The organism is Anaerocolumna sp. MB42-C2, assembly GCF_030913705.1.
GTDB lineage: Bacteria > Bacillota > Clostridia > Lachnospirales > Lachnospiraceae > Anaerocolumna.
Genome location: NZ_CP133190.1, coordinates 4,463,530 through 4,521,200 on the forward strand (window position 1 = coordinate 4,463,530; position 57,671 = coordinate 4,521,200).

The 57,671-nt window shown below is 35.8% G+C and carries 58 protein-coding genes, 1 pseudogene and 1 other annotated feature (2 of these 60 only partly in view); of the genes and pseudogenes, 56 read left to right on the top strand and 3 right to left on the bottom strand.

Translation table 11 applies throughout. The annotated features are described in order from the left end of the window. A protein-coding gene (locus RBU59_RS19860; protein WP_308144217.1) for a glycoside hydrolase family 31 protein crosses the window boundary here: on the top strand, positions 1 to 678 show its 3' portion. 1,392 nt of this gene lie to the left of the window's left edge; 678 of the gene's 2,070 nt are visible here — the last part of the coding sequence; the start codon falls outside the window, past its left edge; the stop codon is at positions 676 to 678. A 146-nt stretch (positions 679 to 824) separates the two neighbouring features. On the opposite strand, the gene RBU59_RS19865 is transcribed toward RBU59_RS19860, so the two are convergent. Continuing rightward, a complete protein-coding gene (locus RBU59_RS19865; RefSeq protein ID WP_308144218.1) occupies positions 825 to 1,184 on the bottom strand; it encodes a LysM peptidoglycan-binding domain-containing protein in 360 nt (119 codons plus the stop codon). 353 nt (positions 1,185 to 1,537) lie between these two features. Between RBU59_RS19865 and RBU59_RS19870 the strand changes: the two genes are divergently transcribed. The 14 genes from RBU59_RS19870 to RBU59_RS19935 all read left to right on the top strand — a co-directional run bounded on the left by RBU59_RS19870 (position 1,538) and on the right by RBU59_RS19935 (position 16,856). Then, positions 1,538 to 1,981 (top strand): DUF523 domain-containing protein, encoded by a 444-nt coding sequence (locus RBU59_RS19870; RefSeq protein ID WP_308144219.1) that lies wholly within the window; start codon positions 1,538 to 1,540, stop codon positions 1,979 to 1,981. Positions 1,982 to 2,191: 210 nt separating this feature from the next. Further along, positions 2,192 to 3,043, top strand: coding sequence for a DUF4362 domain-containing protein (locus tag RBU59_RS19875; RefSeq protein ID WP_308144220.1), 852 nt, complete (start codon positions 2,192 to 2,194; stop codon positions 3,041 to 3,043). 339 nt (positions 3,044 to 3,382) lie between these two features. Continuing rightward, positions 3,383 to 4,657, top strand: coding sequence for an adenylosuccinate synthase (locus RBU59_RS19880; protein ID WP_308144221.1), 1,275 nt, complete (start codon positions 3,383 to 3,385; stop codon positions 4,655 to 4,657). A gap of 182 nt (positions 4,658 to 4,839) precedes the next feature. Next, on the top strand, positions 4,840 to 5,190 hold the full coding sequence (locus tag RBU59_RS19885) for a PadR family transcriptional regulator (RefSeq protein ID WP_330698369.1): 351 nt from the start codon (positions 4,840 to 4,842) through the stop codon (positions 5,188 to 5,190). Then, positions 5,183 to 6,277 (top strand): permease prefix domain 1-containing protein, encoded by a 1,095-nt coding sequence (locus RBU59_RS19890; protein WP_308144222.1) that lies wholly within the window; start codon positions 5,183 to 5,185, stop codon positions 6,275 to 6,277. The genes RBU59_RS19885 and RBU59_RS19890 overlap by 8 nt, the downstream gene beginning before the upstream one ends. Positions 6,278 to 6,279: 2 nt before the next feature. After that, positions 6,280 to 6,522 (top strand): hypothetical protein, encoded by a 243-nt coding sequence (locus RBU59_RS19895; protein ID WP_308144223.1) that lies wholly within the window; start codon positions 6,280 to 6,282, stop codon positions 6,520 to 6,522. Positions 6,523 to 6,742: 220 nt separating this feature from the next. Beyond that, positions 6,743 to 7,273: an RNA polymerase sigma factor gene (locus RBU59_RS19900; protein ID WP_308144224.1), complete on the top strand. Its 531-nt coding sequence runs from the start codon at positions 6,743 to 6,745 to the stop codon at positions 7,271 to 7,273. Between the two features lie 52 nt (positions 7,274 to 7,325). Beyond that, on the top strand, positions 7,326 to 8,987 hold the full coding sequence (locus RBU59_RS19905) for a DUF4179 domain-containing protein (protein ID WP_308144225.1): 1,662 nt from the start codon (positions 7,326 to 7,328) through the stop codon (positions 8,985 to 8,987). A 61-nt stretch (positions 8,988 to 9,048) separates the two neighbouring features. Next, complete coding sequence (locus RBU59_RS19910) at positions 9,049 to 10,260, top strand: staygreen family protein (protein WP_308144226.1); 1,212 nt, start codon at positions 9,049 to 9,051, stop codon at positions 10,258 to 10,260. 272 nt (positions 10,261 to 10,532) lie between these two features. After that, on the top strand, positions 10,533 to 11,195 hold the full coding sequence (sdaAB, locus tag RBU59_RS19915) for an L-serine ammonia-lyase, iron-sulfur-dependent subunit beta (RefSeq protein WP_330698370.1): 663 nt from the start codon (positions 10,533 to 10,535) through the stop codon (positions 11,193 to 11,195). 104 nt (positions 11,196 to 11,299) lie between these two features. Continuing rightward, positions 11,300 to 12,172 (top strand): L-serine ammonia-lyase, iron-sulfur-dependent, subunit alpha, encoded by an 873-nt coding sequence (gene sdaAA, locus RBU59_RS19920; protein WP_308144227.1) that lies wholly within the window; start codon positions 11,300 to 11,302, stop codon positions 12,170 to 12,172. Between the two features lie 83 nt (positions 12,173 to 12,255). After that, the gene (gene sstT / locus RBU59_RS19925) at positions 12,256 to 13,485 is read left to right on the top strand and encodes a serine/threonine transporter SstT (protein WP_308144228.1); all 1,230 of its coding nucleotides are present in this window, start codon (positions 12,256 to 12,258) and stop codon (positions 13,483 to 13,485) included. 358 nt (positions 13,486 to 13,843) lie between these two features. Continuing rightward, complete coding sequence (locus RBU59_RS19930; protein ID WP_308144229.1) at positions 13,844 to 14,227, top strand: BlaI/MecI/CopY family transcriptional regulator; 384 nt, start codon at positions 13,844 to 13,846, stop codon at positions 14,225 to 14,227. Next, entirely contained in the window at positions 14,220 to 16,856 is a 2,637-nt protein-coding gene (locus tag RBU59_RS19935) for a M56 family metallopeptidase (RefSeq protein ID WP_308144230.1), read from the top strand. Before RBU59_RS19930 ends, RBU59_RS19935 begins: the two co-directional genes overlap by 8 nt. A 143-nt stretch (positions 16,857 to 16,999) precedes the next feature. Here the strand turns inward: RBU59_RS19935 and RBU59_RS28825 are convergent. Continuing rightward, positions 17,000 to 17,059, bottom strand: a pseudogene (locus tag RBU59_RS28825) (putative holin-like toxin); the annotation flags it as partial. Between the two features lie 279 nt (positions 17,060 to 17,338). Between RBU59_RS28825 and RBU59_RS19940 the strand changes: the two are divergent. The 26 genes from RBU59_RS19940 (at position 17,339) to RBU59_RS20065 (ending at position 38,735) form a co-directional block, all read left to right on the top strand. Continuing rightward, on the top strand, positions 17,339 to 19,117 hold the full coding sequence (locus RBU59_RS19940) for an ABC transporter ATP-binding protein (protein WP_308144231.1): 1,779 nt from the start codon (positions 17,339 to 17,341) through the stop codon (positions 19,115 to 19,117). After that, positions 19,117 to 20,976, top strand: coding sequence for an ABC transporter ATP-binding protein (locus tag RBU59_RS19945; protein ID WP_308144232.1), 1,860 nt, complete (start codon positions 19,117 to 19,119; stop codon positions 20,974 to 20,976). The genes RBU59_RS19940 and RBU59_RS19945 overlap by 1 nt, the downstream gene beginning before the upstream one ends. A gap of 41 nt (positions 20,977 to 21,017) precedes the next feature. Next, on the top strand, positions 21,018 to 21,464 hold the full coding sequence (locus RBU59_RS19950) for a MarR family winged helix-turn-helix transcriptional regulator (RefSeq protein WP_308144233.1): 447 nt from the start codon (positions 21,018 to 21,020) through the stop codon (positions 21,462 to 21,464). A 315-nt stretch (positions 21,465 to 21,779) separates the two neighbouring features. Then, on the top strand, positions 21,780 to 22,310 hold the full coding sequence (locus RBU59_RS19955; protein ID WP_308144234.1) for a CHAP domain-containing protein: 531 nt from the start codon (positions 21,780 to 21,782) through the stop codon (positions 22,308 to 22,310). 66 nt (positions 22,311 to 22,376) lie between these two features. Then, complete coding sequence (locus RBU59_RS19960) at positions 22,377 to 22,886, top strand: kinase (RefSeq protein ID WP_308144235.1); 510 nt, start codon at positions 22,377 to 22,379, stop codon at positions 22,884 to 22,886. Between the two features lie 50 nt (positions 22,887 to 22,936). After that, entirely contained in the window at positions 22,937 to 23,110 is a 174-nt protein-coding gene (locus RBU59_RS19965) for a hypothetical protein (protein ID WP_308144236.1), read from the top strand. Between the two features lie 215 nt (positions 23,111 to 23,325). After that, the gene (locus RBU59_RS19970) at positions 23,326 to 23,520 is read left to right on the top strand and encodes a hypothetical protein (RefSeq protein WP_308144237.1); all 195 of its coding nucleotides are present in this window, start codon (positions 23,326 to 23,328) and stop codon (positions 23,518 to 23,520) included. A 31-nt stretch (positions 23,521 to 23,551) separates the two neighbouring features. Then, a complete protein-coding gene (locus RBU59_RS19975) occupies positions 23,552 to 24,394 on the top strand; it encodes a hypothetical protein (RefSeq protein ID WP_308144238.1) in 843 nt (280 codons plus the stop codon). A gap of 129 nt (positions 24,395 to 24,523) precedes the next feature. Further along, the gene (locus RBU59_RS19980) at positions 24,524 to 25,030 is read left to right on the top strand and encodes a GrpB family protein (protein WP_330698371.1); all 507 of its coding nucleotides are present in this window, start codon (positions 24,524 to 24,526) and stop codon (positions 25,028 to 25,030) included. A gap of 144 nt (positions 25,031 to 25,174) precedes the next feature. Then, positions 25,175 to 25,714, top strand: a complete 540-nt coding sequence (locus RBU59_RS19985; RefSeq protein ID WP_308144239.1) for a GNAT family N-acetyltransferase — start codon at positions 25,175 to 25,177, stop codon at positions 25,712 to 25,714. Between the two features lie 9 nt (positions 25,715 to 25,723). Continuing rightward, positions 25,724 to 26,650, top strand: a complete 927-nt coding sequence (locus RBU59_RS19990; RefSeq protein ID WP_308144240.1) for an aminoglycoside phosphotransferase family protein — start codon at positions 25,724 to 25,726, stop codon at positions 26,648 to 26,650. A 182-nt stretch (positions 26,651 to 26,832) separates the two neighbouring features. After that, positions 26,833 to 27,399, top strand: a complete 567-nt coding sequence (locus tag RBU59_RS19995) for a non-canonical purine NTP pyrophosphatase (RefSeq protein WP_308144241.1) — start codon at positions 26,833 to 26,835, stop codon at positions 27,397 to 27,399. Positions 27,400 to 27,526: 127 nt separating this feature from the next. Continuing rightward, a complete protein-coding gene (locus RBU59_RS20000) occupies positions 27,527 to 27,715 on the top strand; it encodes a hypothetical protein (protein ID WP_308144242.1) in 189 nt (62 codons plus the stop codon). Continuing rightward, complete coding sequence (locus RBU59_RS20005; RefSeq protein WP_308144243.1) at positions 27,712 to 27,837, top strand: hypothetical protein; 126 nt, start codon at positions 27,712 to 27,714, stop codon at positions 27,835 to 27,837. Before RBU59_RS20000 ends, RBU59_RS20005 begins: the two co-directional genes overlap by 4 nt. A gap of 58 nt (positions 27,838 to 27,895) precedes the next feature. Then, entirely contained in the window at positions 27,896 to 28,825 is a 930-nt protein-coding gene (locus RBU59_RS20010; RefSeq protein ID WP_308144244.1) for a GNAT family N-acetyltransferase, read from the top strand. 188 nt (positions 28,826 to 29,013) lie between these two features. After that, on the top strand, positions 29,014 to 29,607 hold the full coding sequence (locus RBU59_RS20015) for an HD domain-containing protein (protein ID WP_308144245.1): 594 nt from the start codon (positions 29,014 to 29,016) through the stop codon (positions 29,605 to 29,607). Between the two features lie 168 nt (positions 29,608 to 29,775). Next, complete coding sequence (locus tag RBU59_RS20020) at positions 29,776 to 30,633, top strand: AAA family ATPase (protein WP_308144246.1); 858 nt, start codon at positions 29,776 to 29,778, stop codon at positions 30,631 to 30,633. Between the two features lie 29 nt (positions 30,634 to 30,662). Then, complete coding sequence (locus RBU59_RS20025) at positions 30,663 to 31,469, top strand: YdcF family protein (protein WP_308144247.1); 807 nt, start codon at positions 30,663 to 30,665, stop codon at positions 31,467 to 31,469. A gap of 62 nt (positions 31,470 to 31,531) precedes the next feature. Continuing rightward, positions 31,532 to 32,344, top strand: a complete 813-nt coding sequence (locus RBU59_RS20030) for a multinuclear nonheme iron-dependent oxidase (protein ID WP_308144248.1) — start codon at positions 31,532 to 31,534, stop codon at positions 32,342 to 32,344. Between the two features lie 146 nt (positions 32,345 to 32,490). After that, complete coding sequence (locus RBU59_RS20035; protein WP_308144249.1) at positions 32,491 to 33,012, top strand: GNAT family N-acetyltransferase; 522 nt, start codon at positions 32,491 to 32,493, stop codon at positions 33,010 to 33,012. Between the two features lie 56 nt (positions 33,013 to 33,068). After that, the gene (locus tag RBU59_RS20040; RefSeq protein ID WP_308144250.1) at positions 33,069 to 33,539 is read left to right on the top strand and encodes an NUDIX hydrolase; all 471 of its coding nucleotides are present in this window, start codon (positions 33,069 to 33,071) and stop codon (positions 33,537 to 33,539) included. 7 nt (positions 33,540 to 33,546) lie between these two features. Then, complete coding sequence (locus RBU59_RS20045) at positions 33,547 to 34,311, top strand: nucleoside phosphorylase (protein ID WP_308144251.1); 765 nt, start codon at positions 33,547 to 33,549, stop codon at positions 34,309 to 34,311. Between the two features lie 81 nt (positions 34,312 to 34,392). Next, complete coding sequence (locus tag RBU59_RS20050; RefSeq protein WP_308144252.1) at positions 34,393 to 34,944, top strand: flavodoxin family protein; 552 nt, start codon at positions 34,393 to 34,395, stop codon at positions 34,942 to 34,944. Next, the gene (locus RBU59_RS20055; RefSeq protein WP_308144253.1) at positions 34,934 to 35,239 is read left to right on the top strand and encodes a hypothetical protein; all 306 of its coding nucleotides are present in this window, start codon (positions 34,934 to 34,936) and stop codon (positions 35,237 to 35,239) included. Before RBU59_RS20050 ends, RBU59_RS20055 begins: the two co-directional genes overlap by 11 nt. A 63-nt stretch (positions 35,240 to 35,302) precedes the next feature. Next, positions 35,303 to 36,619, top strand: coding sequence for a hypothetical protein (locus tag RBU59_RS20060; protein WP_308144254.1), 1,317 nt, complete (start codon positions 35,303 to 35,305; stop codon positions 36,617 to 36,619). A gap of 382 nt (positions 36,620 to 37,001) precedes the next feature. Then, entirely contained in the window at positions 37,002 to 38,735 is a 1,734-nt protein-coding gene (locus tag RBU59_RS20065) for a methyl-accepting chemotaxis protein (protein WP_308144255.1), read from the top strand. A gap of 177 nt (positions 38,736 to 38,912) precedes the next feature. On the opposite strand, the gene RBU59_RS20070 is transcribed toward RBU59_RS20065, so the two are convergent. After that, a complete protein-coding gene (locus tag RBU59_RS20070) occupies positions 38,913 to 40,010 on the bottom strand; it encodes a pyridoxal phosphate-dependent aminotransferase (protein ID WP_308144256.1) in 1,098 nt (365 codons plus the stop codon). Between the two features lie 408 nt (positions 40,011 to 40,418). Between RBU59_RS20070 and RBU59_RS20075 the strand changes: the two genes are divergently transcribed. From RBU59_RS20075 to RBU59_RS20145, 15 genes are all read left to right on the top strand, one after another. Beyond that, positions 40,419 to 43,982 carry a DUF5717 family protein gene (locus tag RBU59_RS20075; RefSeq protein ID WP_308144257.1) on the top strand — a complete coding sequence of 1,188 codons (3,564 nt, stop codon included), beginning with the start codon at positions 40,419 to 40,421 and terminating at the stop codon, positions 43,980 to 43,982. A 320-nt stretch (positions 43,983 to 44,302) separates the two neighbouring features. After that, positions 44,303 to 45,571 (top strand): DUF5716 family protein, encoded by a 1,269-nt coding sequence (locus tag RBU59_RS20080; protein ID WP_308144258.1) that lies wholly within the window; start codon positions 44,303 to 44,305, stop codon positions 45,569 to 45,571. A gap of 18 nt (positions 45,572 to 45,589) precedes the next feature. Next, complete coding sequence (locus tag RBU59_RS20085) at positions 45,590 to 46,426, top strand: hypothetical protein (protein ID WP_308144259.1); 837 nt, start codon at positions 45,590 to 45,592, stop codon at positions 46,424 to 46,426. A gap of 16 nt (positions 46,427 to 46,442) precedes the next feature. Next, positions 46,443 to 47,669, top strand: coding sequence for a hypothetical protein (locus tag RBU59_RS20090; protein ID WP_308144260.1), 1,227 nt, complete (start codon positions 46,443 to 46,445; stop codon positions 47,667 to 47,669). 77 nt (positions 47,670 to 47,746) lie between these two features. Next, positions 47,747 to 47,990: a binding site (T-box leader), on the top strand. 196 nt (positions 47,991 to 48,186) lie between these two features. Next, positions 48,187 to 50,850 (top strand): valine--tRNA ligase, encoded by a 2,664-nt coding sequence (locus RBU59_RS20095; protein WP_308144261.1) that lies wholly within the window; start codon positions 48,187 to 48,189, stop codon positions 50,848 to 50,850. Between the two features lie 537 nt (positions 50,851 to 51,387). Beyond that, positions 51,388 to 51,528 (top strand): hypothetical protein, encoded by a 141-nt coding sequence (locus RBU59_RS20100; RefSeq protein WP_308144262.1) that lies wholly within the window; start codon positions 51,388 to 51,390, stop codon positions 51,526 to 51,528. A 76-nt stretch (positions 51,529 to 51,604) separates the two neighbouring features. Next, the gene (locus RBU59_RS20105; protein WP_308144263.1) at positions 51,605 to 53,008 is read left to right on the top strand and encodes a tetratricopeptide repeat protein; all 1,404 of its coding nucleotides are present in this window, start codon (positions 51,605 to 51,607) and stop codon (positions 53,006 to 53,008) included. 179 nt (positions 53,009 to 53,187) lie between these two features. Then, positions 53,188 to 53,589 carry an anti-sigma F factor antagonist gene (spoIIAA, locus tag RBU59_RS20110; protein WP_308144264.1) on the top strand — a complete coding sequence of 134 codons (402 nt, stop codon included), beginning with the start codon at positions 53,188 to 53,190 and terminating at the stop codon, positions 53,587 to 53,589. 63 nt (positions 53,590 to 53,652) lie between these two features. Continuing rightward, positions 53,653 to 54,075 (top strand): anti-sigma F factor, encoded by a 423-nt coding sequence (spoIIAB, locus tag RBU59_RS20115; RefSeq protein WP_308144265.1) that lies wholly within the window; start codon positions 53,653 to 53,655, stop codon positions 54,073 to 54,075. 102 nt (positions 54,076 to 54,177) lie between these two features. Then, the gene (gene sigF / locus RBU59_RS20120; RefSeq protein ID WP_308144266.1) at positions 54,178 to 54,891 is read left to right on the top strand and encodes an RNA polymerase sporulation sigma factor SigF; all 714 of its coding nucleotides are present in this window, start codon (positions 54,178 to 54,180) and stop codon (positions 54,889 to 54,891) included. Positions 54,892 to 55,055: 164 nt separating this feature from the next. After that, the gene (locus RBU59_RS20125; RefSeq protein ID WP_308144267.1) at positions 55,056 to 55,205 is read left to right on the top strand and encodes a hypothetical protein; all 150 of its coding nucleotides are present in this window, start codon (positions 55,056 to 55,058) and stop codon (positions 55,203 to 55,205) included. Between the two features lies 1 nt (position 55,206). Then, the gene (locus RBU59_RS20130; protein WP_308144268.1) at positions 55,207 to 55,833 is read left to right on the top strand and encodes a stage V sporulation protein AA; all 627 of its coding nucleotides are present in this window, start codon (positions 55,207 to 55,209) and stop codon (positions 55,831 to 55,833) included. Then, complete coding sequence (locus tag RBU59_RS20135; protein WP_308144269.1) at positions 55,823 to 56,239, top strand: stage V sporulation protein AB; 417 nt, start codon at positions 55,823 to 55,825, stop codon at positions 56,237 to 56,239. The genes RBU59_RS20130 and RBU59_RS20135 overlap by 11 nt, the downstream gene beginning before the upstream one ends. An 86-nt stretch (positions 56,240 to 56,325) precedes the next feature. Continuing rightward, a complete protein-coding gene (spoVAC, locus tag RBU59_RS20140) occupies positions 56,326 to 56,832 on the top strand; it encodes a stage V sporulation protein AC (protein ID WP_308144270.1) in 507 nt (168 codons plus the stop codon). A 93-nt stretch (positions 56,833 to 56,925) separates the two neighbouring features. Next, positions 56,926 to 57,671, top strand: partial view of a stage V sporulation protein AD gene (locus RBU59_RS20145; protein ID WP_308148612.1) — the 5' portion only. 304 nt of this gene lie beyond the right edge of the window; 746 of the gene's 1,050 nt are visible here — the first part of the coding sequence; it begins with the start codon at positions 56,926 to 56,928; its stop codon lies beyond the right edge, outside the window.

Consider the following 57,671-nt stretch of genomic DNA (forward strand, 5'->3'; position numbering starts at 1 on the left):
GTATTAACCTGGTCCGGTGATATTCATTCCTCTTTTCGTGCGATGAGGGAACAGTTACAGGCAGGCCTTAATATGGGGATAGCCGGTATTCCCTGGTGGACCTCGGATATCGGCGGCTTCTTAGGCGGAGATATTAAGGATGTTAAATTTCAGGAGTTATTACTCAGGTGGTTTGCCTGGGGTGCTTTCTGCCCGGTATTCCGTATGCATGGAGAGCGTTCGCCCTGGTATGAGAGAGAGCAGGAATTTATTAATGGCGTCAGGCAGCTGACTTCCGGGCAGGATAATGAAGTATGGAGTTTCGGAGAGGATAATTATGAAATTCTGAAGAAGTTCTTATATATTCGTGAGGCCTTACGGCCCTATATCAGAGAGTGTATGAAAGAAACCAGTGAATCCGGAGCCCCGGTTATGAGGCCGATGTTTTACGATTTTCCGTCAGATAAGAATTGCTGGGAGATAGAAGACCAGTATATGTTCGGACCTGATCTTATTGTAGCTCCTGTTATGGAAGAGGGGGTATCGGTGCGTAAGATTTATCTGCCGGAGGGAGTTAAATGGACGGATGCTAATACCAGGAAAGTTTATGAGGGCGGGCAGAATGTGGTTGTTCCTGCGCCGTTGGACATTATTCCGGTTATGGTCAGGGAAAATAAAAGTTACGAGATTTATAAATAAGCAAGTACAAGATTAATATTCTGAATCTTAAGGGCTGCTGCAATATAAGTAACTATCATTGATACAAGCTAAGTTAATATTTTCAGTAAATATTAACTATATGTCTCAAATGGGTTAAGGTTAGAATTGCAGCAGACCTTTTTATTTCATAGAAGTTCTCCGAGCGCTAAAGTCTGGCAAGCCAGACTCTTTTTTATTCCATAGGAAAGTTCTCCGAACTTCCCTATGTTTTCTCTGGGGTAAATATACTCCCTTTCTGAAAGATACGGATTATTTCTTAATAATTGTATTAATGGAACACTATATGTCTTTGCTATATTTACCAGGGAATCCCCCTCTTTTACCGTATATATCTGTTCCGGGTATACGATTACAATCGTTTGTCCCGGAACTAAATCATATGGATTTATAAGAGCGTTGTTTAGGATCAGTCCGGTAACGGTTACGCCATAATACTTAGCGATTGATTCAATTGTATCAGTTGGTTGAACAACATGTATATTCACAATAACCTCGGAATTAATTACTTTGATACATTATATTATGATTTAAATTCCATAAGTCCACATTAAGCATCTATTTAGTATATAGCAGATGGACAAAGTTTTATTGCCAGTTGGATAAATATATATTAATATATATTTATATATAAGATGATTCGGGCGTAAAAAGCCATACAATTATTCACATTTGCCGATTCGCACATTTTGACGAAAGTTATGAAACGGATTAGATTATTAACAGATAGAGATACATTTCTGTATTTATATAGAGATGAAGAACGAGTTTGGCTATATGAAAATAAATGAAAGAGGCCATATACATCTGCCTGCAGATGTGTTATGCAATGGGTGTTAAAATGGAAAAAACGAATAATAATATTTTAGTCAGTGCCTGCCTGTTAGGTATTGATTGCAGATATTGCGGTACCGGATTATTTAATGAGACGGTTTACAAGCTAAAAGAGAACTATAACTTAATTCCGGTTTGCCCCGAGCAGTTAGGGGGATTAACCACTCCCCGTAATCCGGTTGAACTGGTTAAAGGACAGGCAGTGGACCAGAACCAGAACGATTTCACGGCACAATTTGATAAAGGGGCGGCAGAAACGTTAAAAATAGCTAAACTTCTGGACTGCAAGATGGCGGTCTTAAAGAGTAACAGTCCTTCCTGTGGTTATGGCAAAATTTATGACGGAACTTTCCAGGGCAATCTTATAGATGGTAACGGTAAAACAGCCGATTTACTTGCAGAGAACGGTATTAAAATAATTACGGAAAAAGAGTGTAAACAAAAAGATTAATTCAAATGATGAATAGTAGGAGTATACGATTTTAATTTAACATGAAAATGTTAAAGTTAGTATTATTTTAGTAGAAGAGGATCAATACTATAATTGGTGGGAAAGAGATTATGAGCCGTTGCTGTATTGAGCCATGTCAACAGGGAATTTATATACTATGTATTAGTGGAGAGCAAATTGATGTCTGAATAATCAAGGAAAGAGGTCATTATGAAGAAATTATTCTGTATCGTGGGAGTTTTTTTATTCTGCACTGGTTGCAGTTTCATAAAGGAAGCACCTGATTCCGATACCGGCAATACAACAGCAGATACATCAGAGGATAATATTAATTCAGCCGATAGTAATACCACCGGTAACGACAATACCGATGATAATGGACAGGAAGAGGTTGTCATAAACGGAATCGTCATATCGGATGATGATTCCAGTGTTATGATTGCTGTTAAGGAAACAGGCGGAGGATTACAAGCGTTTGATCCGGTATCGGTTCATTATTCGGATGTCTCTTCTTTAAATGTGGGGATGGGAGATATTATAAAGATAAGCTTTGACGGCAGAATAGCAGAATCCTATCCCAGCCAGATATGGGCAGACAATATTGACATAATGGAAAAAGTTCAGGATAACTGGCCTGCAACGAGTACAATTACAAAAGACTATTCCTTTGAAGAAGCGGTGGCAGATAACTGTTTTGTGGTTGGTAATGATAAAACGGAATCAGCAGACCGAATGAATTCATTTGTGAATAATACAATAAATGGTATGGTGGGTTATTTAAGAAAAGTAATGTATACCACAGAAGGAGACCCTGTGATAACCGATTTTATTTATGACGGCAATAAATATTATGTCTTTGAAGATATGTCCAGGGATGTATTTAACGGAGGTGAGGATAAGTTATATAAAAAAATATATAGCTATATCAACACCTATGAAAAAGAGAGCAATAAAGTTATTTACCTAGCTAATAGGAATGATATTACAAATGAGGAATATGAAAAAAATACAACCAGCAGTAATTCTAAAGATCGGATTGATACTTATGCGATTTCTTATTAATGAGTCTGCAGTATAGTATATATGAAAAAATATGTCGTAAATGGAGGCTATATTTATTATATCGCAAATAGAGGCATATATATTATTGGCCTTGCATATATTTATATTTCAATCCGGTTTTAGTAAATAATCGAATAATATAAGTACAAATTATGAACTGCATAAATAATATTGATTTTACTTATATACAAATTTAGCCTATAATAAGAAAGTAATAAGGCATTGTAGCAATCTTGTTACAATGCCATTTTTTCTGAGAAAAAAGAATATTGCAGCTGGTAAGCGAAAATACTTTGTATGTAATATTCTAAAGAATGAAAGAAATAGGAGGAATTTGGTATGGTAAAAGCAATTGTTGGCGCTAACTGGGGCGATGAAGGAAAAGGTAAGATTACCGATATGTTAGGACAGGAATCAGACATAATCGTAAGATTCCAGGGTGGAAGTAATGCAGGACATACAATTATCAATAAATATGGTAAATTTGCATTACATCTGCTTCCTTCCGGTGTGTTTTATGATCATACAACAAGTATTATAGGCAATGGTGTGGCACTGAATATTCCTTATTTGTTTAAAGAAGTTCAATCCATCGTAGACAGAGGAGTTCCAATGCCTAAGATCTTAGTATCTGACCGTGCACAGATCATGATGCCATACCACATTCTTTTTGATCAATATGAAGAAGAAAGACTTGGTGGTAAATCTTTTGGTTCTACTAAATCCGGTATTGCACCTTTTTATTCGGATAAATACGCTAAGATCGGGTTCCAGGTATCAGAACTGTTTGATGACGAAGCTCTAAGAGAAAAAGTAGAACGCGTATGTGAAATGAAAAATATCATATTAGAGCATATGTATCACAAGCCATTGATAAACCCGGATGAATTATTTAACTTATTAATAGATTATAAGAAAATGGTTGAACCTTATGTTTGTGATGTTGCAGCTTATTTACATCAGGCAATAAAAGAAGGTAAGAATATCTTATTAGAAGGACAATTAGGAGCATTAAAAGATCCGGATTTTGGTATTTACCCTATGGTTACCTCATCCTCAACACTGGCATCCTATGGTGCCATCGGAGCAGGTATTCCCGCATATGAAATCAAGAATATCATAGCAGTTGCAAAGGCTTATTCCAGTGCAGTTGGTGCAGGTGAATTTGTCAGTGAAATATTTGGTGAAGAGGCAGACGAACTGAGAAGACGCGGTGGTGACGGCGGCGAATATGGTGCAACTACAGGCAGACCAAGACGTATGGGTTGGTTTGATGCAGTAGCAACAAGATATGGCTGCAGAATGCAGGGAGCGACGGAAGTTGCTTTAACCGTACTTGATGTATTAGGATATCTGGATGAGCTTCCGGTGTGTGTAGGTTACGAAATAAACGGAGTGGTTACTAAAGACTTCCCTACCACTGTGAAATTAGCGAAAGCAAAACCAGTTTACGAAGTATTACCGGGCTGGAAACAGGAAATCCGTGGTATCACCAAATACGAAGAGCTTCCGGAAAATTGCAGAAAATACATTGAATTTATAGAAAAAGAAATCGAAGTTCCCATTACCCTGGTATCCAATGGCCCGGGCAGGGATGAAATCATTAAACGTTAAACTTCATTTAGCTTAAATATATTGTATATAGAACTGCTTAAACGGCAGAAAAAACGAGCGACAGAACAGAAAGAATAGACCCATTAACTATTCTTTCTGTTCTGTTTTATTATTTGAGGGGTTTCGTGTTGCACTAAGACATGGGCAGTTAATTTCTATTGACATATATAGATTATCTATATATGAAAGGAGTTAATATACTCGAGAATAAAAGTTTATTATCCGGCAGTACATCTATGTTACTTTTAAGTTTATTATCGGAAAAGGATATGTATGGGTATGAAATGATTGATACGTTACGTAAGCGTTCCAATCATGTGTTTGATTTAAAAGCAGGTACTCTGTATCCGTTATTACATTCTTTAGAAGAAAAAGATTATCTGGAGTCTTATGAGGATCTGGAAAGTGCTAAGCTAAGAAAATATTACCGTATAACCGGTAAAGGCCGTAAGCATTTGAAAGCAATTAGTGAAGAATGGCAGGAATATGCCCAGGCTGTAAAAGGAGTTATAGGGGGTGTTACTTTTGACTGATTTTGATAAGAAAGAGGATTACCTGGAACTTATGACCTGTCAGATCCGCTGTAAAAAAGCGAGAGATATGATTGCTGAGGAAATAAGCCAACATATTGATGACCAGAAAGAGTCATATATAAACGAGGGATTTGACAAAGATACGGCATTGATAACAGCATTAAAGCAGATGGGAGACCCGTTAGAAGTAGGTAAGCAAATGGATAAAATACATAAGCCGCGGCTGGAGTGGAAAGTATCGCTGACTGCTTTGATTTTGTGTTTGGTTGGTATTTTGGTTCAGATTCATATTAATAAATCCCTGGGAGCTATAAATCCAGTCTTAGAAATGAATATTAAAAAGCAGATTGTTTATTTAATTACAGGCTTACTATTAATGATGGCGGGTTATTTAGTGGATTATTCCATCATTGGGAAATATCCAAAAGTAATATGGTCTTTATTAATAATTGGTATTCTGATTTATGCACCCTTTGGTAATTGGATAAATGGTCAAATGGCTTATCTAAATGCATACAGTTGCTTATTTATTCCGGTGTATGGCGGAATTATGTTTGCTTACCGCAAAAAAGGTTATGTTGGAATTATAAAATGTCTGCTGTTTAGTATATTTGCTTGTGTGATAATATCAGAATTTATTGTGCCCCTGTCTGTATACCTGGGTTTGATATTCTCAAACCTCATTATGCTGTCAGCTGCCGTAAAGAAGAACTGGTTTGGCGCGTCCAAGGGGAAAGCGATGGCAATAATATGGGGATGGATACCAATAGCAGGTTTGATACGAATATTATCTTTTAGTCAATATCAGGTTGAGGGTATTCGTAATAAAATTGATACGATGATTCGCCCAGAGCTGTATGAAAGGGGATACCAGATGAATGAGGTAAGGAAAATTATTGGGAATTCAAGATTATTTGGGTTTGACCCTGATATTTCAATGGGTTTTTTGTCTGGTTATAATAATGATTATATACTGACCTATATTTTTGGTAGGTGGGGAATAGCTGCCGGGGTGTTTATTATTATTTTATTTATAACCTTAATTGTACATATGATCTGTGTTTCCATGCATCAGAAAATTCATTAGGTATGTTTGTGGGATTAGGATGCAGCCTGGTATTTGCATCACAAGGTGGCATTTATATACTTTCTAATCTTAGTATCCAGATTATCTCTCAGGTGAACCTGCCCTTTGTTTCCTATGGGGGAGCCAGTCTGCTGATAAATTTTATTGTTCTGGGAATTATGCTTTCTATATTCCGCAATACGAATATTATGAAAGAAGTGCCATATAAGAAGCAGTTTGTTATCAAAATAGAAAGAGAAAAGTAAGTTCCAGATTTTTTTATAGTTATTTATAAATGATGCTGAGTATCCTGAGACTGTTTTTGACAGGAAAATAATAAATTTTAATTAATATGCACGGTTTCCTGAATTTGAATCGTATTATTATTGAAAGAGATATCACGGACATTACAGTAATTTCAAAATAGCCGGAGCAGGGCTGCTTCAGGTTACTGTAACAGAAAAAATACAGGAAGGAGACTGCATTTTGAAATCTTCAGAAGAAAATGATTTTATTAAACTTACGTTTACACATTATGGAAGAATGGTATTGCAAATTGCCTATCAGAATACTGCTAATATGTCTGAGGCGGAAGATATTACCCAGGAAGTATTCTTAAAATTGATGAAAAACATCAGTGGATTAAATAATAATGATGAGGAGCATATCAAAGCATGGCTGATTCGTGTTACGATTAACCAGTGCAAGGATTATTTTAAATCTTTTAGATATAGAAAAAATATTGCTTTAACAGAGTCAAACCTTTCATCTGAACCTTATATGGACAATTACCTGGATATAGAGGATAAGCAGATTTTTGAAGAACTGAAAAAGCTTCCGGCTAAATATCGGAATATTATCTATCTATATTATATTGAGGAATATACGGTACCTGAGATTGCAAATCTACTCGCAGCGAAAGAAAACACGGTAAGTTCCTGGCTTAGGAGGGCAAAAAGGAAGTTAAAGATGAATATGGAAGGAGAAGGTATATATGAAGAAGGAAGACTATATTAAAGCAATACAAAAAATTAAGCTATCCGATTAGTTCATGCAGGAAACCATCACAATGATTCAATCAAAGGATGATTATATTACTAAAAATAATAAAAATAAAAATAGTAAAAATAAAAATGTAGATAAAATGAAGATAACGTTAAAAAGCAGAGATATTTATAAGGCTGCAGCCATAGTTGTTATTATCCTTTTATCTACCGTAGGTATTGCAGCTGCAGCAAAATTAAGTATTGGTGATTTATTTAAAGGGTATTTCAGGGAACCGGCTAAGCAGGAAATCAATGATTTGGGTAATCCTAAGAATAGTCAGGGATCCGGAAAATTAACTACAGTTCCCATGAAAGAGGATAATAAATTTATTGAAGAAGCAAGTGCCATCGTAAGCTCATCGGTAACTGCTAACGGGTTGAAACTTACCGCAAGAGGTGTGGTTGGTGATAGACATACAATCTATATTGCAGTTGATGTGGAGTCAATCGACGGAAGTGCATTCAATAAGAATCAGCAAAATGATGTAAAAGATTTATCTTTCAGTAAAGTATGGTTAAAGACGAATGATAATGCACTCGGACAGTATTGTTATGTATCAAGAGTTGACGATGGTTCTAAAGCAGGTAAGGCTACCTTTGTACTCCATAATTCCCTTGCTATGAAAGAACGTATTAACCATGTCAGCCTTACCTTTACGAATCTGACAGATAAAAATACGGACAATCTGGTTGATATAGGATCATGGAAAAGTTTATTTGATATTATGAATGAGATCGGAGGAGCATCTCGGGATGATTTTAATTATATGGGTGCAAGGTATTCCAGTGAAGAGGACAGGTTATGGTATCATAAAACAGAGGATAAATTTCTTAAGGATTTGAATAAGAAAGGCATCAAAAATGTAATAGATTATGATTCCTACTGGGGGAAAAGAGATGCCTACATGGAAGAAGCTATTATAGGGCGGAGCGGCATTACTCCCAAATACTGTATTAGAAGAACTGAAAATCAAACAACATTCAGTACCAAATACCCAAAATTAGCAGTTAGTAATATAGGTATCCGCAATAATCAGCTATGTGTTAGATTTGAATTAAATAAATCTATGAATTTTGATAGTTTTAATGATATGGGGATTATCATCGTCAATAAAAGAGACGGCAGAATTATTCCAGGTATGGTAGATGCCAGCCAGCCGGTTAATGGTAACGACAACAGCCAGGCAGATATGGTGGATGGTAAGATTATATCCTGTGGTGCCCAGTTTAGCGGAATATCAGATAAGGATATGCTAAAAGACTACTATTTTGCGTTTGGGGCTTATGGTGAGAATACCCTGTATGAGGGTGATTGGAAACTGGATTTCAACCTGGATTATTCGGATACAACCAGGGAATATACAGTATCTCATAATGTAAATATTAATGGTGAAAACAGAAAATTGAAGAGGATTGCAATCTCTCCGATATCGTTGCAACTGCAATTTAAGACAGTAACCGATTCCGGGAGTACCGATGCAGGTAAGGAGAGCCTGTTTCAAATAGATAACTCAGCTGCCGCCCCAAATATGATAAAAATCATTATGAAAAATAATACGGAAGTAATACTTGAAAACCTGTCATTTGATAAGGATACCCTTAACTCTGTTTTGCCGGCGGTTATCGATTTAAATCAAATTTCAACAATCGAGATTGACAAAACAAAGATAAAATTATCTGATTAAACGAACATTATAGGAAAACCTGTATATAATATTTATATTGAACATTTATGGAGCTGTAAGTATGAGCAGGCTGGATCCAAAGAAACTTACGGTAGAATTCTTGGAAGGTGTAACAGAGACATCGCCAGTTATTCCGAGACGGTATACACTAACCCATTCGGATCTTACGGGAGAATTATTCTTAAATATAGGACCTGATTTTAACTATGATAAGGTTAACAATAATCGGGATGATGTATTAGGAGAATGGCTTTGGGTGGAAGAAGAAATACGATACTATGTCTACTTACATGTGGACGGGCAATTTGGACAGGAAAATGCAGAAATCAGAGACAAAATATTTCGTCGGGAATTACCGCTGGCTTTGGAAGCGATCCGATTTGGTGACAAGTCTTTTTTTGAACAAGGAATGAATCAGTCTCCAATTATAGTTTACTTTTTATATTCAAATCCGTATTATAATAAAGCAGAAAACTGGGGAACATTTGCAGACTATGATATAACCTCCTCCGGTGATAGACTTAAGTCTTATTCAAGGATGGAATATAAGGTTCTGATTGATGAGAAGATAGGTGATGTTACCGGCGACGGTATACCGGACAAAATATGCCTTTATGGGGATAAATCTCCAAATTCAGATTATATCAGTAATATTACTATAGAAATTAGATATGGGAAGTCGGAGATGGGGACGGAGATCATAACAGAGGTATCCGGATATAAACCAGCCTTATTTCTTGGAGATTTTACTAAGGATAATGTTAATGATTTTATATTTAGTATAATTAACGAAGATGGTGGGTATGAGGCTTTTATTTACTCCTATAAAGAGGAAGAATTTGATCTGATATTTGAAACTTACCGGTATAATACGGAATATCTATTTTGGGTTGAATATAACGACTTATATAAGGTAAGTGCTGCAAATGTTATGCTGAATAAAATATTCTACCTGGATATCAGCTATAAAGGTTATGATTACTTATCCCGGTATTACAACGAGAAAGGCGAGTTGATTAAACCTATTGCTGGCAAGGCAGGAGCTTTAACCGCTTTAATACCTTTTATTGCAGGTGAGCAGGAGAAGTATTTTGATTTGCTTGCCCTTCAGCCCATAATCGGAGAGATGGATGATGACATATTAGGATACATAGAAAATCGGATGAGCTGGAACGGTGAACGATTTGAAACTGTCAATATATTGACTTTAACACCGGGGGCTGATTTCATCCCAAAGCAAGCTTTGGAATCTGAGAAACGTTATGGTATATAGAATATATACGAATGATTTTGTACGAGTCTTTTCCGGTGAGATTTATTAAGTTTTGAATAAAATGTATAATAATTACAAAAAATACCTGTAAACAATTAACTTTTATAGGTATTTTTTAGTTAACAGCAATATCCATTTGATTTTTAGTTGTTTGTTATGTATAATAAAATTCCTTTAACAAATAAAGCTTTAATGCAAAATTACAAGGATGGGATTGATGCATTTCTATGAACTAAAAAGGGTTACTAAAATACTTTAGAAGGAGTCGGATTATGCTGGGGGTTTTCGATATTATAGGTCCAATTATGATTGGTCCGTCTAGTTCCCATACGGCGGGAGCGGTACGAATAGGGAAGTACACCTATCTGGTATTAGGTGAGTCTCCGGTTAGGGCCAGGATAGGATTTTCCGGTTCTTTTGCTAAGACTTACCGTGGGCATGGAACGGATAAAGCAATTATAGCCGGTATCCTGGGTATGGATACGGATGATAGCAGGATTTGCAACAGCTTAGAAATTGCAAAAGGGGAAAGACTTGATTATACCTTTGAAACATTGGAGTTGGATGGGGTACATCCTAATACGGTAGACATCGATCTGGAGGGAGCGAGTGGAAGAAGAGTTAATGTCAGAGGTTCTTCCGTAGGCGGCGGTAATATTTTGATAAATAAGATTAACGGCGCTGATGTATTAATTTCCGGGAAATCAGCAGCACTTATTATCACACATCTGGATATGCCCGGCATGGTAGCTAAGGTAAGCAATATTCTGGGTAACAAAGGGATAAATATCAATAAGTTTTCGTTGAGCAGAGAGGAAAAAGGCGGAATAGCAATTATGACCATAGAAATTGATGGAGGAATTGAACCATCTATTCAGCAAATAATTCAAGATATTCCAAATATCAAGTCTGTTAGTATTCTAAATGCCATTTAAGATGACAAATGACTGAAGTAATAATCCACATTCTCACCCAAGTAAATAGAAGATGGATTAGAAAACAGTCCCTTGCGTCATAATACACCGGAATGGAGGAGTAAATGAAATACGATTCGATATCAGATATATGCAAAAAAGCGGAAGAGGAGAATAGAAAGATTTCAGAGTTAGTATTAAAGGATCAGGCAGTTCTGATGGAAAAAAATGAAGATGATTTAAAGCATACCATGAAAACTATGCTGGAAGTAATGCGGAAAAGCACGAAGGAGGGTTTAGATCCAGATAAACGGTCAACCAGCGGATTATCCGGTGGTGATGCATATAAGATGGAACAGAAAGTTAAAGTGGGACAAACTGTCAGTGGACCGATTATAGGTAAAGCACTTGCCAAAGCACTTTCCACTGCTGAGAATAATGCATGTATGGGTAAGATTGTCGCAGCACCAACTGCAGGAAGCTGTGGGATTATTCCCGCGGTGCTTATGACCATTGCCGAAGAAAGAAAGCTTGATGACGAACAATTAGTTATGGCTATGTTTACAGCATCAGCTGTTGGTATGGTAATAGCTAACAAGGCCAGTATCTCAGGAGCAGAGGGAGGATGCCAGGCGGAATGTGGATCTGCCAGTGCCATGGCGGCGGCAGCGTTGGTTGAATTATGCGGCGGCACCCCTGAGATGGTGGAACATGCATGTGCTATTTCACTAAAAAGTGTACTTGGCCTTGTGTGTGATCCTGTGGCAGGTTTAGTGGAGATTCCTTGTATCAAACGAAATGCTGTGGGAGCTGCGAATGCTTTTGTTGCAGCAGAATTAGCACTGGCGGGAATCGAGAGTAAAATTCCGGTGGATGAGGTCATTCAGGCAATGAAATCAGTAGGAGATTGTATAATTCCGGCACTTAAAGAGACAGCAGACGGAGGGCTTGCAGCAACACCGACAGCAAAGAAATATATGAAGCAAATTTTCGGATGATAAAATTATTATTCAGTAAATAATTAATATCTTTTTTAAAGTTGGTAAAAAATAAGACCAACGGTGAATAGAATGGAGGAAAAATGAAATCAATATTTAAAGCATGGACGAAATTGGGATTGATTCAAAGAATTTTAATAGGTATGGTGCTTGGTCTTATATTAGGGATCACGATGCCACAGTTTACAGCGATTGGTATTCTGGGTAATATGTTTGTAGGTGCATTAAAAGCGATTGCACCGATACTGGTATTTGTTCTCGTAATGTCTTCCCTTGCGTCAGCAAAATCAGGAACCGGCAGTAATATGAAAAGCGTTATCTTACTTTATGGTGTTGGTACATTAGCATCTGCTTTAATAGCAGTTTTAGTAAACAATCTGGTGCCTGTCAGTATAGCATTGAGCGCTGAGCTGGAAGTAACAGGAACAGAAGTTACAACCAATATTGCAGAAGTATTAAAAACACTTCTAATGAATTTAGTTACTAACCCGGTATCAGCTTTGTATAATGCCAATTATATTGGTGTATTGTCATGGGCGGTTATTTTGGGTATTGCACTTAAGAGTACCTCGGACGGAACCAAAAAGACATTATCAGATATAGCTGATGCAGTTTCCCAGGTTGTAAAATGGGTAATCAGCTGTGCACCGTTTGGTATCCTTGGTTTGGTATTTACAACCGTTGCCGAAACAGGTATTGCAGGATTTGCCACATATGGAAAATTACTGATTGTACTGGTAAGCTGTATGTTAGGTGTTGCACTTATTTTAAATCCGCTGATCGTATTCTTTACTATTAAGCAGAATCCATATCCGTTAGTATTCAAATGCCTTAGAGAAAGTGCGATTACTGCATTTTTTACAAGAAGTTCGGCAGCGAATATCCCTGTGAATATGGAGCTGTGCAAATCTCTTGGATTAGATGAGGATACTTATTCCGTAAGTATTCCGCTTGGAGCTACCATTAATATGGCAGGTGCGGCCATTACGATTACGACGATGTCTCTGGCAGCGGTACACACCCTTGGTATCTCCGTTGATTTACCGACCATGATAATATTAAGTATATTAGCAAGTGTAGCGGCAGCAGGTACTTCCGGCGTTGCAGGCGGCTCCCTTATGTTGATTCCACTGGCATGCAGTTTATTTGGAATCTCTAATGATATTGCAATGCAGGTTGTTGGTATTGGATTTATTATCGGTGTTATTCAGGATTCCTGTGAAACCGCATTAAATTCTTCTACAGATGCATTATTCACAGCTGCAGCAGAGTTTAGATTATGGAAGAAAAACGGAAAAGCTCTTCCGTTATAGTAATTTGATATAATATCTTACAAATAAAGTATTACGGCTCATATACGAAAAGCCTGTTGCATTTTTTTGCAGCAGGCTTTCTGTTACTGTTCACAGGCAACATCGTGACGTGTTTTTTGTGAGTATATTGTCACAGAAAACCGGAGTATTGCAGCGTAGGAACGCTTTCTCCTCGTTTTGTGTGCTTCGCGAGGTCTGTTATTGTACACGGAACTGCTTTTTGCAGGGGGAGTGAACAGTAACGGCTTTTTTTTCAGAGGAAAGTTTCATAATAAATAGCCTTGACAATCGCAGGCTACAGATGTAAACTAACTATAGAGGTTACATCTGTAGCCTATGATTGGAGGTGACAAACTATATGAATAAGCTGGCACAGAAGATTTCTGATTCTGAACTGGAAGTAATGCGAGTTCTTTGGAGTGCAAAAAAAGCTGTGACATTGGCTGAAATAAGGAAAACACTTTCAGCCGGTTTTGAATGGGAAGATTCAACGATTAAGACATTGCTCCGTCGATTATATAGTAAAGGGGTGCTGAAACAGGAGAAGAGAGATGTCTATTATTATACTCCGCTGGTATCGAGAGAAGAATATGAGGAATATACAACGCAAACATTACTTAACAAGCTATATCAAGGAAATGCTAAAAATTTAATCGCATCGTTAGTTTCAAGTAATAAGCTGTCACAAGCGGATATTAAAGAACTAAAAGATATGTTTAAGGTAGGTGATAAGAATGAATGATTTTATACTGATTGTATTATCACTTTCAATATCAGGTTCCCTTATGGCCCTTTTCTTATTAATCGGTAAACCAATCTTTATGAAACATGTATCAAAAGCAGGTGCATATTATATATGGATTTTAGTATTATTAAGGCTTATATTACCATTTTCAGTTGAGCAAAGTTTTATGAATCAATTATTTACCAAGGTATCTGTAAATCCGCATAGTATAAATACGAAAACGATAGACAACAAGGTGGTACATAATGATACTGAGAAAATGACACAGTTAAAGGGAACAGAAAAAAGTGTATCCGGTGAAAAACCACAGCATATTATAACAGGGAAAAAAAATCAGGTTAATACTGCGGTTAAGAACAAGGGGAATATTTCCGTGCAGAATATCCTTGTGGTTATTTGGCTGACCGGTTCCATTATAACATTGATGTTCTGCGTTGTATCTTATATTTATTTTAAATTAAAAATAAAAGATACGAATTCGGATCCGGATCAGGAGGATGTTACCGTATTACATAATTTATGCAGCAGTAAGAAGGTAGGGCTTAAATATAACAGCTATGTCAGTACACCAATGCTTATTGGAATTCTATCACCTTGTATTGTGATACCGGGGTCAGATTATGTTAAGAATGGGAAACAGACGGAACTTAAGAATATACTATACCATGAATTGATGCATTATAAACGAAAAGACCTGATTTATAAATGGTTCACTGTAGTTGTTACATCACTGCATTGGTTCAACCCATTTATGATACCGATTCGGCGTCAGATATCCCGTTCCTGTGAACTGTCCTGTGATGAGGCAGTAATTAAAGATATGAATGCGACACAAAAGCAAAGTTATGGAGAAACGCTTCTTATTATGGCTGCCGGGAAACGGATGTCTGCAGGGATTCTTGCGACAACCTTATGTGAGGAAAAGAAAGAATTAAAAGAAAGGTTGATTAGTATTATGAAGTATAGAAAACGAACCTCAGGTATGTTGTTTCTTTCTGTCATTATTGCAGTTTTGCTTACAGGCTGCGGAACTATATTAGGATCAGTGGCAGTAAAGGATTCATCAGGTAAGTTTATACAGGGCGAGAGCTCAGATCATGAGACACAAGATATAAAAACGAAAAGAACGGATGAACTTAAATGGTATGGAGAAACAAGTCTTATAACAGACGGATTGGTTCTTCCTGATACTATGATTAATAGTGATAAAACTATGAATGATTTTTTGAAGAGCGATAAAAGAATAGCATTATTGGGTGCCATTACGAAAGAGAACATCTATGTATACGGATTAAAGGAAAATGGCAGCAGCCGTGATGATTTCCTATACAGACTTCATGGAATCTGCATTAGGCAGGGAAATGAAATTCAAGTATTTGATATTGATTGGGGCATTTATGGAGACATTCCCAAGATACAATATGCAGACTATGACAATGACGGGCAGAAAGAACTGGCTATGATTTTAAGAAGTTCGTCAGGGACTGGTTTGTCACTGCTTGATTTACATGTTTTTGAGAAATCAGATAATGGAGGGTGGTCGGATAATTACTTTAAGGACTGGGCGGACCAACTGAATCAACTGGTAACGTATAAAACAGAGAACGGCTTATTAAAACTTTTCATAAAAGGGGAACAAATAGAAGAAGTTGATATATCGGCACTGGAAAAAGAATGGGGAGAAAAATTTAAAGAGATTACCTTTGGTGATAATGTGAAATACTCCTTTGATGAGGGTAACATATATTTACAGGTTCTTCCTAAGGCTATTGTAGGTGAATGGGTAACGCCCCAGGAAATTACAGATTCATTTCTTCAGTTTCAAGTGAACTATCGTGGTAAATTTGAATTATCGGAAGTACCCGCGGTACAACCCGTTACAGAATCGACTGACTTAATATCCGGTTCAGTTGCAGATACGGCTGATGCGAATAATGAAATGGTCGAAAACGTGATAAGTGAGATGGATAATAGTGTTTTTGAAGGGAATATCGGCGCACAGAATATATGTATGGCAATTTATAGAGACGGAGAACAATTAGCGGCTTCCTATATAACACAAAAGGAAACTGATGGTGAAATTATGCTACAGGGAACCATACAAACCGGTTCAGCTTCTTTTACTCTATATAATGAAGGGCGTACTATAACTTTTAACGGGAAAATAAAGCCTGATACCTCGGAGGGTGAATTGTTAGAGGGCACCTGTACTTATCCGCAAGAGGATAGAAAAATACAGCTCCCATTTACCCTTACGTTATCACATACTATCGGTAATACCTATGATAAACGTTATTCCTTTACCACAACAAAAACAGAGGATATTGAAGAATTCGCAAGAAAGATAAAAGCCTATGTAATGGAAGATAATAAAAAAGGACTTGGGGAACTGATAGAGTATCCAATCAACGTAACGATAAAGGGTTCGAAAATATCAATCCGTAATAAAGAGGAATTCCAACAGAACTATGATGCTATTATGAATGCAGAAACGAAAGAGAGAATTTCAAATAGCTATACAAAATATATGTTCAGCAATTACATGGGTATTATGATAGGAAACGGTGAGATTTGGTTCAATGAGTTTGGAGATAAAGGGCTGCGAATTTATGCAATTAATAATTAATTGTTAACTGAAATACCGAAACTCTTTAAAATTTATGGAGAGAGGCTATAATATAGGTAACAGGAAACATAAGTTAAAAACTTATGCTTGCCCTTAGTCTAGAAAAAAATGATTATCCTAAACCTTGGACAGTTGGAGGATAATCATTTTTTATTGTGCATTTTTATTAATACAACAATAAATGTGAGTAACGCTATGATGAACTAACCAAAATTTATCATTAAAGATAAAGCATCTGAAACTGTTATCATAAGGCTCACTTCCTTTCTATGTAAAATAGAAAGGCAAGCAATTGTGATTATCCCAAGCCGATTTACTTGGCTTGTTCCTGTTACCATGAGGACGGTAAGGTCCAATTAAGATTAAAAGTTTATCATTTCTCATGCTTTCCTTGACTTCCATTAGTAATAGGAATATAATAGTTGCGATTACAATTAATGCATATGCAACAATTGCACTAGCAACTATTAGGAGAACACAATATGAAAAATTTTTTAGCTTATGCCAGGGATTACAAAAAAGAATTGATACTGGCCATTATTTGTATTGAAGCAGAGACGGCGTTTGAGTTGATCATTCCGATGATTATGGCGGATATCATTGATGTGGGTATTGCTAATCAGGATAGATCCTATATTCTGTTAAAAGGTTTTCAAATGGCAGTCTGTGCGGTTATTTCATTGTTCTTAGGAAACTTATATGCCAGATTTACCGCGGTCTGCGGGAATGGAATAGGAGCTTCCATCCGGGCTGCCGAGTTTCAAAAGATGCAGACCTATTCTTTTTCCAATACGGATAAATTCAGCGCCCCATCTCTTGTTACCAGACTTACCAGCGATGTTACTACCATTCAGAATTCCATTACAAACGGTATGAGACCGGGATTTCGTTCACCGGTGATGCTGCTGATTGCTATTTTTTTGTCATTTCGTATTAATGCGGTACTTGCGGTGGTTTTTCTAATAGCAGCACCGATTCTTGGTATTGTATTGTTCTTTATTGTTAAAAATGTCCGTCCCTTATATATAAAAATGCAGAGTGCGGTTGACTATGTAAACCGAATTATTCAGGAGAATCTGGCGGCAATCCGAGTGGTTAAGGCCTATGTCAGAGAAGACTATGAAATAACCAAATTTGAAGAAGTGAACCAGAACCTGAAAAATAATTCAGAAAAGGCATTTTCTCTTGCAGTACTTAACATGCCTGCATTTCAATTCGTTATGTACGGTACGATTTTAAGTATTCTTATATTCGGAGGGCATCTTGTGGTAATCGGTGATATGAAAGTCGGGAGTCTTACCAGTTTCCTAAGTTATGTTCTGCAGGTGTTAAATTCCCTTATGATGTTTTCTAACGTATTCCTGTTATTCACACGTTCCCTGACCTCCTGGAAGCGAATCACGGAAGTTCTTAAGGAAGAGCCGGACATAACGGATGACAGGGCCATAGCAGATAACAGGGCAATCACGGATGATAGAGCTATTTATAGTGAACCGGCAAAAACACTTGCATTAAAGAGTGGCAGTATCTCCTTTGAAAATGTATATTTTAAATACAAGGAAACTGCCAGTGAGTATGTATTATCTGATATTTCCTTTACGATTAAATCCGGGCAGACCATTGGTATTATCGGACCTACCGGTTCTGCCAAGAGTACTCTGGTACAGCTGATTCCGAGGCTTTACGAGGCAAGCTCTGGTAATATTTTTATTGATGGACACCCCATCTATGAATTCACCCAAAAGCATTTAAGAGATTCCATTGCAATGGTGCTCCAAAAGAACACCCTTTTCTCCGGCACGGTAAGGGAAAATCTCCTATGGGGCAAGGAAGATGCTACGATGGAAGAAATAGAGCGTGCCTGTCGGATTGCCTGTGTCGATGAGTTCATAAACCGCTTGGATAATGGGTATGATACAGAACTGGGACAGGGAGGAGTTAACGTATCCGGCGGACAGAAACAGCGCCTGTGTATTGCCAGAGCTATCTTAAAAGCACCCAAGGTATTAATTCTGGATGACTCCACCAGTGCGGTGGATACGGCAACGGAAGCAAAGATTAAAGAAGGTCTTTTAAAGGAACTGCCGGGTATGACAAAAATCATAGTTGCCCAGAGGATTACCTCCATTATGGATGCAGACCAGATTCTTATACTGGAGGATGGTAAAATAAATGCCATCGGTACTCATAAAATCCTGCTGAACAATAACGAAATCTATCAGGATATCTATTATTCAGGACAGCAAGGAGGTAATTTATAATGGCAGGAACGATAACCCGGGCAAAACCGAAAAATGCAAAAAAAACTCTGTTTCAATTACTCCGTTATTTGGGACATCATAAAATCTCTTTATTACTTATTTCCATATTTGTATGTATTAGTGCAGCTTCCGGTATTTTTGGCACTTATCTTCTAAAAGCGGTAATAAATGACTACATAATTCCGGGTGATATGCCTGGATTGATTAAAATGATATTTATTATGGGGATCATTTATGCTGCAGGGGTTTTAGCATGTTTTTTATATAATAAAATCATGGTTCATACTTCCCAGCAGGTAGTAGCAGAGATCAGAAGTGATTTGTTCGAACATACGGAAAAGCTTCCGTTAAATTATTTTGATACCCATACTCATGGTGAATTGATGAGTCATTTCACCAATGATGTGGATACCATATCGGAAGCCCTGAATAATAGTTTTACACTGGTAATACAAAGCTTTATAACCTCTGTCGGAACAGTTATTATGCTGGTTATATTAAGCTGGCAGTTATCCATTATCGTAATAATATTCCTGGCAATTATGCTTTTATATATCCGCCATAACGGAAAAATGAGTAAAAAGTATTTTTCTGCCCAGCAAAAGAATCTGGGAGCCATCAACGGTTACGTTGAGGAGATGGTTGCAGGACAGAAGGTTGAGAAAATCTTTAACCATGAAGCACAGGACTTTAAGAAATTCAGTGAATTGAATGAAAAATTAAGGGAAGCCTCCACCAAAGCTTTTACTTATACAGGAAAAACCGTTCCCACCATTGTAGCCTTATCCTATATTAATTATGCACTTTCTGCCTGTGTCGGAGGATTATTTGCCCTGGCAGGATTGACGGATATCGGTTCATTGGCGTCTTATCTGGTTTATGTCAGACAAAGCGCTATGCCCATGAATCAGTTTACGATACAAATTAATTTCCTGATGGTGGCTTTGGCCAGTGCGGAGAAGATATTTACTATGATGGAGGAGGAGCATGAAATTGATGAAGGTAAAATCACTTTAAAAAAAGTCAGGAAAGAAGCTGACGGCACCCTTTCTGATAGTGATATTTATACCGGAGATTTTGCCTGGAAAGTTCCAAAGGAAGATAACGGTTTTACCTATGTGCCGTTAAGAGGAGATGTACGTTTTTTTGATGTTGTATTTGGTTACTCGAATGAACATGTTATTTTAAACGGTATTAATCTGTTTGCAAAACCCGGTCAGAAGATTGCATTTGTAGGTTCTACCGGTGCAGGAAAAACAACTATTATCAATCTGATTAACCGTTTTTATGAAATAACAGAGGGTCAGATTACTTACGACGGAATTGATATCAGAGATATCAAAAAAGCGGATTTAAGGCGCTCCATTTCGCTTATCATACAGGATACGCATCTATTTACCGGAACCATAGCCGATAATATCCGTTACGGAAGACTTCAGGCAAGTGACGAAGATATTGTGAAAGCTGCCAAACTGGCTAATGCCCACTCCTTTATAAAAAGGCTGCCAAATGGTTATGATACAATTTTAGAAAGTGACGGGGCTAATTTATCTCAGGGTCAGAGACAACTTTTAGCCATTGCAAGGGCAGCTATTTCTGAACCACCCGTATTAGTCATGGATGAAGCCACAAGCTCTATTGATACCAGGACAGAGAAATTAATTGAAAAGGGTCTGGATACATTAATGGAAAATCGTACGGTATTTGTCATTGCCCACAGACTGTCCACTGTCCGAGGCTCCAAAGCGATTCTGGTATTAGAACAGGGAAAGGTAATAGAGCGGGGTGATCACGAAGAACTGTTGACACAAAAGGGTCTATATTATAAACTTTACACAGGTCAATTTGAATTGGATTAAGCAGGTTAATAGAGTACCTGATAAGGAAAGGAGTAAACAAGATGATTGGTAATATAAGGGAACTTTTTATCCGTGCAGAAAGAGCAAGAAAACAACTGCTTTCACCAGTATTGTCAGCGAATGGGCTGACACCCGGACAGGGACAGGCTGGAATCTTAAATACTCTTTTAAAAGAGGACCGCTTAAACCAGAAAGAGCTATCCTGCCGCTGTCATATGGATACCACCACGATGTCGCGGAATATCGATAATCTGGAAAAGATGGGACTGTTAAAGCGGGAGATGAATCCGGAGAGCCGACGGTCCGTAATTATCTGCCTGACCGAAAAAGGCAGGGAAAAAGCTTTGAATATCCGTGAAATGTTTACTGATTTTGAAAATATCTTACAAAAGGACATTTCAGAAGAAGATATGGAAAGATTCCGGTCTGTACTGATTAAAATATGTGAGAACCTTGAAGAGAAACTTCCGCAGGAGAACCAGCTTTAGGCTGGTTCTCCTGTTTTAAATACAAACAGCCGTTATATACTCGGTTATGTAGCGGCTGTTTGATTACTGTCACAGGCAACAACGCGACGTGTTTTTTGTGAATGTAGCGAAGCGAAAGTCACAGAAAACCGGAGAATTGCAGCGTAGGAACGCTGCCTCCTCGTTTTGTGTGCATCGCGAAGCGTGTTATTGTTCACGAATTAAAGAATTAAATTTAAGGAAGTAGATTTATGGATAATAATGTATTATAATAACGGTAAGGAAATATTTAGAAAAAACGAATCATAATGCAAAGTTTTGCGCAGAGAGGAGTTTATGATGTGTACAAGAAGAAAGCTTGCAGAAATTGCAAGGGTTGCAGCACAAAAACCTTTTTATGGTATTATACAGAATAAAGAACCAAATATACAACCAATTGTAGCATTGTTTCCAAAATGGAATATTAAACAAGCGGATAAGAATTGGTGTGCAGCTTTTGTTTATTATTGTTGTACAGAAGCCGGCTTTTCAATACCATATAGTCCCGATGAGTGCATATCATGCAGTCTGGCTGGATGCGGCGGTTGGGAAGATTTTGCTCTAAATGATAAACGAATAGACTATTACCATGGTAATGATGATGCTTTTATTCCTGAAGCAGGAGATATTGTAATATATGATCGAGTTTTTATTAATGCTGAACATGATCATATTGGTATTGTCCTGGAGAACCATCCTGATTCCATTGTTGTCGCCGAAGGCAATACGTTCAATGATAATATTTCACGGGTAATGAGCAGGAATAAAGATGAACATATACGTGCATATATACGAATACCAAATAATTTTAATTATTATGAAACATAAGTCTAAAAGATAGGGTCATTGATAAAAAGGATATAAGGATGTATTTGAGGCGGAATGGGGGGAAATATGAATAAGAAGTCAAAAATAATCATTCTCAGGGGTAATTCGGGAAGCGGTAAATCAACGGCTGCAAAATTACTGCAGAATAGATTTGGATATGGTACTTTACTTATTTCACAAGATATGATCAGAAGAGAAATATTATGGGTAAAAGATGGAATTGGGACCAAAGCAATTTCTTTGCTAATAGAGATGGTTAAGTATGGAAGGGAAAATTGTGATGTTGTTATCCTGGAAGGAATTTTAAATGCGGACTGGTATCGAGAATTATTTGAACAAATCAAAGTAAAATTTGATCCTTGGATATATGCTTATTATTACGAAATACCTTTTGAAGAAACTTTGATACGACACCGGACTAAGCCCAATTGTAATGATTTTGGAGAAGAAGAGATGAAACGCTGGTGGAAGGAAAAGGATTATATCGGCATAATCCCCGAAAAAATAATAACTGCAGATTACAGTATGGATAAGACAGTGGATATGATTTTTCAAGATATAAAAAATGAGAAGTGAAGATATAAAGATTTCAGCAGTTGTTTGAGGTTAAGGAAGGATTGAAAATAATGAAAAAAGAATATTTTATGAAAACAGAGCGCATTGGCTTTTCACACTGGACAGAGACTGATTTGGAATTAGCAAGTTGTTTGTGGGGAGAGAAAGATGTTACAAGGTATATTTGTGAAACCAGCGAATTTACGAAGCAAAATATTATAGACAGGTTAAATACAAGAAGTTAAGTTAAATGCAGTTAAACTTTATGCGGGTCATCATCCGGATAACAATAACTTAAAAAAATTGTTAACACGATTGGGATTTCAATACATAGGTGATAACTTCTATGAACCTACAGGATTATATCATCCATCCTATGAATTGAATTACTAAGATTTATGAGTAAAATAGAAGTAATGAGGCTCCTGTTATATTCATTGAACGGATGAGAGGAAAGAATATGAAAATAATACAGAATACTACAAAGAATATTAATGTAGAAATTGAAAAAATCAGTAACCGTCCCTTTTACTTTATGAATTATTCCGGAAACTATTGTTATGATGAATATTTGTTAAAGGGTGCCTCTAACTTGGAAGAATTTTCTACCTTTATTAGTGAAAATCTTATTGGTAATAGTGAGAAGCTGATTTAACATTTACACAAAAGTGATGGAGGTATAAGAGTTGCATAAGGATTCAAAATGGGCAAAAGATATTATTGCATTACAAGAGGACGACGGAAAATGGGGATGGTTTCACTCTCTTTCACAATTTTACCAGTCACCCATAACAACGGAGCAGGCTCTAAGGCGTCTGTTATACTTAGGTTTTACCATAGAAGACGATTGCATAAAAAAGGCGGTATCCTATATGAATGACTGCCTAATCGGCAACAATAATATACCGGACAGACGGGAGAAACTTCATGATTGGGATATATTCACAAGTCTTATTCTTAGTACTTGGATAAGAATTTTTACAAAAGACAATCTTAAGGCTAATGCTGTGGCTCAAAAATGGTCTCATATTATATCGTCAGCATTTGAAAATGGGGAATATAGCCAGGAAACCTATGTAAAAACCTATCATGAGGTCCTGGGTTTAAAACCAAATGGTGGGAGATTAATTGATTTTGTTAATTTCTATCCTGTTTCAATATTGGCTGATTGCTTAAATCAAAAGATAGAAGAAGTTTTTCTTGAATTTATTTTAAACAAAGAAACAGGAATCTACTATATCAATGATCACAGAATCTATACGGTTCCGCCTGTTTTTAAAAGTAAAAATACCAGCCGTTATCTTGCTGCCATAGAATTACTATTAAGATATAAGACAGGCAAAAAGAAACTTCAATTTGTTGTGGACTGGCTTGAAAGTAACAGAAATCAATTCGGCAAATGGGACATGGGCAGCAGTGTAAATGATAAAGTGTATTTTCCGCTTTCAGATAACTGGCGGAAAAAAGATGCCAGAGAGGCTGACTGTACAGAACGGATTACCAATATAATTAACGTTTTATCGCCTTAAGGAAATGAAATTAATAAAGATTCCATTAGGTTTTTGAGCCACTATTATAATTTGAAAGACATATTAATTTTATAACAATTATATTACAGTGATTTACCAACTACTTATTATTTAAATAGGAGTATATGCATGAAAAAAGTTATTGTAGTTCCATATGATAAAGCGTGGAAAACTGAATTTGATAAAATCAAAGAAGAATTATTGAACGTACTTAACAGTCATATGATATCAATTGAGCATGTTGGAAGCACTTCAGTCGAGGGACTTGCTGCAAAACCTATAATAGACATTGATATAATTATAAAAGATTATAATTCCTTTGAATCAATTAAATCAAAACTTGCCAGTATAGATTATTTTTATGAGGGAGATTTGGGTATAAAAGATAGACAAGTATTTAAATATGAGGAAAAACCTAACTTAATGAGACACCATTTATATGTTTGTCCTGAGTACTCCGAGGAATTAAAGAGGCATATTGCCTTTAGAGATTATTTGAGAATGAATCAAAAAGATCGGGATTGGTATGGAGAAGTTAAGCTACTTGCCGCAAAGTATTATGCGGAAGATATAGATGGTTATATGAAAGCTAAAAAACCGTGTGGTGCTGAAATACTTCGAAGATGTGGCTTATAAGTAAGCGAAGAGGGTCAATGTGATTTTATTTCACAATTTTATAAATAGTGAACAGAATGCGTATTTTCCATGATGTTTATAAAGCATTTATTATAAAGGTAATACGAAATACCTATTATTAAGATAAGGAAAAGGTACAGTTTAATGAAGTATAATATCGTACAATTTGATAGAACAATGCTACATTTATTACCACACCCGCAACAGCCGTTTGATATCATAGGGAGACTTGTACCTACATATGACGGAACAGATTGGAGAACAGCAGAACAATTACTTAGCCAAAAAAAAGAGACAACATATCCTGATGATTCTTTTGATCCAATAGAGTATATTGAGAATACGGAGCAATCGGCTTTTCTTGCAATGCTTAATACTGAATGTGTAGGCAGTATCAGAGTTTGCAAGCGATGGAATGGTAACGCTTTTATTGACGATCTTGCAATTGACCGTGCACATCGTGGACATGGTGTTGGAAGAATGTTGATGGATGCTGCAGTACAATGGGGGAAAGATAAAGGATTAAACGGAGTATCGCTTGAAACACAGGACTGGAATTTACTTGCTTGCCGCTTCTATCTTAAATATGGTTTTAAACTTGGCGGAATTGATACCAAGGTATATACTCATTCACTGTATAAAGGAAAAACAGCATTATATTTTTATCTGACTCTGGATAAGTAGGAGGTATACATGTCTCAGGGACAACGTATTTACTCATTTTATAATATTAATAAAAATATGGTATGTGAAATGTTCAAAACTTTTGATAATTCAATAGTTACTAAGGCTGTAACACCAATTCATAGTGGAATGAGTACAAGTAACTACTGTATTGCAGACGGGCAACGTGAATATCTCCTCAAAATTTACTCCGGTCATGACGGAAATATTGAACCGGTTATATATGAATATCTGCAGAAACATATTCGCATACCTGCACTTTATTATTACGACGATAGCAGAAAAATCTGTCCTTATCCATATGCAATAATGGAATATATACATGGAGTAACGCTTTCAGAACATATTAGACGAAATTGCTGCTACTCAACAGAAATAGTATATGAAATCGGACGGATGTTATCAATAATCCATAAGAAAAATTACCTTAAAAGTGGATTCCTTGATAGAGAATTATATGTGATCAAACCATGTAAAAGCACAGAGGAATTTATATTTTCTATGCTTGAGGGGAGACCCGGAGCGAGGCTTTCTGTCTCTGTCTGTGATAGCTTAAAGGTATATTTGAAGAAAAATCATGATATTCTTCACCGGATTGATTGTGAGTTTGTACTGTGCCATGGTGATATGGGATATGGTAATATCTTAATATCGGATGATAATGTATATTTCATTGATTTTGAATATGCCATGGCGGAAAGTCGATACAGAGATATTGGAAAATTTTTTCGAAATAAGGCACCGGATGTGCAGCAGTATATAAGTACAAATGTTTATAAAGCATTCACTGAAGGGTATAATGGACTTCCATCTGACTGGCTGCAACTTGCAAAGGTCGCAGACATTCCGGTTATGCTTGGACTGCTTAATGTTGATACTGCACCGCAAGAATGGGTTGATGACATGGAACATGATATTATGGAAGTAATCAAATAAAATTTAATTTTATCAAGTAGGTTTCCATTCCATTAAGTTTATTAAGTAATCATTTAAGCCATGCAATAAGGTATAAGATACGAGAGTTAACTGTTCAGAATATATTTTATGAAATAAAAGGCATTGATTTAGTATATCAAAAACAATAGAATTTATAGAAGCAAAGAAGGAGTCTAATAACAGTGAAAGAGATAATTTTTGTTACCAGCAATAAGGGTAAGATTGCTACTGCCCAAAACGATTTGATACATATAAAAGTATTACCATATGATGCAAAGTTAACGGAACCAAGAAGTGATAATATTAGAGAAATAGCAGAGCAAAAAGTCTATCAGGCATATGAGATGGTCAGAAAACCTTGTATATCACTGGATTCAGGTTTTTTTATTGAGGAATTGAATGGTTTTCCAAGAGCTTATGTGAATCATACGTTAGATACAATAGGAATAGAGGGTTTACTTAAACTAATGAACGGTGTAGAGAACCGTTACTGTGAATTTAGATCATGTTTAGCATATTTTGACGGAAGTATGATAAAATTCTTTGAAAGTAAATCACCCGGAAGACTTTCTATAAGTATAAAAGGCAGGGACAATGAAAATAAATGGTCCGATTTATGGTACCTATTTATTCCTGAAAAATTCGATAAGACATTAGCAGAGTTTGATCAAGATGATTTTGAAGCTTACGATAAAACAAAGGAAGACTCGTGTATTAAGAAATTCGGAGCATGGTATGAATTAAGGTAAATATATATTAGTCTGAAAGATTAAATTAAATTCTATTATCAAATTGTGAGGTAAAAAACATGAATTCAGTATATCAAAAAGCAAGAGAGTTTATATATCGTAACGCCAGGCCGTAAGATTTGAAGCATTGGAACAATTAAAGTTAACCAAAAGACAAAATGATATGCACATATTAGCCTGTTTCATTAGGCTCATGCAATACTTAGAAGAATCCGGTGAAAAGGATATCATTGATTTGACTGCATTAAAGGCTGAATTGCTGGAACAAGTGAAAGGCAGTATAACTCAAAACACGGCAGAATGGGATATATTATGAAAACCCAGCTTCCGGATGGTTCGTGGAATATTCCATGGGGATGGAACGATTATCTCAATGAATGGAGTATCAGCAAAAATTGGTGGAAATCCAATGTAATTATATTTCAAGCAATCAATTAACTTATATCTTTATGGTTGGATTCCATTCTTTTAATACATGGAAATGGAGTGAATGAATATGAATTATAATAGATCAGATAATGAAACTGTTGAAAAGTGGATTGGTACCAAGTGTCACTATCCGGAAGAAAAAGAATTATGCGATTTTTATGTTCAAATGAATCGTGACAACGGAAACAATCATTCAAGAGTAATATGGGAATGCTTACATAATGCACCTTATCTTGAAGAGTTTCATCTAGATAAATTCAAGATGTGGAAAGAAAATGGACAAGTTGTTTGTGCTGCCCGTCCAGCGAGTCCATGGTTAGGTGAGGCGGTGATTGACAACCGATGTAAAACGGAAGAAACCTTATATGATATCATCCGATATGTAGAAGATAATTTATCTATAAAACAGGAAAATAAAAATTATATATTTATAGTGGTTCTTAATCAAAAAGACGATTTAGACCAACTACTGCTAAAAGAAGGATACGAAAAGCTTTCTCTTACTACTGGAACTCTTCAATATAATCTTCAGAAAGAAATAAGTCAAGCCACACTTGAGGATGGATTTAGCATTCATCCACTTTCAGAAGTATTTGACTTTGATCAATTAAGCAAACTTATTTGGTTAGGATTTCATTATGAAGGTGATATTCCTAAAATCAACGACAATGTAAAACTATCTATTAAACATGCTTGGCTGAATTATAATAGGGACATCTGCAGTGTTGTACTAGATAAGAATGGAGATTATGCCTCTTTTTGTGGATTTTGGTATGATGAAACGACGCAGACAGCTTATCTGGAACCGATGGTAACACATGAGAAATATCGTAATTTTGGACTGGGGAAAGCTGCAGTTTATAATTCTTTAAAAATATTACAAAAGTACGGATGTAAGAAAGCATTTGTGGATCCAGATGAGGAACCATTTAATTATTATATAAAGATAGGATTTGAAAGATTTGAATATGCACAATACTATCAAAAGACGTTTTGAAGATTCATTAGGTAATTGTGAAACAATATAGTTATTTAAAGATTCCAAGCAACTCATACGAAATTTATAGCTTCAGTTGCCTTTAGGGGCAAAATTCAGCTCTAAAAGTGTATGAATTGCATGACATATAAATAAAATTTTAGTTTCGCAATTGTCTATAAATATCATAAAGAGAAGGAGATTTTGTGATGATTCCAACAAGAGAAGCAGCAGAATCCGAATTGCAGCTGGCAAGTGAGTTAAACCCGGGACCATGGATTGATCATAGTAAAAATGTTGCAAGAGCGGCAGAAGTAATAGCAAGATATAGTAAGCTGGATGAAGATAAAGCATATGTATTTGGTCTGCTTCATGATATTGGGAGAAGATATGGACCATCAGCCGTAAAACATACAATCGATGGATATCGGTATATGTTATCGAAAAACTGGGATGAGGTTGCAGTTATCTGTTTGACACATTCCTATCCTACAAAAAACATATACCAGGATATCGGTAAGATGGATATTACTCTGCCCGATCAGGAAGAAATGGATCAATTTATTACTAATTGCATCTATAATGATTACGATAAGCTTATTATTCTGTGTGACGCTCTCGCATTACCGGATAGATTATGTATCCTGGAACAAAGATTTGTAGATACAACCATACGATATGGCGTTCATCCATTTACGGTATCACGATGGACAGCTACCTATGAACTTAAGAAATATTTTGAATCTCAAATAGGTTGTTCTTTATATGAAATTTTACCGGAGATTAGAGAGTCATTGAAATAGAAGCATAATATTTATATTCTATCGTTAGAATAATATATTAAAGTAATAGGTGATTGCGAAACAATAAAGGCAAGATTCAGCTCTAAAATTGTATGAATTGCATGTCATAGAAATACAAGTTTTGAGTTTCGCAAATGCCTAATTGAAGTAAAAATTAGGAGAATACTAATGATTTATTTAAGCAGTTTTACATTCCCCAGTGCCGATATGGAATTTGATTTTATTTTGAGTATTAAGAGAACCTGTTATGACTCGTATTATCCATTTAAGATACTTTCCAATCATAATCTGGACAGGCTCGACTTTCAACCGATTACAATATTATATGGAGGAAACGGTTCTGGTAAATCTACGGCACTTAATGTAATTTCGGAAAAGACAGGCATCCGTCGGGATTCTATCTATAATAAATCAAATTTTTTTCCTGACTATGTCAAACTGTGTTATATGAACGTGGAAGAAGACATTCCGGAAGACAGTAGAATTATTACAAGCGATGACGTATTTGACTATATGCTTAATATCCGCAATTTAAATGAGGGAATCGATTTAAAAAGGGATGAATTATTTGAGGAATATCTGGATGTAAAATACTCTCAATTTCAAATGAAATCCATGGCAGATTATGAGCAATTAAAGAAAGTTAATAAGTCCAGGCGTAAAACACAGTCACGTTATATCAGAAGTGAATTAATAGACAATGTACGTGAATATTCCAACGGAGAAAGTGCGTTTCTGTATTTCACAGAAAAAATCGGTGAAAATGGTCTTTACTTATTGGATGAGCCTGAAAATAGCCTTTCTCCTAAGCGTCAAATGGAATTAATGAGCTTTCTTGAGGAGTCGGCAAGGTTTTTTGGATGCCAGTTTATCATATCTACGCATTCACCGTTTCTGCTTGCCATGTCTGGAGCAAGGATATATAACCTTGATGAAAATCCGGTAACGGTTCGCCGTTGGACGGAATTGGAAAATGTCAGGAACTATTATGATTTTTTTAAAGATCATGAAAATGAATTTCTATAATATTGGTCATAAATAAGCGGGGGAATACTATGAATCTGGAAATTGCAGCGCAGTGTATTAACATACTTGGAGCATTTTGCGGCCGACGGGATATTCCGTTACTGACATCCTTTGAATTGAAGAAAAGATATGGATTTGAACAAGCGGACATTATGGTGCTTTTTGGCGGAAGTATTCCATGCGGAGGTGATGTTCTGGCAAATGCAATGCAGAATAAAATTGCCAAAAAGTACATTATTGTGGGAGGAGCCGGTCACACCACGGATACTTTGCGTATGAAGATGCATGAACAATGTCCGGAAGTAGCAGTTGCCGGTTTACCGGAAGCTAAGATATTTGCCAATTATTTAAAATATAAATATGACCTTGAGCCCGATTATTTGGAGTGTAATTCAACCAACTGTGGGAATAACATTACTTACTTGCTTGAATTGCTTAAAGAGTTTCATATCGTTTATGAATCTGTCATTTTATGCCAGGATGCAACTATGCAGCTGCGTATGACTGCCGGATTTCAAAAATATATACCGGATGTTACTGTTATTAATTATGCAGCATACTGTGCTAATGTATTAGTACGGGGCGATAGGCTGTCATTCGAAGCTGTGCCTTGGGGAATGTGGGATATGGAACATTATATTGCTCTGTTAGCGGGGGAAATCGCGAGATTATCGGATGACTTATATGGCTACGGGCCAAAAGGAAAGAATTATATTGCCCATGTAGATATTCCATTGGAAGTTCGTCATGCTTTCGAGATACTAAAAGAAACAAATGGGGATATAGTTCGAACAGCGAATCCCATATACGCTTCAAGTCAGGATGTTATCAGGTAAGGTATCCATCAATAAATTGAGCAATTTCGCAAGTAAACTTGCGAAATGTATGGGGGTGTAGGATGAAAATCGGGTGTAATTTATCAAATGAGTTAATGGAATTGATTGATGAAGATAAGGTGACCGTAGATTATGTGAAAATTGCTTTATCAAAATCGGATGATGAAATACCGGTAAAGTACAAAGACTACGGAAAGTTATTGCTGCATGGAGTGGGAACAGATATACCGCAGCACACTGGCGCCGCTGAATTAAGTAACGTTAATTGGAACCAAGTCAAAGGTAGCGTGGAATTTTGTAATAGTAAATTTATTGGACTCCATTGTGCGACATATCGATCTGACTGGGATGAGCAAGAGATAACTTATGAAATGGTGAAAGAACGTATGGGAAGTACTCTTCAGTTATGGAAAGAAAATCTTGATATAGAACTATTAATCGAAAATGTACCCTATACTCCATATTACGAAACGAATAGTCCCGGAATTATTAGATATTCAGTGTATCCTGAATTAATAAAACAATTGTGTTCGGAATATGAAATAGGATTGTTGCTTGACATAGCACATGCGAAAGTAACAGCAAGCGGATTAGGTTTGTCAGTGGAAGATTATATGTCAGCACTGCCATTGGAACGAGTTAAAGAAATCCATGTGGTCGGAACGAGAGATACTAAAGATGGTTTGAGGGATCATCATTTAGAAATGAATGAAGATGATTATAAGAATTTAGAGTTTATTTTAAAAATAACGAATCCGGAACTAGTTACTTTGGAATACGGAGGATTTGGAGAACATTTTTTATGGCGAAGCGATAAGAAAGCGATAGAAAGACAGTTAAAAAAGATAGTTCAGATTGTTAATAATAAAAGATAGTTCGAAATAGTTCTGGTTTGCACATAGAATCATTCGATAATCCTAAGTGTTTATTAATTATTTTTAACCTATTAAAGCACAGGATGTATAACTGAATATAAGAATCTTAGTATATATATAAGAATCTGAATAAAAGGAGGAAAAGTATGAAGTTACATACCAAAAGACTGTTATTAGTACCATTAGGATCGCAATACCTGGAATCTACTCATAAATATTCAAGCGATTTAGAAAACACAAAATATATGGTGCATTTGCCCAATACCGTGGTCAGCGAAACCAAAGAATTCTTAGATAGGGTACAGGCAGAGTGGCAGAAGGCAACCCCGGAGTTTTATGAATTTGCAATTCTTCTGAATAATAGTCATATCGGTGCAGTTAGTATCTATATCAATGAGGATAATTTAGAGGCTGAACTTGGCTGGATTATAAGCCGGGAACACTGGGGATATGGATATGCAGCAGAAGCAGCAAGAGAAATAATTAGCTTTGCAATACAAGAATTGAAAGTTAGTCGATTCATAGCACATTGCGATAGTGAGAATGTTAATTCCTATCGAGTAATGCAAAAATTAGGGATGTCATTAGTAAATAAAACAAAAGGCCGTAAAAATAAATGTTCTGATGAAGATAGAGAAGAACTGCTGTATTTGCTTGAAATTAAATAACAACAACGTATAAAAAACCAATCATCAAATTATGAAATCATATTAGGAGTTTATCCATGAATTATGTAGAAGAATTGAGGCAGCTTGTAGGGCACCGTCCTCTTATATTAGTAGGTTCGGTTGTTATCCTTCTGAATAATAATAACGAAATATTACTTCAAAAGCGCAAGACATCCTCTTATGGAATGTGGGGGCTGCCTGGCGGACTAATGGAACTGGGGGAATCTGCCGAAGATACTGCCCGCAGGGAAGTCTATGAAGAAACGGGTTTAAACATAGGTAAGCTTAATTTAATGGATGTATTCTCAGGCCCGGAGCATTTTTTGATAGTTCCCAATGGAGATGAATTTTATTCGGTCACAATAGCTTATTATACCCATGATTTTAAAGGACAGATACGAATAGATGAAGTTGAATCACTTGAACTTAGATTTATATCCCTTGATAGGTTGCCGGATAATACAGTTAAAAGTCATAAGAATATAATTGATCGATTCATAGAAGAAATAAAATACTTGTGGAGGTAATGAAGTTATGTTACTTGAAGAATTTGATTCCAATAGAAATGCTGTCATTAATGCATTTGATTTAATAGAGCCGATTCAAAATTTCCCCCAAATTGCAGTTTCCTGTTTTTCACGGATTACATTTGATAGGTTACTTAAAGAACTGAACGGGGTTCCAATTGCTACGACAGGAGTGGCAAATATGGAGATTCCCATTTATAGAGTTAGCTATAATGGAATCGAGATTGCCTTGTTTATATCTTATGTGGGAGCTGCCGGCTGTGTAGCTGTTTTAGAAGATTTATTTGCTATGGGTGTTGAAAAGATAGTGCTTTTTGGTACTTGCGGGGTACTTGATGCCGATATAAAAGACTGTTCCATAATTATACCAAATGTAGCGGTGAGAGATGAGGGAACCAGTTTTCATTATGCCACAGCCTCGGATGAGATCAATGTTAATGTGAAGTATCAGGAGGAATTTATTGAAATTCTAAAAAGTCATAAATGTTCCTACACCGTTGGAAAGGTATGGACAACAGATGGTATTTACAGAGAAACCCGTGAGAAAGTAAATAAACGAAAAAAAGACGGCTGTATTTGTGTAGATATGGAATGTTCGGCAGTTGCAGCTTTGGCAGATTTTAGAGGAAAAGAGATATTTCACTTCTTTTATGCGGCAGACAATCTGGATAATGATAACTGGGATATACGAAGTCTGGCTAATTCATCAAATGTATTAGAAAAGGATAGAATTGCATTATTGGCTATGGAGCTGGCCGCAAAAATACTATAGGTCATAAGTCATATTCTGCTGAGTGAATACATAAACGAAAAAATATGGGATGGATTTACAAATAAATAGAAGGGTTTTGTGATGAAAACATTAATTTTAAACGGTTCACCTAGAAAAAATGGTGATACTGTAAGTTTAATTAATAAAGTTCTTGATAAGTTAGATGGCGAATATAAAATTGTTAATGCATATGACAGCGGAATAAGTCCATGTATTGATTGCAGATATTGCTGGAGTAATACAGGGTGCCGTAAGTTAGATGGTATGCAGGAAGTTTATAATTACATTCAAGTGTGTGATAATATATTAATAGCATCGCCTATTTATTTTTCTGAATTAACAGGTGCATTATTAAATATCGGAAGTCGTTTGCAAACTTATTTTTGTGCTAAGTACTTTAGAAAGGAGGAGCTACATATTAAACCCAAAAGAGGTGCTGTGATTGTAGTTGGTGGAGGAGATGGTGCTATAGATAAGCCATATGATACAGCTTGTTGTCTATTACACCATATGAATGCTTACGATATTACTCAGGTTACATATAGTTTTAGTACAAATAGTAAACCTGCCATTGAAGATGAAATTGCATTAGCCGGGGTAAACAATATTATTAGGTTTTTTAATGGAGGTTAGTAATTTTGTCATTTGTATTATTAATAAATTTGGGTTATTAAAGCATTTTACCAGTAATGTTACTATGCGTTGCTTGCGGCAATGGCTAAATATTGTGGCGGAGCAATTATCAAGAATCAACGAACAGCTGGCTATTAAAAATCGTCGAGGGCATCGTATTTGGAAAACATTAGCTATTATTATTGGCGTTATAATAGCTGTGAATATTATGTTATCTATAATTGGTTTTGTATCTAATAATAGCATGAAAGAGAAGAAACAAACGACGGTGACGGCTACAACTAAAGATTATTGAACAGGAACAGAAGTAAAGATAATAAGAAAATAAATTATGATAAATAGTAAGGAGTATAAATTTATGAAGACAAAACGTTTTGTGTTACTAATTAGCGCGGCTTTATTAATTGCAATTAATTTATTAATCACTGTTACTTCATGCGCTGCCAGTGAGAGAGTTACCAAAGAAAAGCCAACAAACAGAGAAATTATATTAAAAAATGATAATACAAATGAAAAGCGTAACCAACTTCTGAAAGAGGATATAATGTTTTTCAAAAAAGAGCTTCCGAAACATCACAAGAATCTGTTTCGTATTATTTCCAAGGAAGAATTTAATGAGAAGACTGACCAATTAATAGCTAATATAGAGAAGTTAAACAATAAACAGTTATTTGTTGAGCTCAATAAGATTATAGCTTTGATTGGGGATGCGCATACTACGGTTAATTACTGGGACGGATATCATTACCCACTGCAATTCAAGATATTTGGCGGAAATGTCTATGTAGTAAATGCGGATACCGGCCTTAAAGAGATGATGTTCTCAAAAATATTAAAAATTGATGGGGTAGATATTGATATAGTGCTTAAGCAACTTAAATCACTTATATCCCATGAAAATGAAAGCTGGGTATTAGCAATGCTCCCAAGTTACCTGGAGTCACCGGTTTATATGTATGGCCTTGGCATTATAAAAAATGAAAAGGAAGCCGTATTTACGGTACAAAAAGATAACGCAGTACAGGATTTTACCGTTTCAGCACTGGAATACGGTAAAAATGCCAATTTCGTCAACAGTAAGACGGAGGATGTTGTGATTGGAAAATATGATAAATACTATGATTATAAATATTTACCCGATCATAAAGCCCTTTATTTTGAATATAATGTTTGTGCTGACATGGAAAACCGGAAATTTGCCGATTTTAATAAAGAAATGTTTGGTGTTATAGAGAAAAACCATATCAATAAGATTATTATTGACTTAAGAAACAATACCGGAGGAAATTCGGAAATACTTAACCCTTTTACGAAATCTTTAAAGAATTATGTTCAAAAAAACGATAATGTCAAGGTTTACACATTAATAGGACGAAACACGTTTTCATCAGGTATGTTTGCAATATATAGAGTAAAAGAAGCGGCTCCGGAAGCTATATCTGTGGGAGAGCCTACAGGCGGCGCACTGGACTGTTACGGAGAAGTTAAGACGATGAATCTTCCTAATTCGCAGATTCCGGTCAGTTATAGTACCAAATATTTTGAATTCAGTAAGAGCTTCAGTTATAAGAATGACGGAGTTAAAACATTTCTTCCCGATATATCCATTCAGCCTACAATAGATGATTGTAAGAGCGGAAAAGATGTTGTACTTGATTATGTATTATCAGAGTAAATACATTAAGATAAGATTTTGTTGCTGAATTTACCTTTTCTGCATATAAATTTGAATTAATACCTTAGAAAACAGAACCAGAAAAATAACGACAGTTATAGTTATTTTCTTGGGTCTGTTTTTTATAGTATATAATCCATTGTGCAGTTTTTCATAAATGTCGATTCCCATTGATAATGCTTTATACATATCTTACCTTAATTTACCATTTACAATTAATACAGTGTTAAAAAAATAACATATAAATGTTGAATATAGTAAAATAAATTAGATAGAACAACTATTTTGTCGAATTATGTTTACTAAGAATTTCCATATGATATAATATATATATGTGTTATTGAACTGAAATGGAGTTTAAATGAAAGGGAAAGAGAAAATTATGAAACTAAAAAATATGAAAATAGGTAACAAAGTTTTAATTGCAATTTTATTGGTTTTTTGTGTTGCAATGGTATCTCAGATTTTTACTTTAATTAATCAGCAGAAAATCTTTCAGAAAGCAGATAATATAGCTTCTGACGACATGGGTGATATTCTGACATTTAATCATGTTTATGAATATATGCTTGCTATTGATAGTATGGCTGCAAAATATTTTATAATTGATGATGCAGAGTCAAAAGAAACATTTGGTGGGTACATAGATTCCTGCAATACTTTTATTTCAGATACTTTAAAAGATTTAGAAGTGCAGTTTGCAAACACAAAATATACGGAAACAATCATTTCAATTGAACGGCAGTATTCGGAGTATTATACCTTAATTAAAAAAGGAATTGAGTTGTCTAATTCAGGAGATATAGATGGTTCTACTGGAATCTACACTAAGGAGATGCCTGCTCTTTCCAGCCCAATGTTTGATGATCTCAGGAATTTAAGTGATACTCTTCAAAAGGATGTGGATAATACCTTAAAGCAGCTTAATAAAAGCAGGGAATTCGCCAATCTGACAGAAATAATTATTTTTATCATTTTTATTGCAGTAACGGTATTGAGCTGGTTATTTATCCGTAGAATCTTAGTAAAACCTCTGGTAAAAGCGAAAAATTCACTGCATGAAATTACATATCATATTGAGCATGGAGAAGGAGATTTAACAAAACGAGTAATCTCACTTGGGAATGATGAAATAGGTTTATTAGCTCAAGGCATAAATAGTTTTATCGAAACGCTTCAGCATATAATATATAATATCAGTACAGTATCTGCTAATTTAAAACATAACTTTACTATTTTCGAATCCGGTATTATCGGAATTATTGATAATGTTTCCGATAATTCTGCCGCCATGCAGGAAATGTCAGCGGGTATGGAAGAGACGGCTGCTAATATTGAAGCGGTTAATAACGCTGCTTCTGAAATTGGAAGTATGTTGGAGGATATGACCAATAAGGTGAATTCCGGCCTCCAGCTTGCAGGTGAAATCAGCGTCCGTGCCGGTGAATTAAAACAGACATCTGTTACAGCACAGGATACAACACAAAACATATTAAATGAAATCAGCAGAAGTGTTGAGAGTACGATTGAAAAATCGCAGGAAGTAGAACAAATTAACATGTTAACAAATACAATTTTAGATATCACGTCCCAGACTAATTTATTGGCTTTGAATGCTTCAATTGAAGCTGCCAGAGCTGGTGAACAGGGAAAAGGGTTTGCAGTTGTTGCAGGTGAAATCGGTCATCTCGCTTCAAGGTCCAGAGAAACAGCAAATCAGATACAGGAGATCAGCAGTTCAGTAATCGAATCAGTAAGAGAATTGACCAAAGATTCTGGACGATTGCTTCAATTTGTTAATACCAATGTGCTAAATGATTATTCCATGATGGTGGAATCCGGAGAGAAATACGATAAGGATGCAAAAACCATTAAGCAACTACTCAGTGAATTCTATGAGACCACCGATAAGCTGGACCATACCGTAGACAATATTGTCAAATCTATTGATGGAGTTACAACTATTATTGAAGAAAGCTCAAATAATACGCAGATAGTTGCTGAAAACAGTGAGAAATTAAATAAAGATGCGGAAGCTTTTAAATCAGCTTTAAATGAAAGTGCAAACTCAGTAAATGATTTGAATAACGCAGTATCTAAATTTACGAAAATGTAGAATAAGATAAAATATTATTTTAGTAGCTCACTCAAAGTAAAATACAAAAACAAAAATGATTATCCACTACTTCTTAAGGTAAGGGATAATCATTTTGTTCATAGAAAGTACTCCGAACTTCCCGATGAAATAAAAAGCCCTACGGTGCAGGAGGCACATAAATATATCAGATATACTTTATTTTAACAGTTCCAATAACAGATTCATCAGTTCGGTATTTTTCTCGGGTGACATAAAACAGAATCGAATAAACTTCTGATCTAAGAAAGGAAAAGTAGAGCAGTCACGTATCATTAGACCCTTACGGATGGCGGCATCAAATAAATCGGAAGCAGTAACAGACTCCTTTAGGATCTTGACCAGCACAAAGTTTGCAACAGGAGGATAAACCCGCACATTATAACAGGAGGAAAGCATATCATAAATTCGGTCTCTTTCCTGTTTGATCAGCATTTTTGTCTGACTGATATATTCTTCATCCTTAAACATGATTTCCCCGGCAATCGCAGCTAATGTATTAATAGTCCAGGGATTTTTTCTCTGATTCAATAACTTTAACATATCCATATTGCCGCAGACAGCATATCCTAAACGAAGTCCCGGGGCGGCAAAGAATTTGGAGATACCCCGTAATATGATGATATTATTATAATAACTTGCTAAGGAAATGGCAGTAATCTGAGTCATGTCCTCTGCAAACTCTACATAGGTCTCGTCCACCATACATAAGATTCCCCGCAGCTTACAGATATCCAGTATCTTTCTCATATCCGATAATGGAATGGCAGAGGAGGTAGGATTATTGGGATTGCAGATAACAAGTAAATCAAATTCAGCGGTTAATTCTTTCTTCAAATCTTCTACATTAAGGTGAAAATCATCGGTTTCCTCCAGACGGTAATATAAAGAACTGCCGCCGCCTAAAGAGATCTCCCTTTCATATTCCGAATAAGTCGGACCGATAATCAGTGCCTTCTTTGGATGAGTTATTTGAATAAACAAAGAAATCAGCTCCGTAGAGCCATTGCCCACTACAATATGTTCCATATCTGCATGTACGTAAGTCGCAATACATTTTCTTAAAGAGGTATACTCCCGGTCCGGGTAGCCGGTAATTGCATCAATTTTACCTGCAAGTTCTGCCCTTAACTTAGGAGATATCCCAAGTGGATTTACATTAGCCGAAAAACTGGTAATGTCCTCTTTTTTAATTCCGTAAATAGTTTCAATTTTTTCTAAATCACTTCCGTGGAAATGTTCTTTTGGTGTCAGCATGGTATAATTCCTTCCTATGGATTTTTATGTAAAACTAATATTTTTGTTCGAGTATCAAAAGCAAATCTTATATTACAGTTACGCCAATTTGTACAATTTATAATTTGATTATGTGATGCAGAGCACAAATTGATTTGTAACAGGCTCTTGCTTGGATCTAGTATGTTGTGGTTCATAAAGTTAATGTAAGAGTATTATTTATTTTTCATATAGATTTATTCTCTAAATAATAAATAATTACACTGTATATTTTATTTTGATTCTATTCTATATATTAATCCGAATTTGTGAACATTTGACTATCCAATTTTTATTGCTAAAAGTTGTCGATTAGTGTTATAATTATTATAATTTAATTCATAAAAAATGCAATACAGAATAAAAAAACCAAAGCTTGAGGTGGAACAATTGAAAGAAAAAGTCGAACGGTTATCGAAAGGAGTATTTGAATATGAAAGACCTGATATTCTGCTGTCAGAAGTGGAAATAAATATAACAGTAGAAACAGGCAAAACTTATTCAGGGAGTTTTACCATTAAAAATAATAAAAATACACCGATGAAAGGGATTCTTTATTCTTCCAGCGAGCTGTTCCGCCTGGAACAAAATAGTTTTATGGACAGTGAGAATGAGATACATTACCGCTTTTTCGGGGATCATATGAATCCGTTAGAGACTGTTAAAGGCGAGATCTGTATTGTAAGCGATTGCGGAGAGATTCTGTTACCTTTTATTGTTAATATAGAAGTGCCTTATCTTAGGTCTTCTATTGGTAAAATCAAGGATTTGTTTAATTTTGCCAATCTTGCTAAATCAGACACAGCTGAAGCACTCAAGCTATTTAAATCTCAGGAATTTAAACAAATCTTATTATATCATGATACGAAATACCTTTTATTATATCAAAATATAATTAAAAGCAGATCTGGCAGCCAGGCTTTGGAAGAATTCTTGATTGCAATCCGTAAAAAATTACAAATAAATATCAGTGTGGATAAAAAGGTTCTTGCATTTGACTTAGATAAAGAAAGTATGATGGATAAGGTTACGCTGATAAAGGACAACTGGGGATATGCCGAAATCAGAATAAGTACGGATGTACCTTTTTTGATACCGGAACATAAGATAATCTGGTCTGAAAATTTCATTGGAAATTCCTATCCGCTGGAATTTGTTATAGACCCGGCATTTATGCATTCAGGAAATAATTATGGCAAAATTTTTATTACTACTGCCCATGAAACGATAGCAATCGAAGTGACCTGTCATTGTAATAAGTCGGGTCTGCCAATACATAACAGTCATAAAAAGAGCAACAGGTATCGAATTAAGCTGACAGAGAATTATTTAGATTTTCGTACTAACCGTTTGACCATAGAGGAATATGTAAAAGAAGCAAATGTGCTGCTGGAACAATTACTGAATCAGGATAGTAAAAATCAACATCTATACCAACTGATGCAGATTCATGTATTAATGGTTTCTGGGAAGGATACAAAAGCAGAGCAATTGCTTAAGGAATTTGGAGAAGTATTTGAAAAAGTAAAAGACACGGATGTATTACTTTACTGTGGATATCTGTATTTGTTAGCTTTGCTTCGTAAGGATGAAACCTCCATACAAGATGCACTGCAAAAAATACGTGGATTTTATGACGACAGTAATAAGGATTGGAAATTATTTTGGTTTTTATTATATACCGATAAAAAATATGATACTAATAAGGTTATTAAGCTTGCGGAAATCAAAGAACTTTATAAGAACGGCTGCAGAAGCCCTATTTTATATTTTGAAGCAGCTTATATTTTTAATGAAGAACCCTCTCTGCTTCATGAATTACAGGAATTTGAATTACAGGTACTTAATTGGGATATAAAAAATGATTTTATTTCGGAAGAAACTGCGATGCAGTACACATATCTGGCAGGAAAAAGAAAGTATTTCAGCCGGTCTGTTCATCACTCATTAAGCAGATTATATAATAAATATCCTAACAGGGAAATATTAACAGCCATCTGCAGTCATCTAATTAAGGGACATCAAAGAAGCAGTCTGTATTTTCGCTGGTATCAGGACGGAGTGAAGGAGCAGTTAAGAATTACTGAATTATATGAATATTACATGTATTCCCTGACAGAGAATGCAGATACGGTTTTACCTCAGCAGATTTTATTGTATTTCATCTATAACAGCAGTTTAAATGACCGTAAAAAATCATACCTGTATGCTTATATTGTTAAAAACAAAGAAAAGCTGCCTGAAATTTACCGCTCTTATTGGAAACGGATTGAGCAGTTTGTCTTAAAGCAATTAGAGGCACATAGTATTAATGGGAATTTTGCTCTGCTTTATGAAGAATTTATCTCGCAGCAGGGGTTAACCTCTGAGACTGCGACACAGTTACCTTATGTTATGTTCAAACAGGAAATTATTTGTCACAATCTTAATATGAAAGGGGTTTGTGTTGTTCATAAGGAAATGAACGAGGAGGTCTACACACCTATAGTTGACGGAACAGCATTAATAGATATTTATACGGAAGACGCAGAGATTTTTCTCATAGATCAGTATGAAAACCGTTTTACAGCTACAGCAGAATATACCCTTAATAAATTGATGCAATGGGAATATTATATTGAAACCTGTTATGAGCTGGGGGTGGATCACCCTATGATTCTTTTAAACCTGTCGGAAAAAGTTCAGACTTACCTGAAATATGATGACAGATCCATTGCAATCCGCAAAGACATCCTTGTAATACAGGGATTAAACGAATCTTATTACAATAAAATCAATTTGGATCTGATTCATTATTATTATGAAAATTTTGAGGGTGAATCACTGGAATCCTACTTAAGTAAGATCAATCTTCACGGATTATCGAAAGGGGACAGGGATAAGGTAGTTGAATTTTTCATTATCCGGGATATGTATGACAAGGCATTGGAAGCCCTGACGGAATTTGGTTTTGAGGGGATTGCCATTAAGCGGTTAATAAAATTATGTACCAACCTGCTGGAGCACCGAAACGAGGAGGACCCTAAAAATGACTTTATTGTAAGTCTTGCTTACCACATTTTTAGAGCGGGTAAATACAATGAGGGAATCTTAAAATATCTGGTAAAACACTTTTTTGGAACTACAGGGGAAATGTATGAGCTGTGGCAGGCAGCCGTAGGGTTCGAGATGGAGACGGCGGAGCTTGAGGATCGGCTTCTTGTACAGATGTTATTTGCAGAAAGTTACATTACCAATTCGTTAGGAGTATTTATCCGGTATTATAAACGTGGCACAAATCATAAACTGATAAAAGCATTTTTATCCTATAACGCTTACAAGTACCTTGTTATGGATCGTATTATTCAACCGGAATTATTTCATATTATGAAACGGGAATTGGTTTATGAAGAGAATGAAGTTTGTACGCTGGCTTTATTAAAGAAGTTATCCACGGAAGACAGTTTTGAGAAGGATGAAATAGAATTCATCGATTATCAGTTGGATAAACTGATTCGAAAAGGCCTTATACTGCCGTTCTATAAGAAGTTTCAGAGTATACTGCCATTACCGGCAGGGATAAGTGATAAAATATTTGTGGAATATATAACTAACCCGATTCACAAAGTAACAATTCATTATCGGCTGGAAGGAAAAAACAGCAGTGATGAATTCATCAGTGAAGAAATGAAAGATGTCTATCAGGGGATTCATGTGAAAGAATTTATACTGTTTTATAATGAAAGTATTCAATATTATATCACCGAAGAAGATGAAACCGGTCAGGTATCCATTACGGAAAGTGTAAATGTAAAACTGGATAATTCAATGAAATTAGAAGAAGATACCAGATATAATCATCTCAATTTTATGCTGACTGCTCTGGAAGTACAGGACGATAAAACATTGATGGAAAGCTTGGATAATTATTATAAAAATCACTATATATTATCCAAGGTATTTAAACTATTATGACATGGTAAGTGCGATAATTAGATTAAGGTGTCAAAACCATACAAATAATTTACATTCGTCAATTTGCACATCTATAACTCTACTTTGCAAATTGACGGAACCATAATTAACTTGGCTTTTGACACGAATCTAAATCATGTAGTAAGTAATTGCGAAACTCAAAATTTGTATTTATATGACACGCAATTCATACAATTTTAGAGCTGAATCTTGCCCCTAAAGGCAACTGAAGCTATAAAATTCGTATGAATTGTATGAAATATTGAGATAACTATATTGTTTCGCAAGCACCTATCATGAATAATAATGGGAGGTAAAATATGAGTGAGCAAAGAAGTCTTATTGTGGGATTTGATCTTTGTGAACAGGATTCACAAATCTGCTGTTATAATACCAAAACTCAAGAACCGGAATCCATATGTGTGACTTCCGATAAAACAAAATATTTGATACCTACCGTACTTGGCGTAAAGCAGAGAACAAAAGAATGGGTATACGGAGAAGACGCTTTTCACTGTAAGGAAACCGGAACCGGAGTACTGATTGATCAATTATTAAAGAAAGTTATAAATCAGGAGGATACGGATATCTATGGAGTGCCGTTTAGTCCGGTTGCATTACTTGAGAAGTATTTACGTAAATGCCTTCAACTTATAAAAATTAATTATCCCTCCAATAGTATACAAAAGATTGTTGTGACTATCAAAGAATCGACCGAAATACTAAAGGAGGGAATATATAAAGCTCTTGATAGTATGGGTATCGGAAAAGACCGGGCATTTATTCAGAGTCACTCTCAAAGCTATCAATTTTATGCCCTCTATCAAAAGAAAGAATTATGGATGAATGATGTAGGGTTATTTGATTTTGATGAAAACGGACTGGTCTATAAACAGCTGATGATAGAGAGAAAATCCCTGCCTTATCTGGTGGATATAGAAGAAAAGAATTATCAGGATGTATTAAATAATCAGGTTGCAGAAGATATAACGGATAAAGATAAATTGGAATATCTGTTTCGCAATATTGCCAATCAGGCACTTCATAAACAAATAGTATCTACTATTTACATTACAGGTAAAGGGTTTGAGGGAACTTGGGCGGATAAAGTCTTTAAAGAGCTGTGCATAGGCAGGCGGGTATTTAAAGGACAGAATCTTTATGTTAAAGGGGCATGTTTTGCTGCCTTGGAATTAGCAGGAGAACATAATTTGGATGATATCATACTTTTAGGGGACGACATGATATCCAGTTCCTTTTATCTTTTAGGGTATTATGATACGAAACAAGCAGAAGCAGTATTGGCTAAGGCAGGAACTCTTTGGTGCGAAGCGGATGATAAAATAGATTTGATACTGGATGACTTACACGAGCTTACTATCTATAGGAAAGACATCTTAAAACACGAAACGATACCTTATACCATTTCGTTAGACGGACTTCCTAACCGCCCGAATAAAACCACCAGGGTAGAGGTTAGAATAAAATTCTTAAGTAATAATACTGCAATTATTTCAGTAAAAGATAAGGGGTTTGGCAGTTTCTATCCGTCATCTAACCGGATATGGGAAAAAGAAATCGTATATTAAGAGTTATTGGGAGGGGTTATGGGAAAATTAATTTTATGTAACGGTAATCTGGCGGAACAGCCTTATTATGTCAAACTTACGGATACGGAGCTCTATTCCATTGAGGAATTATGTTATTATATTTATAATAACATTGAGCTTATTACGGAGGAGTTCTTTGATGATACCTTAGTACATTGGATTCATACGGTGCTAAAGCTTGAGGAGAGGGCAGACAAGCTATTAAAGCTGCTGGAGGCCAAGGCCGGATTAAAGGATTATGTGGTATGTGTTTTATGCAGTGCAGATTATTATACAGAGGCAGAGATTAAACAGCTGCTAGTTATCATGGATGAATGGGGTAATTTAACACCCATAGAACGGAAAAAGAAAAAAGCGGATAATTATATTAAATACAGGCAATACACAGAAGCGGTTATGGAGTATGAAATGATTCTGAGCAGCTCAGAAGCCGCTGCACTAGACAGTGTACAGTATGGGGACCTGATACATAATCTGGCATTAGCTCAGATATATACCATTGGTTTGACTGGGGCAGCTAAAGTGTTTAAACAGGCTTATGAGCGTAATCACAATAAAGAATCCCTTAAACAGTACATTTGCACTTTAATATTGAGTAAACAGGAAGAAATACTGAATCAGGAAGTCTCAAATTATGGAATCAGCAAAGAATATCTGGAGCAGATTAATAATGAACTGGACAGTTTTTATCAGGAAGCAGAAACCTCCAGTGGTTATGAAGTAATAGAGAATCTTATGGAATATAAGGATGCCGGACAGATTGTTCCCTTTTACCAAATGGCCGGCGATTTGATTAATGGGTGGAAACAGGAATTCCGGAGGGAAAACTCGTAAGCAGGAGAGGAATTAAATGGGCATTATAAAAAAGTTATTTAAAAATAAAAATAAAAAAAAGGAATCACCTGTAAAACAAGACATAAATCTGGAATCGGACGATTTTAATAATACGCTGGAAGATGAAATTATTAAAAGTACAGAAAAATCAGAAAACAAAAATAACGAATTTGACCCGAATATGGACAGTGGGAATTTCATCACAGATAACTGTGATCAGATTCTTGAGAGTTCGAAACAATTGGAAGAATTAAAGGTAGAATACCAGGCGGTGACTTCCTATCTGACGGATATCCAAAAACTGGAGCAGATTCCGTCTGAAGAACGGGAATATTTAAATGATACAGCTAGAAAAATAATCACATTTACAAGAGAAAGAGCCAAATATCAAAACAAAACAAGAAAAATAACGGACGCTCAATACAAACATATTGCCAGATATGAGGACATATTACCCCAGGAATTAAAAAAAATGAAAAACAATGAAGCTTATAATAATACCATTAAAACAGATATGAAATATCTGGAAGGGGAAAAAGGTGCTCTGTTATACCAGAAAGAAGAAATATTAAATAGACATACGTATTTGAAGAACATTGCAGTTGTTACCTGTATCTTGGTATTTTCCCTGTTTTTACTTTTTGTTATTCTGCAGAATGTAACCAAGGCAAATATGCAGATTCCGTTTCTTATGACTATAACGATGGCACTTGTTTCGGCAGTTTATATCTTTATTAACTCCGGTGTGAACAGAAATGACATGAAATTAACGGAGCGTAAGTTAAATAAAGCAATCAACCTGTTAAATAAGGTGAAAATCAAATATATTAACAATACGAACGAACTGGATTACTCTTACCAGAAATACATGGTTAATAGTTATGCGGAGCTTTGGTTTTTGTGGGAACAGTATCTGAAAGCTAAGGAAGAAGAAAAAATATATGAGAAAAATACGAAGCAGTTAGAGTTTTACAACAGAGAGCTGGTAAAGGAATTAAGAAGTTATGATTTGAAAGATCCGGATATCTGGGTTTATCAGGCAGCCGCTGTGATTGACAGCAAAGAAATGGTAGAGGTACGTCATCGCCTGAATGTAAGAAGACAAAAGCTCAGAGACCGAATTGAATATAATAATAAGTTAAAAGAAAAAAGTATAGAAGATATCACTTGGTTTGTTAATCAGAGACCGGCTAACCGGGAAGAAGTTACAAGAAAATTGAAGGATTATGGTATCTATCTATAATAACCAAAAACTACTTGACAGATTCGGATTCATTTCTTATTATTATAACTATACAAAATTTATAGTTAAATAGGGTGGAAAATGTAAGGATGGAGAGGATTAGATAAACTATCTTACCAGAGAGGATAATCCATAGGCTGAAAGGTTATCTTAAAGAGAAGTTATTGAAGGTAGCTCCGGAACAGTATTTCTGAAAGTAAGTAAGAAATAACGGGAGGTCCCGTTACAGACTCGTGTCAGTTTTCAAACCGGCACTTAAGGTGGCTTTTATTAATGATGCAGCCACAAATAAAGGTGGTACCACGGTTCTTCGTCCTTTAAGACGAAGGGCTTTTTTTATTTTATAGGGAAGTTCGGAGAACTTTCCTATAAAATAAAACCCTATCGGGTAGGATGCACACCTCATGTAAGAAGCGTATTGCTGCAGGGGCTGCTCGGGCGTCAAAGTGTCAGCACGCTTGACTCTTTGATATCGCATTTTCCGGTTATAATACTAAAAAACAAAAGGAGAAACATAATGGAAAAAGAATTAGCAAAAAATTATAATCCTCAGGAGATTGAAGGAAGATTATATGAAAAATGGCTGAACAAAAAATATTTTCATGCAGAAGTTGATAAAAAGAAAAAACCATTTACAATAGTAATTCCCCCGCCGAATATTACAGGTCAGTTGCATATGGGACATGCACTGGATAATACTATGCAGGATATTCTCATCCGATTCAAGAGAATGCAGGGATATAATGCATTATGGCAGCCGGGTACGGACCATGCAAGTATTGCAACAGAAGTAAAGATTATCGAACAGTTGAAGAAGGAAGGTATCGATAAGGAAAGCCTTGGCAGGGATGGTTTCCTTAAAAGAGCCTGGGAATGGAAAGAGGAATACGGCGGCAGAATTATCGGACAGCTAAAGAAATTAGGCTCATCCTGTGATTGGGACAGAGAACGTTTTACTATGGATGAGGGCTGTTCTAAAGCCGTAACTGAAGTATTTATCCGTTTATATGAAAAAGGATATATCTATAAAGGTTCCAGGATTATCAACTGGTGTCCGGTATGTCAGACAAGTATTTCCGACGCGGAAGTTGAGCATGAGGAGCAGGCAGGACATTTTTGGCATATTAAATATCCAATCGTAGGAAGTGATGAATTTGTTGAAGTTGCGACCACCAGACCTGAGACCATGCTTGGTGACTCTGCTGTTGCGGTTCATCCGGAGGACGACAGATATAAGCATTTAATAGGCAAAATGGTAAAACTTCCGTTAGTTAATAAAGAAATCCCTATTATAGCAGATGCTTATGTAGATAAAGAATTCGGAACCGGTGTTGTTAAAATCACACCTGCTCATGACCCTAATGACTTTGAAGTAGGTAAGAGGCATAATCTACCTGAAATCAATGTGATGAATGATGATGCAACCATTAATCATAATGGCGGCAAATATGAGGGAATGGACCGCTATGTAGCTAGAAAGCTTATGGTTAAAGAATTAGATGAGATGGGATTATTAGTGAAAGTGGAAGATCATGTTCACAATGTTGGTACCCATGACAGATGCAAGACAACGGTTGAACCACTTATTAAGCAGCAATGGTTTGTTAAGATGGATGAACTGATTAAACCTGCCGTAAAAGCAGTTAAAACCGGAGAAGTGCAGTTTGTTCCGGAACGCTTTGACAAAATATACTTTAACTGGACGGATAATATCAGGGATTGGTGTATCTCCAGACAATTATGGTGGGGACACAGGATTCCTGCTTATTACTGCGAGAAGTGCGGTGAAGTAGTGGTAGCGAAAGAAGTTCCGGATAAATGCCCGAAATGCGGCCATACACATTTAAAACAGGACGAGGATACTCTTGACACCTGGTTCAGTTCAGCACTTTGGCCGTTTTCAACTCTTGGATGGCCGGAGGAAACGGAAGATTTAAAATATTTTTATCCTACAGATGTATTGGTAACCGGATATGATATCATCTTTTTCTGGGTTATTCGTATGGTATTTTCCGGTTTTGAATATACCGGAAAGGCTCCATTTAGCAAGGTTTTAATTCACGGTCTTGTTAGGGATTCCCAGGGACGTAAGATGAGTAAATCTCTTGGTAATGGAATTGATCCGTTGGAGATTATAGATAAATACGGTGCAGACGCCTTAAGATTAACCTTAATTACGGGTAATGCCCCCGGTAATGATATGCGTTTTTACTGGGAGAGAGTAGAAGCAAGCCGTAATTTCGCCAATAAAGTATGGAATGCCTCCAGATTTATTATGATGAATCTGGAAAAGGCAGAGGCTGGAGATTCCGTTGATCCTAAAACTTTAACTGATGCGGATAAATGGATCTTGTCGAAAGCCAACACTCTGATTAAAGATGTTACAGATAATATGGATAATTTTGAATTAGGTATAGCAGTCCAGAAAATTTATGATTTTGTATGGGAAGAATTCTGTGACTGGTATATTGAGATGGTGAAACCCAGATTATACAGTGATACGGATGAAACGAAAGTAAGTGCAATCTGGACTCTGAAACGGGTTTTAACTATTTCCTTAAAACTTCTGCATCCTTATATGCCTTTTATAACAGAGGAAATCTTCTGTACCTTAAAAGAAATGGAAGGTAAAAATGCAGAGGAGGAATCTATTATGATTTCGGAATGGCCTGTTTATGAAGAAAACTTTGCATACCAGACGGAAGAAGAAGCAGTTGAAATCATTAAAGCTGCAGTAAAAGGTATAAGAAATGTCCGTACTGATATGAATGTTCCGCCAAGCAGGAAAGCTTCTGTGATTGTTGTATCTGAAAATGAAAGGGTCAGAACGATATTTGAGAACAGTAAAGTATTTTTTGCTACGTTGGGTTATGCAGCTGAAGTAACAATTCAGAAAGATAAAGCAGGCATCCCGGCTGATTCTGTAGCCGCAGTTATCCCGGAAGCATCTATTTATATGCCATTTGCCGACTTGGTAGATGTGGAGAAAGAAATAGAACGTCTCACCAAAGAAAAAATCAGATTAGAGGGTGAACTTAAGAGAGTAAAAGGTATGTTAAGTAACGAAAAATTCGTAAGTAAAGCTCCGGAAGCTAAAATTGCAGAAGAAAAAGATAAATTAGAGAAATACACTAATATGATGGCTCAGGTAACGGAACGGCTGCAACATCTTAGCAAATAAGTTCAGGCAATAGGCAATTGCGAAACTATATAGTTTTTTCAATATATCATGCAATTGATACTAGTTTCATAGCTTCAGATGCCCTATGGGACAGATTTGGCTCTGAAATTGTATTAATTGCATGGCACATAGAGATAATGTTGTGGGCTGGAAAGCAATCCATAAGAGTTGTAAAAACCATAAAAAATGGTAATAATAGGTTACTATGTCGAAGAGTATCGAACTATTTTTCTTGCATAAAAAAATAGTAATATTATAATAAAAGTAGTTATTCTAAGGATTTCATATTCACAAGGGGCTTATGCCCCTTGCTTACTATAAACTGGATTTTAATTATCGATTCCTGTCCTTAAGAGTATTGTTATTTTTATAAATATAGGTAAATATTAACTTGATTTTTGCACCTAAACTGGTTATGATGTATATGTTCAGATATTTAGTATATCTATAATAGAGTAGGATAATTGTAATTACCACTGCGCAGAGACGAGAAAAGACCAGGGTATTCTATAGTCCTAAGTTAGAAAAGAGGTTAATATGATTAATTTCGATGAAGAAATAGCTAAGTTTCAACCAAGTCTTGAAGTAGAACAGGCAGAAGATGTTATTAATAATAATGACTTATCAGACATTACGGATATTATAAAAACCATGCTAAAAGAATTAAAGGATAAATAATAGGACATTTGTGATCGCTTAAGCGACCATGTTACATTAGTTTGAGCATAGAAAAAACGGTTAGGTGGAGATGAATATGATTTGTCCGGTTTGTGGCAACGATGTAGCAGCGAAAAGAAATCGCTGTGAAAGATGCGGTGAGGATTTAACAATTTATAGAAAAATGTATTTATTATCCAATAAATATTATAATGAAGGCCTGGAGAAAGCAAAGGTCAGGGACTTATCCGGTGCTGTACTGGTCTTAAAAAAGAGTTTAGAGTTAAATAAAAAAAATACAAATGCAAGAAATTTATTGGGTTTGATATATTATGAGGTGGGAGAAACAGTTTCGGCACTCAGTGAATGGGTTATCAGCAAGCATTTTCAGCCGAAAGATAACGATGCGGACGAATACATGGAATCCCTCCAGTCCAATCCGACGAAGCTGGATACCTTAAATCAGACAATCAAGAGATATAATTCAGCATTATCATCAGCCAAACAGGGGAATGATGATCTTGCCATTATACAGTTAAAAAAGGTAACAAATTTAAATCCCCATTTTGTAAAGGCTTTGCAGTTATTAGCACTTCTTTACATGAAAAACGGGGAAACAGACAAAGCAATAAAGTGTCTGGCCAGAGCGAATAAAATAGATGTGTCTAATACAACAACCTTAAGATATTTACATGAATTAGGTGAGATGTCAGCTCCTGTCAGAGATGATGGTAAAGCAGCAGATAAAGAGAATGTTCGTAAGATACAAGAACCGACTGTATTTCCTCAGTCTACTTACAAAGAAGATAAACCCAATGTATGGGTATTTGTTAATTTAATTTTAGGCATAGCAATTGGTATTTTAGGTGTGTTTTTCCTAATTGTTCCAACTGTGGAAAACAGCTACAAGAACAAACTTAAAAATCAAGAAGTGGAATATAGTGCAGAATTAAATAAGAATTCCCAGAATGTGTCTTCCCTTGAAAAAGATAAAACCGATCTGCAGCAAAAAGTAAAAGATTTACAAGCGCAAATCGATGGCTTCGAGGTAGTTGAATATGATGATACGATATATAATGATTTATTTAAATCAGTTAAATTATATATGGATGACTTAACAGACGGCAGTCCGAATAAGGTGGATTATGAAAAAGTTGCAGATGCCTTAGTTAAGGTTAAACCCGATAAATTAGAGAAACAGGAAGCAAAGGATTTATATGAAGAAATAAAAGATGCTACCTATGTAAAAGCATCCGAGGATTTATACGATGAAGGTCATAGCCTGTATTCAAACCGCAAGTATGACGAAGCGTTGGATACTTTAAATCGAGCTTATGAATTTAATCCGGATAATGTGGATGCGGTTTATTTTATTGGACGGTCCTATCATCAGTTAAGTGATTATGAAAATGCTAAAAAATATTATAACATAGTTATTGAACAGTTCCCGGATTCCAAACGCGCAAATGAAGCACAAGAAAAATTAGCAGGTATTGAATAAGAACACGAGAGATAAAATGACAGTTAAAGAAAGACAATTCTAGTGATCGTTCACTAGAGATGTCTTTTTTTATAGAGACAACAGTAAATATATGATAAATAATGTAATAAAATGTTAAAATATCAGAATAAATGAGTTAAAATACCCGATCAAATATAGGAAACAGGAAAGAGGTTATTATGGACAAGCAGGAAAAAAAATCAAAGAGTACTACAGTAATGCAGTTGCGGGAGGGGGTGAAGGCAGATTTTGAGGTAGTTAACAATTGTCTAATTATTAAGTTATTGGAAGAACTGGATCATCATAATGCGATTTCCATACGGGAACAGTCGGACAAGCTGATTACCGGTAAAAATATAAAGGATATTATATTTGATTTTACCGGATCAGAATTTATGGATAGTTCAGGCATTGGAGTTATAATGGGCCGATATAAAAAGATCATATTTACAGGGGGAAAAGTAGCAGTAACAGGAGTAAATCAGAGTGTAGATAGAATCTTTCGATTGTCCGGATTATACAAAATCATTCATAAATTCGAAACAATAGAAGATGCGGTAAATAAATTCAACCATAATTAAGATTAAATGAACGCGATAGACTTAAGGTCTTATTGGGAGGGCGTTCTGAGCAGGAGGATAAGTATGGATTATACTAACGAAATGTTATTGGAGATTGATAGTCAGTCACGAAATGAAAGTTTCGCAAGAATGGTTGTGGCAGGATTTGTGGCTCAACTGGATCCCACAATTGAAGAGATTGCAGATATTAAAACCGCAGTTTCAGAGGCAGTAACCAATGCAATTATTCATGGCTACAATAATGGCGGCGGCAGAGTCAAAATTTACTGCAAGATATGTAATCATGAAGTATTTATTGAAGTACAGGATTTTGGAAAAGGCATCGAAGACATTGAAAAAGCTATGGAGCCCTTGTATACGACCAGGCCGGAATTGGAGCGCTCAGGCATGGGTTTTTCATTTATGGAAGCATTTATGGATGATCTGGAAGTAGAATCAAAATTAGGTGAGGGCACCTTAGTTAAGATGAAAAAGCTAATTCATTAAAAATTTATTTATATTGAATGCTCCTACAGGATAAGGAAGAATGATACCTTGGTAAAAATACTTATCCTGTTATCTCAAATCATCTAAGAAGGGAGTGAAACAGTGGATACTTTAGAATTGATTCGACGGTCACAGCAGGGAGATAAAGAAGCAAGAGATAAAGTTATAACAGATAATATAGGATTGGTATGGAGTATTGTCCGTAGATTTATGTGTCGCGGACATGAACCGGAAGACTTATTTCAGATTGGATCTATCGGTTTAATTAAGGCAATTGATAAATTTGATATGTCTTACGAAGTAAAATTTTCGACCTATGCAGTTCCAATGATCATGGGTGAAATAAAACGTTTCTTGCGGGATGATGGTGTAATTAAAGTGAGCCGGTCCATGAAAGAAACAGCAGGAAAAATTCGTATCACAAGGGAGAAATTAAGCAGTTTATATGGCAGGGAGCCAACGTTGGAAGAGATCAGCGCAGAACTTAATCTGGCCAAGGAAGAAGTTGTAATGGCTCTGGAATCCGGAGCGGAAGTGGAATCTTTATATAAAACTATTTATCAGGGTGACGGTAACGCAATTTATCTTATTGATAAATTGGAACAAACAAATGATGAAAATGAAAATATGATTGACAGGCTTGCTTTAAGAGAAACCATAGCATCTTTAGACGAAAAAGATCAGGAATTAATCAGGCTTCGATACTTTATGAATAGAACTCAGACAGATATAGCTAAGGAACTAGGAATATCACAGGTACAAGTTTCCCGCCTAGAAAAGAAAATTTTATTAAAAATGCGGGAAAAGATGATGTAAATATTCCCAGTATATAAAAGCTATAGAATCAAATAATAATAGACAAAGAAAAGTATTTTAGTAATGTATAACAAATAAAAAAAACAGAAATAGTAAAATCAAGAAAAGCATCGGTATTATATTATACTGATGCTTTTTCTTTCATTAGAAAAAGAGGTGATACTATGATTTTTAAGCGGCGTCTATATATAGTTGCAATTGTTTTGGCAGTTTTTTTTGTTACGGTGATGGTTGCATTTATAGCTCAAAAAGATCAAACGGATGACTTTAAAGGTACTCTGGTTAGGGGTTATACCCAGGAGGCGTTTATCTGATATGAATGATGGTTGCCTGTATATAAAAATAGATAAAAATACTATGGTTACGAACAAAACCATCTACCTAAAGGATATTGCCAAGCTATACAGCTATGATATTAAGATGGTTAATGATTTAAAAAGTCAAGTGGTTTTTGAAACCCAGGCCACGAAAAAAACGAATTATATATTTTCTGTTTTGAAATTAATTGAATTAATCAACAAAATATATCCGGAGGTACAGATTATCAACCTGGGTGAATCTGATTTTATAGTACATTACGACCCGCCGAAAAAGTTCCCTAAAATATTTGAATATATAAAAGTCTCATTAGTATCACTTATGGTGTTTTTCGGAGCAGCATTTACAATAATGACTTTTAATGAGGATGCGAATGTGAAAGAAATATTTAAAACAATATATAAATTAGTAACAGGAAATGAAACGGGCGGAAAAATACTTGAGGTTTCCTATGCAGTCGGTCTTCCGTTGGGGATTATTGTTTTTTTTAATCATTTCTCCAAATTTAAATTGGGCAATGACCCTACTCCGATGCAGGTTCAGATGCGTTTATATGAGGAAAATCTAGATACGACATTAATTGAGAATGCGAACAGGGAGGACAAAACCATAGATGTTCTATAAATATCCCCTATTAATTTTCATAGGAGTTACGGCAGGTATTGTCGTATCGGCAGGTATTTTTACATTTATAACGCTTATTGGTGTTTTAACAAGATTAGCAGTTCGGACAAATACGGCGAATCGAATTTCTCTCTACGAAGATCTTGTTGTCTTAGGAGCAGGAATAGGTAATATGGTATTACTCTTTAAAATCAATCTTCCAATCGGTATGGTCGGATTAATTATGTTTGGTTTGTTTTCAGGCGGTTTTGTAGGGTGCCTTGCGGTGGCTTTAGAGGAAGTACTTCAAGTATTTCCGGTATTGACTTACAGAATTAAATTAAAATTTGGAATTCCAATCATAGTTTTATGTTTAGCAATCGGAAAAGGACTCGGTGCGTTTTATCAACTGTTTTTTAGTGATTAATAATAGTCTCGCAGGGAACATGTAAGCCAAAAGCCTCGGATACGAGGAATGGGTATTAATATAAAAAAGTAAGGAGTTGAGTGAATATGCCAAATGATAAAAAAAAGGTAACTGCATCAGATGTGGTTATTGAAAAAGATAAAAATAAAAAAGAGCAGATGTACAATAAATATGTAAAAGATATGACTCCGAAACATAATTTATTTGCAAATATATGCAAAGCATTCCTGGTGGGAGGAATCATATGTACAATTGGTCAGGGTTTAACGAATTTGTATAAGTCGTGGGGGGCAGGAGAAGAGTTAGCCGCCTCTTATACTTCTTTAACATTGGTATTTTTAGCGGTTTTACTTACAGGTCTTAACATTTATCCCAAATTAGCAAAGTTTGCAGGTGCGGGAAGTGTAGTGCCTATAACCGGATTTGCGAATTCTGTTGCAGCACCGGCTGTGGAATATAAGAAAGAAGGCCAGGTATTTGGTATTGGATGCAAAATATTTACAATTGCAGGACCAGTTATATTATACGGTATTTTTTCCTCCTGGGTACTTGGTGTAATTTATTATATTCTAATGGAATTAGGTGTTGTTTAGAATATCAATTAACATTTGCGGCCGATAAACGGTTATGTTGCAGGTTGTGAGAAAGGCATGGTTATTAGTATGACGGATCAAAATAATAATGAAATAACTAAAATGGTAGGTAAGCAAAGTATCTTATTTGCTAATGCACCTTATATCCTATCCGGATCATCCATTACAGGGAAAAAAGAGGGAGAAGGACCGTTAGGCAGCTTTTTTGATCAGATTGAGGAAGACCCTATGTGCGGCGGAACTACCTGGGAAGATGCGGAAAGCCGTTTTATGAAAAAGGCTGCGGAACTGGCAATTGAAAAAGCCGGGTTAAAAAGTGAGGATATCAGATTCTTAGTGGGAGGTGACCTGTTAGGCCAATTAATAGCCACTTCATTTGGTATTGTAGATTTGAATATACCAATATTTGGTATTTATGGAGCCTGTTCTACAATGGGTGAATCCATGGCACTGGGAGCAATGATTATAGACGGGGGTTATGCTGATAAAGTAGTAGCACTGACTTCCAGCCATTTTGCCGGAGCAGAAAAACAATTCCGTTTCCCTTTGGCATATGGCAATCAAAGGCCATTATCAGCCTCCTGGACGGTAACAGGCAGTGGAGCAGTAGTGATAGGTTCAAAGAAACCGGATGCTAAAACGAATCAAAATGATTCAAAAAATAATGGACTAATAAGAATAAAAGGGATAACGGTTGGTAAAATAGTGGATTACGGATTAAAAGATTCTATGAATATGGGTGCCTGTATGGCTCCTGCAGCTTATAGTACGATTTCACAGAATTTAAAAGATTTTAATATATTACCCAACTATTATGATAAAATTATTACCGGTGATTT

Excerpts from the sequence above, each read along its gene's own strand:
- RBU59_RS19870 (WP_308144219.1), top strand. The coding sequence starts at position 1,538 with ATGGAAAAAACGAATAATAATATTTTAGTCAGTGCCTGCCTGTTAGGT.
- RBU59_RS19875 (WP_308144220.1), top strand. The coding sequence starts at position 2,192 with ATGAAGAAATTATTCTGTATCGTGGGAGTTTTTTTATTCTGCACTGGT.
- RBU59_RS19880 (WP_308144221.1), top strand. The coding sequence starts at position 3,383 with ATGGTAAAAGCAATTGTTGGCGCTAACTGGGGCGATGAAGGAAAAGGT.
- RBU59_RS19885 (WP_330698369.1), top strand. The coding sequence starts at position 4,840 with ATGAAAGGAGTTAATATACTCGAGAATAAAAGTTTATTATCCGGCAGT.
- RBU59_RS19895 (WP_308144223.1), top strand. The coding sequence starts at position 6,280 with ATGTTTGTGGGATTAGGATGCAGCCTGGTATTTGCATCACAAGGTGGC.
- RBU59_RS19905 (WP_308144225.1), top strand. The coding sequence starts at position 7,326 with ATGATTCAATCAAAGGATGATTATATTACTAAAAATAATAAAAATAAA.
- RBU59_RS19910 (WP_308144226.1), top strand. The coding sequence starts at position 9,049 with ATGAGCAGGCTGGATCCAAAGAAACTTACGGTAGAATTCTTGGAAGGT.
- sdaAB (WP_330698370.1), top strand. The coding sequence starts at position 10,533 with ATGCTGGGGGTTTTCGATATTATAGGTCCAATTATGATTGGTCCGTCT.
- sdaAA (WP_308144227.1), top strand. The coding sequence starts at position 11,300 with ATGAAATACGATTCGATATCAGATATATGCAAAAAAGCGGAAGAGGAG.
- sstT (WP_308144228.1), top strand. The coding sequence starts at position 12,256 with ATGAAATCAATATTTAAAGCATGGACGAAATTGGGATTGATTCAAAGA.
- RBU59_RS19930 (WP_308144229.1), top strand. The coding sequence starts at position 13,844 with ATGAATAAGCTGGCACAGAAGATTTCTGATTCTGAACTGGAAGTAATG.
- RBU59_RS19935 (WP_308144230.1), top strand. The coding sequence starts at position 14,220 with ATGAATGATTTTATACTGATTGTATTATCACTTTCAATATCAGGTTCC.
- RBU59_RS19940 (WP_308144231.1), top strand. The coding sequence starts at position 17,339 with ATGAAAAATTTTTTAGCTTATGCCAGGGATTACAAAAAAGAATTGATA.
- RBU59_RS19945 (WP_308144232.1), top strand. The coding sequence starts at position 19,117 with ATGGCAGGAACGATAACCCGGGCAAAACCGAAAAATGCAAAAAAAACT.
- RBU59_RS19950 (WP_308144233.1), top strand. The coding sequence starts at position 21,018 with ATGATTGGTAATATAAGGGAACTTTTTATCCGTGCAGAAAGAGCAAGA.
- RBU59_RS19955 (WP_308144234.1), top strand. The coding sequence starts at position 21,780 with ATGATGTGTACAAGAAGAAAGCTTGCAGAAATTGCAAGGGTTGCAGCA.
- RBU59_RS19960 (WP_308144235.1), top strand. The coding sequence starts at position 22,377 with ATGAATAAGAAGTCAAAAATAATCATTCTCAGGGGTAATTCGGGAAGC.
- RBU59_RS19965 (WP_308144236.1), top strand. The coding sequence starts at position 22,937 with ATGAAAAAAGAATATTTTATGAAAACAGAGCGCATTGGCTTTTCACAC.
- RBU59_RS19970 (WP_308144237.1), top strand. The coding sequence starts at position 23,326 with ATGAAAATAATACAGAATACTACAAAGAATATTAATGTAGAAATTGAA.
- RBU59_RS19980 (WP_330698371.1), top strand. The coding sequence starts at position 24,524 with ATGAAAAAAGTTATTGTAGTTCCATATGATAAAGCGTGGAAAACTGAA.
- RBU59_RS19985 (WP_308144239.1), top strand. The coding sequence starts at position 25,175 with ATGAAGTATAATATCGTACAATTTGATAGAACAATGCTACATTTATTA.
- RBU59_RS19990 (WP_308144240.1), top strand. The coding sequence starts at position 25,724 with ATGTCTCAGGGACAACGTATTTACTCATTTTATAATATTAATAAAAAT.
- RBU59_RS20005 (WP_308144243.1), top strand. The coding sequence starts at position 27,712 with ATGAAAACCCAGCTTCCGGATGGTTCGTGGAATATTCCATGGGGATGG.
- RBU59_RS20010 (WP_308144244.1), top strand. The coding sequence starts at position 27,896 with ATGAATTATAATAGATCAGATAATGAAACTGTTGAAAAGTGGATTGGT.
- RBU59_RS20015 (WP_308144245.1), top strand. The coding sequence starts at position 29,014 with ATGATTCCAACAAGAGAAGCAGCAGAATCCGAATTGCAGCTGGCAAGT.
- RBU59_RS20020 (WP_308144246.1), top strand. The coding sequence starts at position 29,776 with ATGATTTATTTAAGCAGTTTTACATTCCCCAGTGCCGATATGGAATTT.
- RBU59_RS20025 (WP_308144247.1), top strand. The coding sequence starts at position 30,663 with ATGAATCTGGAAATTGCAGCGCAGTGTATTAACATACTTGGAGCATTT.
- RBU59_RS20030 (WP_308144248.1), top strand. The coding sequence starts at position 31,532 with ATGAAAATCGGGTGTAATTTATCAAATGAGTTAATGGAATTGATTGAT.
- RBU59_RS20035 (WP_308144249.1), top strand. The coding sequence starts at position 32,491 with ATGAAGTTACATACCAAAAGACTGTTATTAGTACCATTAGGATCGCAA.
- RBU59_RS20040 (WP_308144250.1), top strand. The coding sequence starts at position 33,069 with ATGAATTATGTAGAAGAATTGAGGCAGCTTGTAGGGCACCGTCCTCTT.
- RBU59_RS20045 (WP_308144251.1), top strand. The coding sequence starts at position 33,547 with ATGTTACTTGAAGAATTTGATTCCAATAGAAATGCTGTCATTAATGCA.
- RBU59_RS20050 (WP_308144252.1), top strand. The coding sequence starts at position 34,393 with ATGAAAACATTAATTTTAAACGGTTCACCTAGAAAAAATGGTGATACT.
- RBU59_RS20055 (WP_308144253.1), top strand. The coding sequence starts at position 34,934 with ATGGAGGTTAGTAATTTTGTCATTTGTATTATTAATAAATTTGGGTTA.
- RBU59_RS20060 (WP_308144254.1), top strand. The coding sequence starts at position 35,303 with ATGAAGACAAAACGTTTTGTGTTACTAATTAGCGCGGCTTTATTAATT.
- RBU59_RS20065 (WP_308144255.1), top strand. The coding sequence starts at position 37,002 with ATGAAACTAAAAAATATGAAAATAGGTAACAAAGTTTTAATTGCAATT.
- RBU59_RS20070 (WP_308144256.1), bottom strand. The coding sequence starts at position 40,010 with ATGCTGACACCAAAAGAACATTTCCACGGAAGTGATTTAGAAAAAATT.
- RBU59_RS20080 (WP_308144258.1), top strand. The coding sequence starts at position 44,303 with ATGAGTGAGCAAAGAAGTCTTATTGTGGGATTTGATCTTTGTGAACAG.
- RBU59_RS20085 (WP_308144259.1), top strand. The coding sequence starts at position 45,590 with ATGGGAAAATTAATTTTATGTAACGGTAATCTGGCGGAACAGCCTTAT.
- RBU59_RS20090 (WP_308144260.1), top strand. The coding sequence starts at position 46,443 with ATGGGCATTATAAAAAAGTTATTTAAAAATAAAAATAAAAAAAAGGAA.
- RBU59_RS20095 (WP_308144261.1), top strand. The coding sequence starts at position 48,187 with ATGGAAAAAGAATTAGCAAAAAATTATAATCCTCAGGAGATTGAAGGA.
- RBU59_RS20100 (WP_308144262.1), top strand. The coding sequence starts at position 51,388 with ATGATTAATTTCGATGAAGAAATAGCTAAGTTTCAACCAAGTCTTGAA.
- RBU59_RS20105 (WP_308144263.1), top strand. The coding sequence starts at position 51,605 with ATGATTTGTCCGGTTTGTGGCAACGATGTAGCAGCGAAAAGAAATCGC.
- spoIIAA (WP_308144264.1), top strand. The coding sequence starts at position 53,188 with ATGGACAAGCAGGAAAAAAAATCAAAGAGTACTACAGTAATGCAGTTG.
- spoIIAB (WP_308144265.1), top strand. The coding sequence starts at position 53,653 with ATGGATTATACTAACGAAATGTTATTGGAGATTGATAGTCAGTCACGA.
- RBU59_RS20125 (WP_308144267.1), top strand. The coding sequence starts at position 55,056 with ATGATTTTTAAGCGGCGTCTATATATAGTTGCAATTGTTTTGGCAGTT.
- RBU59_RS20130 (WP_308144268.1), top strand. The coding sequence starts at position 55,207 with ATGAATGATGGTTGCCTGTATATAAAAATAGATAAAAATACTATGGTT.
- RBU59_RS20135 (WP_308144269.1), top strand. The coding sequence starts at position 55,823 with ATGTTCTATAAATATCCCCTATTAATTTTCATAGGAGTTACGGCAGGT.
- spoVAC (WP_308144270.1), top strand. The coding sequence starts at position 56,326 with ATGCCAAATGATAAAAAAAAGGTAACTGCATCAGATGTGGTTATTGAA.